This window comes from Streptomyces sp. NPDC002499, assembly GCF_053595415.1.
This window is the reverse complement of the sequence record NZ_JBSFXO010000004.1, coordinates 55,858-111,327: the sequence shown is the minus strand read 5'-3', so window position 1 is coordinate 111,327 and position 55,470 is coordinate 55,858. Positions and strand designations below refer to the sequence as shown.

At 71.0% G+C, this 55,470-nt stretch carries 51 protein-coding genes and 1 pseudogene (2 of these 52 cut by a window edge); 23 read left to right on the top strand and 29 right to left on the bottom strand.

Translation table 11 applies throughout. The features are described 5' to 3' along the window. The 5 genes from ACWD5F_RS11520 to ACWD5F_RS11500 all read left to right on the top strand — a co-directional run. Positions 1-421, top strand: the end of a protein-coding gene (locus ACWD5F_RS11520; RefSeq protein WP_451253357.1) for a multidrug effflux MFS transporter. It extends 944 nt beyond the left edge of the window; only the last 421 of its 1,365 coding nucleotides appear in the window; the start codon falls outside the window, past its left edge; its stop codon occupies positions 419-421. Next, positions 373-1,542, top strand: a complete 1,170-nt coding sequence (locus ACWD5F_RS11515; protein ID WP_451254103.1) for a serine hydrolase domain-containing protein — start codon at positions 373-375, stop codon at positions 1,540-1,542. The genes ACWD5F_RS11520 and ACWD5F_RS11515 overlap by 49 nt, the downstream gene beginning before the upstream one ends. A gap of 138 nt (positions 1,543-1,680) precedes the next feature. Then, positions 1,681-2,679 (top strand): small ribosomal subunit Rsm22 family protein, encoded by a 999-nt coding sequence (locus ACWD5F_RS11510; RefSeq protein ID WP_451253356.1) that lies wholly within the window; start codon positions 1,681-1,683, stop codon positions 2,677-2,679. A gap of 27 nt (positions 2,680-2,706) precedes the next feature. Beyond that, positions 2,707-3,336, top strand: coding sequence for a TetR/AcrR family transcriptional regulator (locus ACWD5F_RS11505; RefSeq protein ID WP_451253354.1), 630 nt, complete (start codon positions 2,707-2,709; stop codon positions 3,334-3,336). Positions 3,337-3,459: 123 nt separating this feature from the next. Further along, positions 3,460-4,206 carry a bifunctional DNA primase/polymerase gene (locus tag ACWD5F_RS11500; protein WP_451254101.1) on the top strand — a complete coding sequence of 249 codons (747 nt, stop codon included), beginning with the start codon at positions 3,460-3,462 and terminating at the stop codon, positions 4,204-4,206. A gap of 30 nt (positions 4,207-4,236) precedes the next feature. Here the strand turns inward: ACWD5F_RS11500 and ACWD5F_RS11495 are convergent, their stop codons facing one another. The 8 genes from ACWD5F_RS11495 to ACWD5F_RS11460 form a co-directional block, all read right to left on the bottom strand. Continuing rightward, positions 4,237-5,229: a hypothetical protein gene (locus ACWD5F_RS11495; protein WP_451253352.1), complete on the bottom strand. Its 993-nt coding sequence runs from the start codon at positions 5,227-5,229 to the stop codon at positions 4,237-4,239. Then, positions 5,189-6,061 carry an iron uptake transporter permease EfeU gene (gene efeU, locus ACWD5F_RS11490; RefSeq protein WP_451253351.1) on the bottom strand — a complete coding sequence of 291 codons (873 nt, stop codon included), beginning with the start codon at positions 6,059-6,061 and terminating at the stop codon, positions 5,189-5,191. Before efeU ends, ACWD5F_RS11495 begins: the two co-directional genes overlap by 41 nt. A gap of 3 nt (positions 6,062-6,064) precedes the next feature. Then, entirely contained in the window at positions 6,065-7,360 is a 1,296-nt protein-coding gene (gene efeB, locus ACWD5F_RS11485) for an iron uptake transporter deferrochelatase/peroxidase subunit (RefSeq protein WP_451253349.1), read from the bottom strand. A 10-nt stretch (positions 7,361-7,370) separates the two neighbouring features. After that, on the bottom strand, positions 7,371-8,519 hold the full coding sequence (efeO, locus tag ACWD5F_RS11480) for an iron uptake system protein EfeO (RefSeq protein ID WP_451253347.1): 1,149 nt from the start codon (positions 8,517-8,519) through the stop codon (positions 7,371-7,373). Positions 8,520-8,708: 189 nt separating this feature from the next. After that, on the bottom strand, positions 8,709-9,527 hold the full coding sequence (locus ACWD5F_RS11475) for a heme ABC transporter ATP-binding protein (protein WP_451253345.1): 819 nt from the start codon (positions 9,525-9,527) through the stop codon (positions 8,709-8,711). 71 nt (positions 9,528-9,598) lie between these two features. Next, the gene (locus ACWD5F_RS11470; RefSeq protein WP_451253343.1) at positions 9,599-9,928 is read right to left on the bottom strand and encodes a hypothetical protein; all 330 of its coding nucleotides are present in this window, start codon (positions 9,926-9,928) and stop codon (positions 9,599-9,601) included. Continuing rightward, positions 9,925-11,010 (bottom strand): FecCD family ABC transporter permease, encoded by a 1,086-nt coding sequence (locus ACWD5F_RS11465; protein ID WP_451253342.1) that lies wholly within the window; start codon positions 11,008-11,010, stop codon positions 9,925-9,927. Before ACWD5F_RS11465 ends, ACWD5F_RS11470 begins: the two co-directional genes overlap by 4 nt. After that, on the bottom strand, positions 11,007-12,035 hold the full coding sequence (locus tag ACWD5F_RS11460; protein WP_451253340.1) for a heme/hemin ABC transporter substrate-binding protein: 1,029 nt from the start codon (positions 12,033-12,035) through the stop codon (positions 11,007-11,009). Before ACWD5F_RS11460 ends, ACWD5F_RS11465 begins: the two co-directional genes overlap by 4 nt. Positions 12,036-12,170: 135 nt before the next feature. Between ACWD5F_RS11460 and ACWD5F_RS11455 the strand changes: the two genes are divergently transcribed. The 3 genes from ACWD5F_RS11455 (at position 12,171) to ACWD5F_RS11445 (ending at position 15,771) form a co-directional block, all read left to right on the top strand. Further along, a complete protein-coding gene (locus tag ACWD5F_RS11455) occupies positions 12,171-13,565 on the top strand; it encodes an HtaA domain-containing protein (protein WP_451253338.1) in 1,395 nt (464 codons plus the stop codon). Positions 13,566-13,616: 51 nt separating this feature from the next. After that, entirely contained in the window at positions 13,617-15,065 is a 1,449-nt protein-coding gene (locus tag ACWD5F_RS11450) for an HtaA domain-containing protein (RefSeq protein WP_451253336.1), read from the top strand. Between the two features lie 61 nt (positions 15,066-15,126). Beyond that, entirely contained in the window at positions 15,127-15,771 is a 645-nt protein-coding gene (locus ACWD5F_RS11445; RefSeq protein ID WP_451253334.1) for a PhzF family phenazine biosynthesis protein, read from the top strand. A gap of 1 nt (position 15,772) precedes the next feature. Here the strand turns inward: ACWD5F_RS11445 and ACWD5F_RS11440 are convergent, their stop codons facing one another. Both ACWD5F_RS11440 and map read right to left on the bottom strand, forming a co-directional pair. Next, positions 15,773-16,420, bottom strand: a complete 648-nt coding sequence (locus tag ACWD5F_RS11440; protein ID WP_451253332.1) for a biliverdin-producing heme oxygenase — start codon at positions 16,418-16,420, stop codon at positions 15,773-15,775. A 142-nt stretch (positions 16,421-16,562) separates the two neighbouring features. Next, positions 16,563-17,420 carry a type I methionyl aminopeptidase gene (gene map / locus ACWD5F_RS11435; protein ID WP_451253330.1) on the bottom strand — a complete coding sequence of 286 codons (858 nt, stop codon included), beginning with the start codon at positions 17,418-17,420 and terminating at the stop codon, positions 16,563-16,565. Positions 17,421-17,478: 58 nt separating this feature from the next. Between map and ACWD5F_RS11430 the strand changes: the two genes are divergently transcribed. Beyond that, complete coding sequence (locus ACWD5F_RS11430; RefSeq protein ID WP_123999447.1) at positions 17,479-17,709, top strand: hypothetical protein; 231 nt, start codon at positions 17,479-17,481, stop codon at positions 17,707-17,709. Between the two features lie 37 nt (positions 17,710-17,746). Here the strand turns inward: ACWD5F_RS11430 and ACWD5F_RS11425 are convergent, their stop codons facing one another. After that, the gene (locus tag ACWD5F_RS11425; RefSeq protein ID WP_451253328.1) at positions 17,747-19,078 is read right to left on the bottom strand and encodes an MFS transporter; all 1,332 of its coding nucleotides are present in this window, start codon (positions 19,076-19,078) and stop codon (positions 17,747-17,749) included. 82 nt (positions 19,079-19,160) lie between these two features. Continuing rightward, positions 19,161-19,763 (bottom strand): hypothetical protein, encoded by a 603-nt coding sequence (locus ACWD5F_RS11420; protein ID WP_401729105.1) that lies wholly within the window; start codon positions 19,761-19,763, stop codon positions 19,161-19,163. 114 nt (positions 19,764-19,877) lie between these two features. Between ACWD5F_RS11420 and ACWD5F_RS11415 the strand changes: the two genes are divergently transcribed. The 3 genes from ACWD5F_RS11415 (at position 19,878) to ACWD5F_RS11405 (ending at position 21,954) form a co-directional block, all read left to right on the top strand. Then, on the top strand, positions 19,878-20,951 hold the full coding sequence (locus ACWD5F_RS11415) for a sialidase family protein (protein WP_451253325.1): 1,074 nt from the start codon (positions 19,878-19,880) through the stop codon (positions 20,949-20,951). A gap of 37 nt (positions 20,952-20,988) precedes the next feature. Next, complete coding sequence (gene npdG, locus ACWD5F_RS11410) at positions 20,989-21,705, top strand: NADPH-dependent F420 reductase (protein WP_401729102.1); 717 nt, start codon at positions 20,989-20,991, stop codon at positions 21,703-21,705. 63 nt (positions 21,706-21,768) lie between these two features. Then, positions 21,769-21,954 carry a hypothetical protein gene (locus ACWD5F_RS11405; protein ID WP_401729101.1) on the top strand — a complete coding sequence of 62 codons (186 nt, stop codon included), beginning with the start codon at positions 21,769-21,771 and terminating at the stop codon, positions 21,952-21,954. On the opposite strand, the gene ACWD5F_RS11400 is transcribed toward ACWD5F_RS11405, so the two are convergent. Beyond that, a complete protein-coding gene (locus tag ACWD5F_RS11400; protein WP_401729100.1) occupies positions 21,944-22,744 on the bottom strand; it encodes a site-2 protease family protein in 801 nt (266 codons plus the stop codon). The two genes, ACWD5F_RS11405 and ACWD5F_RS11400, sit on opposite strands and share 11 nt — an antisense overlap. 256 nt (positions 22,745-23,000) lie before the next feature. Between ACWD5F_RS11400 and ACWD5F_RS11395 the strand changes: the two genes are divergently transcribed. Further along, positions 23,001-26,333: an AfsR/SARP family transcriptional regulator gene (locus tag ACWD5F_RS11395; protein WP_451253322.1), complete on the top strand. Its 3,333-nt coding sequence runs from the start codon at positions 23,001-23,003 to the stop codon at positions 26,331-26,333. Positions 26,334-26,352: 19 nt separating this feature from the next. On the opposite strand, the gene ACWD5F_RS11390 is transcribed toward ACWD5F_RS11395, so the two are convergent. The 3 genes from ACWD5F_RS11390 to panB form a co-directional block, all read right to left on the bottom strand. Then, positions 26,353-27,174: an ABC transporter permease gene (locus tag ACWD5F_RS11390; RefSeq protein WP_451253320.1), complete on the bottom strand. Its 822-nt coding sequence runs from the start codon at positions 27,172-27,174 to the stop codon at positions 26,353-26,355. Beyond that, a complete protein-coding gene (locus ACWD5F_RS11385) occupies positions 27,171-28,196 on the bottom strand; it encodes an ATP-binding cassette domain-containing protein (protein WP_401729096.1) in 1,026 nt (341 codons plus the stop codon). Before ACWD5F_RS11385 ends, ACWD5F_RS11390 begins: the two co-directional genes overlap by 4 nt. 196 nt (positions 28,197-28,392) lie before the next feature. Further along, the gene (gene panB, locus ACWD5F_RS11380; protein WP_451253318.1) at positions 28,393-29,268 is read right to left on the bottom strand and encodes a 3-methyl-2-oxobutanoate hydroxymethyltransferase; all 876 of its coding nucleotides are present in this window, start codon (positions 29,266-29,268) and stop codon (positions 28,393-28,395) included. 193 nt (positions 29,269-29,461) lie between these two features. Here panB and ACWD5F_RS11375 point away from each other — a divergent pair, with 193 nt between their 5' ends. From ACWD5F_RS11375 to ACWD5F_RS11360, 4 genes are all read left to right on the top strand, one after another. Beyond that, positions 29,462-31,051: an MFS transporter gene (locus ACWD5F_RS11375; protein ID WP_451253316.1), complete on the top strand. Its 1,590-nt coding sequence runs from the start codon at positions 29,462-29,464 to the stop codon at positions 31,049-31,051. Positions 31,052-31,105: 54 nt separating this feature from the next. Continuing rightward, positions 31,106-31,738: a TetR/AcrR family transcriptional regulator gene (locus tag ACWD5F_RS11370; protein WP_451253314.1), complete on the top strand. Its 633-nt coding sequence runs from the start codon at positions 31,106-31,108 to the stop codon at positions 31,736-31,738. A gap of 204 nt (positions 31,739-31,942) precedes the next feature. Further along, complete coding sequence (locus ACWD5F_RS11365) at positions 31,943-32,992, top strand: endonuclease/exonuclease/phosphatase family protein (protein ID WP_401729092.1); 1,050 nt, start codon at positions 31,943-31,945, stop codon at positions 32,990-32,992. Positions 32,993-33,132: 140 nt separating this feature from the next. Then, positions 33,133-34,353, top strand: a complete 1,221-nt coding sequence (locus ACWD5F_RS11360) for an MFS transporter (protein WP_451253312.1) — start codon at positions 33,133-33,135, stop codon at positions 34,351-34,353. A 77-nt stretch (positions 34,354-34,430) separates the two neighbouring features. On the opposite strand, the gene ACWD5F_RS11355 is transcribed toward ACWD5F_RS11360, so the two are convergent. Then, positions 34,431-35,276 carry an NAD(P)H-binding protein gene (locus ACWD5F_RS11355; protein ID WP_451253310.1) on the bottom strand — a complete coding sequence of 282 codons (846 nt, stop codon included), beginning with the start codon at positions 35,274-35,276 and terminating at the stop codon, positions 34,431-34,433. A 143-nt stretch (positions 35,277-35,419) separates the two neighbouring features. On the opposite strand from ACWD5F_RS11355, the pseudogene ACWD5F_RS11350 reads away from it, so the two are divergent. Next, a pseudogene (locus ACWD5F_RS11350) lies at positions 35,420-35,817 on the top strand (winged helix-turn-helix transcriptional regulator). 11 nt (positions 35,818-35,828) lie between these two features. Here ACWD5F_RS11350 and ACWD5F_RS11345 read toward each other — a convergent pair. The 4 genes from ACWD5F_RS11345 to ACWD5F_RS11330 all read right to left on the bottom strand — a co-directional run bounded on the left by ACWD5F_RS11345 (position 35,829) and on the right by ACWD5F_RS11330 (position 41,450). Beyond that, positions 35,829-37,865, bottom strand: a complete 2,037-nt coding sequence (locus tag ACWD5F_RS11345) for an NAD(+) synthase (protein WP_451253308.1) — start codon at positions 37,863-37,865, stop codon at positions 35,829-35,831. Positions 37,866-37,964: 99 nt separating this feature from the next. Continuing rightward, complete coding sequence (locus ACWD5F_RS11340) at positions 37,965-39,923, bottom strand: S53 family peptidase (protein ID WP_451253306.1); 1,959 nt, start codon at positions 39,921-39,923, stop codon at positions 37,965-37,967. A 238-nt stretch (positions 39,924-40,161) separates the two neighbouring features. Continuing rightward, positions 40,162-40,785, bottom strand: a complete 624-nt coding sequence (locus tag ACWD5F_RS11335) for a DUF305 domain-containing protein (RefSeq protein ID WP_451253304.1) — start codon at positions 40,783-40,785, stop codon at positions 40,162-40,164. Then, positions 40,782-41,450 carry a DUF3105 domain-containing protein gene (locus ACWD5F_RS11330; protein ID WP_451253302.1) on the bottom strand — a complete coding sequence of 223 codons (669 nt, stop codon included), beginning with the start codon at positions 41,448-41,450 and terminating at the stop codon, positions 40,782-40,784. Before ACWD5F_RS11330 ends, ACWD5F_RS11335 begins: the two co-directional genes overlap by 4 nt. A gap of 145 nt (positions 41,451-41,595) precedes the next feature. Between ACWD5F_RS11330 and ACWD5F_RS11325 the strand changes: the two genes are divergently transcribed. Beyond that, positions 41,596-41,760 (top strand): hypothetical protein, encoded by a 165-nt coding sequence (locus ACWD5F_RS11325; RefSeq protein ID WP_451253300.1) that lies wholly within the window; start codon positions 41,596-41,598, stop codon positions 41,758-41,760. Between the two features lie 24 nt (positions 41,761-41,784). After that, positions 41,785-43,146 (top strand): type I glutamate--ammonia ligase, encoded by a 1,362-nt coding sequence (glnA, locus tag ACWD5F_RS11320; protein ID WP_401728936.1) that lies wholly within the window; start codon positions 41,785-41,787, stop codon positions 43,144-43,146. Here glnA and ACWD5F_RS11315 read toward each other — a convergent pair. From ACWD5F_RS11315 to ACWD5F_RS11290, 6 genes are all read right to left on the bottom strand, one after another. Then, the gene (locus tag ACWD5F_RS11315; RefSeq protein ID WP_451253297.1) at positions 43,143-44,162 is read right to left on the bottom strand and encodes a TolB family protein; all 1,020 of its coding nucleotides are present in this window, start codon (positions 44,160-44,162) and stop codon (positions 43,143-43,145) included. The two genes, glnA and ACWD5F_RS11315, sit on opposite strands and share 4 nt — an antisense overlap. Then, positions 44,159-45,517, bottom strand: a complete 1,359-nt coding sequence (locus tag ACWD5F_RS11310) for an MFS transporter (protein ID WP_451253295.1) — start codon at positions 45,515-45,517, stop codon at positions 44,159-44,161. Before ACWD5F_RS11310 ends, ACWD5F_RS11315 begins: the two co-directional genes overlap by 4 nt. A gap of 1 nt (position 45,518) precedes the next feature. Further along, complete coding sequence (locus tag ACWD5F_RS11305) at positions 45,519-46,448, bottom strand: alkaline phosphatase family protein (RefSeq protein WP_451253294.1); 930 nt, start codon at positions 46,446-46,448, stop codon at positions 45,519-45,521. Positions 46,449-46,591: 143 nt separating this feature from the next. Continuing rightward, a complete protein-coding gene (locus tag ACWD5F_RS11300; RefSeq protein WP_401728941.1) occupies positions 46,592-47,032 on the bottom strand; it encodes a VOC family protein in 441 nt (146 codons plus the stop codon). 87 nt (positions 47,033-47,119) lie between these two features. Further along, on the bottom strand, positions 47,120-47,632 hold the full coding sequence (locus ACWD5F_RS11295) for a pyridoxamine 5'-phosphate oxidase family protein (RefSeq protein ID WP_451253293.1): 513 nt from the start codon (positions 47,630-47,632) through the stop codon (positions 47,120-47,122). Positions 47,633-47,710: 78 nt separating this feature from the next. Next, positions 47,711-48,445: a response regulator transcription factor gene (locus ACWD5F_RS11290; protein ID WP_451253291.1), complete on the bottom strand. Its 735-nt coding sequence runs from the start codon at positions 48,443-48,445 to the stop codon at positions 47,711-47,713. Between the two features lie 179 nt (positions 48,446-48,624). Between ACWD5F_RS11290 and ACWD5F_RS11285 the strand changes: the two genes are divergently transcribed. Both ACWD5F_RS11285 and ACWD5F_RS11280 read left to right on the top strand, forming a co-directional pair. After that, positions 48,625-49,539, top strand: coding sequence for a hypothetical protein (locus ACWD5F_RS11285; RefSeq protein ID WP_451253290.1), 915 nt, complete (start codon positions 48,625-48,627; stop codon positions 49,537-49,539). Between the two features lie 152 nt (positions 49,540-49,691). After that, entirely contained in the window at positions 49,692-52,703 is a 3,012-nt protein-coding gene (locus tag ACWD5F_RS11280) for a bifunctional [glutamine synthetase] adenylyltransferase/[glutamine synthetase]-adenylyl-L-tyrosine phosphorylase (RefSeq protein WP_451254099.1), read from the top strand. Here the strand turns inward: ACWD5F_RS11280 and ACWD5F_RS11275 are convergent. Then, a complete protein-coding gene (locus ACWD5F_RS11275; RefSeq protein WP_451253288.1) occupies positions 52,682-53,644 on the bottom strand; it encodes a DMT family transporter in 963 nt (320 codons plus the stop codon). The two genes, ACWD5F_RS11280 and ACWD5F_RS11275, sit on opposite strands and share 22 nt — an antisense overlap. Before the next feature lie 71 nt (positions 53,645-53,715). Between ACWD5F_RS11275 and ACWD5F_RS11270 the strand changes: the two genes are divergently transcribed. After that, entirely contained in the window at positions 53,716-54,618 is a 903-nt protein-coding gene (locus tag ACWD5F_RS11270) for a LysR substrate-binding domain-containing protein (RefSeq protein WP_451253286.1), read from the top strand. A gap of 59 nt (positions 54,619-54,677) precedes the next feature. Here ACWD5F_RS11270 and ACWD5F_RS11265 read toward each other — a convergent pair whose 3' ends face one another. Beyond that, positions 54,678-55,470, bottom strand: the 3' portion of a protein-coding gene (locus ACWD5F_RS11265) for a phosphatase PAP2 family protein (RefSeq protein ID WP_451253284.1). Its footprint extends 71 nt past the window's final position; 793 of the gene's 864 nt are visible here — the last part of the coding sequence; its start codon lies beyond the right edge, outside the window; the stop codon is at positions 54,678-54,680.

The following is a 55,470-nucleotide window of genomic DNA, read 5'->3' as shown; positions in this document are numbered from 1 at the left end:
CAAGCTGCTGGTCGGCCGGGTCACCCTGGAGACGGTGCTGGGCGTCGGCCTGCTCGTCGTGATCGCCGCCGCGACCGCGCTGCTGCTCATGTCGACGGGCGCGTTCGGCGAGGTCGGGCTGGTTCCGGTCGCCGCCGCCCTGTTCGTCCTGATGTCGGCCATGGGGGTGACGCTGCCCAACGCCCAGGCGCTGGCCCTGATGCGCACCAAACAGTCGGCGGGTTCTGCATCCGCGCTGCTCGGAACGTCGTCCTTCCTGATAGGCGCGGTCGCCTCGCCGCTCGTCGGGATCGCCGGGGAGCACACGGCCGTCCCGATGGCCGTCGTCCAACTGGCGGCCGCACTGGTGGCGCTGGCCTGCTTCATGGGAATCTGCCGTCCCTGGAACAAACGTACGAGCCTGGAGGGAGCAGGGAGCTGAGCGCACCCAGACTGCGCGACGACACACCGGAACGTGCCGGCCTCGACCCCGAGGAACTCCGTCTGCTCGCCCAGGAGGTCCACGACCTCACCGCCGGGGACCGCCCCTGGGCGGCGGGCGCGGTCGTGGTCGCCGGCCGCGGTCCGGTGATCGCGGTGGCGGAGGCGGCGGGCTGGGCGGTCCGCTACGCGTCGTACGACCCGGAGCGGGACAAGGGAGTCGAGCTCCCGAAGAGTTCTCGCGTCCCGGTAACGGTGGACACCCCCTTCGACCTGGCGTCCCTGACCAAACTCTTCACCTCGGTCGCCGCCGTCCAGCAGATCGAACGCGGCACGCTGGGCATCGACGCACGCGTCGGCGACTACCTCCCGGACTTCCGCGCGGCGGCCAGACACGGCATCACCATCCGCGAACTCCTCACCCACACATCAGGCCTGCGCCCCGAACTCCCGCTCTACGACTGCGAGAACGACGAGGAACGCCTGGCTCTCCTCCAAGCGGAACCCCCGGTGGGAGTCCCCGGCACCTACACCTACTCGGACCTCAACCTGCTCCTCCTCCAGTACGTCCTGGAACGCATCACGGGCCGCTCCCTGGACGTCCTCGTCCACGAGGGCATCACCCGCCCCCTGGGCATGACGTCGACGGCCTTCGGCCCCTGCCCCGGCGCCGCCGCGACCGAAGACCAACGACGCCCTTGGGCCAAGGCGGACCGGGGCATGCTGCGAGGAGTGGTCCACGACGAGAACGCGTGGGCTCTGGGCGGCGTGGCCGGCCATGCGGGCCTGTTCTCCACGGCCCGGGACCTGGCGATCTTCGCCCGCACCCTCCTGGCGGGCGGCTCCTACGGCCCCGCCCGCATCCTCGGCCCCGACCTGGTCGAACTCCTCCTCACCCCACCGGCATTGGGCTTCGCCCTCGACCAACCGTGGTTCATGGGCGAACTGTCGGGCCAGGGCGCGGCAGGCCACACGGGCTTCACGGGCACGTCCCTGGTCCTGGACCGAGAGACGGACACGTTCGTGGTCCTCCTGGCCAACACGGTCCACCCGAGACGCCGCCCTCCGGACAACACCCCAAGGGCCCAACTGGCAACAAGAATGGCAAGGGCGGTGAGGTGAAGGGGACTGTGCTTCTTGAACGCCGGTCCGGTCTTTGTCTTTCAGCCCGTCCGGCGTTTGAGGACGAGGCCCCTTAAGGGCCGATCGGTGGTTTCAGCCGGCGGAGCCTCCTCGCGGGGGCGAGATTAGAATCGGCGGGTGAATGCCCCCGTACCCCCGGCGGAAGCCCTCCGCGCGAGCCTCGCCACCCTCCTCGACGGCCTCCCGCCCAAGCAGGCGACCCAAGCCGTGGACCGCCTCATCACCACCTACCGGGGCACCACCCCCACCCACACCCCCATCCTCCGCGACCGCGCGGACGTGGCCGCCTACGCCGCCTACCGCATGCCCGCCACCTTCGAGGCAGCCCACACCGCCCTCGAAGAACTGGCCGCGGCAACCCCGGACTGGACCCCCACCACCCACACAGACGTCGGCGGCGGCACAGGCGCAGCCACCTGGGCCGTCTCCGCCACCTGGCCCGGCCCCCGCAAGGTCACCGTCCTCGACTGGGCCGAACCCGCCCTCGCCCTCGGCAAGGAACTCGCCGCCACCAACCCACCCCTCCGCGAAGCCACTTGGCAAAAGGCCCGCATCGGCAAGACCCTCACCCTCGCCCCCACCGACCTGGTCACCGTCTCCTACGTCCTCAACGAACTGACGGAACAGGACCGCACCGCCCTGATCGACGCCACCGCGACAGCCGCGCAGGCGATCGTCATCGTCGAGGCCGGCACCCCCGACGGCTACGCCCGAGTGATCGAGGCCCGCACCCGCCTGATCGCCGCCGGCTTCCACATCGCCGCCCCCTGCCCGCACAGCGCCCCCTGCCCGATCACCCCCGGCACGGACTGGTGCCACTTCTCGGCACGGGTCAGCCGCTCCTCCCTGCACCGCAAGGTCAAGGGCGGCTCACTGCCGTACGAGGACGAGAAGTTCAGCTACGTCGCCGCGACCCGCTTCAAGCCCGCCGCCCAGGCGCTGGCCCGGATCGTCCGCCGCCCCCAGATCCGCAAGGGCCAGGTCCTCCTCGACCTGTGCGAGCCCGACGAACAACTGCGCCGCACGACGGTCACCAAACGCCACGGCGACCTGTACAAGGCCGCCCGGGACGCGGACTGGGGCGACCCCTGGCCGCCGTACACCGCGCAGCCGTAGAAACCCCCAGGCCGGTACCGTCGACCCATGGTCAAAAAGCCCACCCCCGACCGCGCCGCCCCCGACGCCACCCGCCGCAGCGACAGGTCCCGGCGGGCGATCTACGACGCCGCACTCGCCCTCGTAGCGGAGGTCGGCTACCCCAAGACGACCGTCGAGGGCATCGCCGCGCGGGCCGGGGTGGGCAAGCAGACCATCTACCGGTGGTGGCCGTCGAAGGCGGACGTGCTGCTGGAGGCGTTCCTCGACATGGGCGAGCGGGCCGCGCGGGACGCCGGACACGAGCCGTACCGCATCCCCGACACCGGAGATCTAGCTGCCGACCTCAAGGCCGTCCTGCGGGCCACGGTCGACGAACTCCTCGACCCCCGCTTCGAGGCCCCGTCCCGCGCGCTGGCCGCCGAGGGCCTCGTCAACGAGCAGCTCGGCCGCGAGTTCGTCGCCAAGCTCCTCGAGCCCCAACTCCAGCTCTACGTCGACCGGTTGCGCTCCGCCCAGGACGCCGGCGGGATCCGGCCGGACGTGGATCCCCGTATCGCCCTGGAGCTGTTCGTCTCCCCGCTCGCCCAGCGCTGGCTCCAGCACACGGGACCGATCTCCTACGCGTACACGGACACCCTCGTCGACTACGCGCTGGGCGGTCTCGCCCCGAGGTGACACCCGGTGCCATCGGGTGCCACGGTGTCGGGACCACCCCAGATGTCGGCTCTGCACCCCCCGGAGCGCACGACGATGGGACCATGAGGCATGCTGTTGGGACGACAGCGAGGCGAGGTGCAGATGAGCGGGGACCGCGCGGACTCGGCCGGCCGGACCGGCCTACAGGGCAGAATCTCCCAGTGGCTGCGCGGACGCGGGCCCAAGGAGCCCACCGGCGACGGTGGTCGTGAGGACCTGCTGCTGGCGGCCGCCGGAGCGGGGCTGCCGCTCGCGCCCGCCGCGTATCCGGCCGCCGGCTACGGCTGTTCCTGCGACCGCGTCGGCTGTCCCACCCCGGCACGGCACCCGGTGTCGTTCGCGTGGCAGACGCAGTCCACCACCGACAAGGCGCAGATCGAGCGCTGGGCCCGGCATCAGCCGCAGGCCAACTTCATCACCGCGACCGGCATGGTGCACGACGTCCTCGACGTGCCGCTTGAGGCGGGCCGCTCCGCGCTGGAGCGGCTGCTCGGTGCCGGCGTCGAGGTCGGGCCCGTCGCCGAGAGCTCCGACGGCCGGCTGCTGTTCTTCACCCTCACCCGGGGCACCCCCGAGGACGAGGACGAGTGGTGGCCCTGCGAGCTGGACTGCCACCCCGAGACGATGGACGAGCACCACGGACTGCGCTGGCACTGCCGCGGGTCCTACGTCCTCGTACCGCCCGCCCGGCTCCCCGGTGCCGACGACCGGTCCGTGTGGTGGGTACGCGGTCTGGAACACCCGCTTCCCGACCCGCTGAGCCTGCTGGAGACCCTCACCGACGCGTGCGCCCGGTACGCGGGCGAGGAGCCCGACCACGCGAGCGCGGCCTGGCCTTCGCGCCACTGACCGCTCAACTCGCCTACGGCACTGCGCCGTTCAGGACCCCTCGGCCGAAGTCAGCCCCTCCAGGCGGGCCATGATCGTCACCTTGCCGCCGCTCTTCGGGTCCAGCGCGACCCCGTTGGAGACGAACTCCATGGTGAGCGACTGCTTGATCTCGCCGGTCGTCAGGGCCTGCACGTTCGCGTTCGGGGTGGGGATCGCGGTGCCCGCGGCGGCGGTCTCCTTCTCGAAGCGCCGGGTCGTGAAGAACACCAGCGCGCCGCCGTCCTCGGTGCGCAGCGCCAGCGGGGCGTAGTCGCCGCTGGTGACCGGCTCGTCGATGAACTGCGTCACCAGACCCGGCTTCTTCGCCGACTTCGCGCGCTGGGCGCGCCACTCGCTGGTGTGCGGGCCGTCGGCGAAGCCCTGCCCGCCGTTCTTCAGGTAGGTCGCGTAGTCGTTGCTCAACTGCCCGGGCGGGACCGTGAGTCCGGTGGAGTTGGCGGGCACGGCCTCGGCCCAGCCGGCCGCGTCCTTCTTGACCTTGGGCAGCGAGCCGGGCGTGATCAGCGTCAGATACGCCACCTGGAACGGCTCGGCCAGGTCGTCACGGGTGAACACCAGCAGCCAGCGCAGGTTTCCGCCCTTGTTGCCCTGCGCCTCGGCGACGAACCAGCGTGGCCAGCCCGCCTTCTTGGGGATCGTGAACGTCGCGTTCGTCAGCGTCAGCGGCGTGTGCGACGGGTTGCCGCTCGGACTGTTGGTGTGACCGGCCTTCAGCCGGGCCGCGTCGATGTCGCCGAGGGCGCCGGTGACATGGTCGGCGTCGAGCGAACTGTCGTAGGCCTTGTCCGCCGCGTTGTACGCGGTCGTGAACTGCTCAAGTGCCTTCGCGGCCTCGGCGCGGGTGGTGGAGGGGAGCACCTCGCGCTCGCCGTGCACCACCACACAACCGCTCGCCGTCAGCGACAAAGCGGTCACCGAGGCCGCTATCAGTACGCGCCGGTCAAGCCTGCGGAGCCTTCGAGGGCCGAGATCCCTGCTCATCAGGTGTCTTCACCTTCCCCTTCCCGGAGGCGAACCCTACCGGGGCGAAGAAGAGCGCGAGCGTCGGGACCAGGTACAGCAGCCACACCGTGACCTGGAGGACGGTCGGATCCGGCTGGAAGTTGAGGACGCCCTTGAGGAGGGTGCCGTACCAGCTGTCCGGCGGGATCGTGTTGCTGATGTCGAAGGCCAGGTTCGTCAACCCCGGGACCCAGTCGGCCTCTTGGAGGTCGTGGAAGCCGTACGCCAGCACGCCCGCGGCGACGACGACGAGCATCGCGCCGGTCCACGTGAAGAACTTCGCGAGGTTGATCTTCAGGGCGCCGCGGTAGAAGAGCCAGCCCAGGAAGACGGCGGTGGCGAGGCCGAGCGCGACGCCGACCAGCGGGCGCGGGGTGCCGTCGCTCGCCGCGTGCACCGACGCCCACACGAACAGGGCGGTCTCCAGGCCCTCGCGGCCCACGGCGAGGAACGCGGTGGCGACCAGCGCGCCGGTGCCCATCGCCAGGGCCGCGTCCAGCTTGCCGTGCAGCTCGGACTTCAGGTGCCGGGCGGTGCGCCGCATCCAGAACACCATCCACGTCACCAGGCCGACCGCGACGATCGACAGCGAGCCGCCGAGCGCCTCCTGCGCCTGGAACGTCAGCTCCTGGGAGCCGAATTCGAGCGCGCAGCCGAACCCCATGGCGATGAGCACGGCGACGGCGATGCCGATCCAGATCGGCCTCAGGGCGTCCCTGCGGTCCGTCTTGACCAGGTAGGCGATCAGGATGCAGACGACGAGGCTGGCTTCCAGTCCCTCGCGCAGACCGATCAGGTAGTTGGAGAACACGCGTCAGGCCTCCTTGGAGAACAGCGTGCTGCCCCACCAGTCGTCCTTGTCGCGGACGCCCGGCGGGACGGCGAAGACCGCCGAACCCACGTGCTGGATGTACTCGTTGAGGGCGTCCGTCGCCGACAGGTTCCGCTGGAGGGGGATGAACCCCTTGCGGACGTCCCGCTGGTAGGCGAGGAAGAACAGGCCCGCGTCCAGCCGGCCGAGGCCGTCGGTGCCGTCGGTGAAGGAGTAGCCCCGGCGCAGGATCGTGATCCCGTCGTTGGAGTCGGGGTGCGCGAGCCGGACGTGCGCGTCCGGTTTCATCGCCTTCAGGAACGGCGGGTCGTGCTCCTTGGCCTTGCCGACCGCGGCGCCCTCGCCCTTGTCCCGGCCGAAGATGTCCTCCTGCTCCTGCAACGAGGTGCGGTCCCAGGTCTCGATGTGCATCCGGATCCGCCGGGCGACCAGATACGAACCCCCGGTCATCCAGGCCGAGTTGTCGTCCCCGTCACTGTCGGCGACCCACACGAACTTCTTCAGCCGGTCCGTCTCGGTGCCCGCGATGTTGCGGGTGCCGTCCTTGAACCCCATCAGGTTGCGCGGGGTCTGCGCGTTCGGCGTGGTCGAGGACGTCTTGCCGAAACCCAGCTGCGACCAGCGGATGTTGACCGTGCCGAAGCCGATCCTGGCCAGGTTGCGGATCGCGTGCACGGCGACCTGCGGGTCATCGGCGCAGGCCTGGATGCACAGGTCGCCGCCGGTGCGGGTCCTGTCGAGGTTGTCGCCCGCGAACTGCGGCAGATCGGCCAGCGCCGCGGGCCGCCGGTCGGCGATCCCGAACGTCTCGCCGAACTTCGCGAACAGCGAGGGCCCGAAGCCGATCGTCAGCGTCAGCCGCGAGGGCTTGAGGCCCAGCGCCTCGCCGGTGTCGTCCGGCGGAGCCTCCGCGAGACCGCCGTACGCGCCGTCCCCGACGGCCTTCCCGGCGGTCATCCTTCGTGCCGCCTCGGTCCAGTCCTTCAGCATCCGCACGAACTCGGCGCGGTCCTCGGTCTGTACGTCGAACGCGGCGAAGTGCAGCCGGTCCTGCACCGGTGTGGCGATACCGGCCTGGTTGGCGCCGTGGAAGTCGACCGCCGCGCCCGTCTCGGCGGCGGCCGGGTCCATGTCGTCGCCGGAGCGGACCGCCGCGACGGCGCCGCCGGCCACGGCGGCGCCGAGCGCGAGCCCGGCACCGCCCCAGCCGATCAGCGAACGACGCGAGGGTGCCTTCGAGTCGGCGGCCCCGGTGGCGGCTTCCTGCGTGTCCGTCATGGTCGGTCCCCTACTTCACGACGGTGGCGGCGAGCTTGGAGAGCGGCTCCGCGAGGGCGTTGACCGCGTCCGACAGCTCCTTCTGCTTGGGCTTGGTGACCGTGGCGTACGACACGAAGCCGTTGTACGCCTTGTCGTGCGGGCTGTCCGAGCGGTACCTGTCCAGCAGCGTGTTGAGCGAGGCGAACTGCTTGTCCAGTTCGGCGGTGAGGGCCGCGTCGTTCTTCTGCGCGACCGGCTTGAGCAGCTCGTACGCCTTCTGCGCGCCGTCGACGTTGGCCTTGAAGTCGCTCAGGTCGGTGTGCGAGTAGCGGTCCTCCTCGCCGGTGACCTTGCCGGTGGCGACCTCGTCGAGGAGTTCCTTGGCGCCGTTGGCCATGGAGGTCGGGGTGATCTCGGCCTTGCCGACCCGCTTCTGCCAGTCCTTCAGGTCGGTGAGCAGCTCATCGGCGAGGGTCTTCTGCTCGGCGCCGATCTTCTTGTCCTCCCACAGCGCCTTCTCCAGCGCGTGCCAGCCGGTCCACTTCTGGCCCTTCTCCAGGCCGTCGGCGCGGGTGTCGGTCTTGGGGTCGATGTCCCCGAACGACTCGGCGATCGGCTCGGTGGTCTCCCAGCCGACGCGGGAGGGGGCGTAGGCGTTCTTGGCGGCGTCGAGGTCGCCCGCCTTGATGGCGTTGACGAAGGTCTCCACCTTCGGGATCGTCGTGTCGGCCTCGTTCTGCGCGTACTCGCGGTAGGCGGCGACGGCCGCGTCCAGCTTCGGGTCGCGCTTGGCGACCGAACCGCCGGTGACGGTGAGCTTCTGCCGGACGCCGTGGCCCTTCATGCCGGGCCGGCAGGCGATCTCGTACGAGCCCGCCTTGACCTCGGCGGTGAGCGTGTACTTGGTCCCGGGCCCGATGTTCTCCTTCTCGGAGACGATCCGGTCGTCCGGGAAGAGGATCTCGACCTCGGTCGCCTTGGAGCCCGTGTTCTCGATCTTCAGGGTGACCTGACCGGCCGCCACCGACTTGACGGAGGTGTCGCACTTGGAGTCGGCGGCGGTCACCTGGATCGCGTCGTCACCGTCGCCCGAGCTTTTCTCGGTGCAGCCCGTGACGGCTGCCAGGGCCGCGGCGGTGGCGACTGCGGTGACGGCGGAGAGTCTGACGGCTCGCATGCAGGCTCCTGAGGATGGCGAAAAATCGCGTGTCGGGGCTCACACTGGGATGGTGAGGCTCGCCTAACTTAACTGAGCCTTGCCTGCGTGATACCCACCCATGCGGTGATTCAGCTCTCATGGCAGGCCTACGGGCACGAGCCGATCACGGTGACCTAAAACGGACCCCAAGAAACCTTCAAAGGAACTTCAAAGGATTCGCTTCGGGGTGATCAGGACCGCGTCCGTGCGCGGGTGTTGGAGCACCTCGACGGGCTGGTCGTAGACCCGCGACAGCAGCGGCTCGGTGAAGACCTCGGCGGGCGGGCCGTCCGCCGCGACCCGCCCGGCGCACAGGATCGCGACCCGGTGCGCGTAGGCGGCGGCGAGCCCCAGATCGTGCAGGACGACGACCACGGCGTCCCCGGCCCGCGCCCGCTCCCGGCACAGCCGCAGCACCAGCTCCTGGTGTTTCAGGTCGAGCGCGGCGGTCGGCTCGTCGAGCAGCAACAGCGGGGCGCGCTGGGCGAGTACGCGCGCGAGGGCGACCCGGGCGCGCTCGCCGCCGCTGAGCGCGTTGAAGGGGCGCGCGGCGAACGCGGTCACCTCGGTACGGGCCATCGCGTCGGCGACGGCCCGGTCGTCCTCGGCGGGCGCGGCGGCGTGCGGCGCGCGGCCCATCCGCACGACCTCCTCCACCGTGAACGGAAAGGAGAGCGTCGCCGACTGGGGAAGTACCGCCCGGCGCAGGGCGAGTTCGGGGGTGGTCCACTCCGTGACGGACCGGCCGTCGATCCGAACGCTGCCGGTCGCCGCCGGCAGATCGGCGGCGAGGGCGCCCAACAGGGTGGACTTCCCGGCCCCGTTGGGCCCGACCAGGGCAAGGATCTCCCCGGCCCGCGCCCGCACATCGACACCGTGCAGCACCTCGCGGCCACCGAGCCGCACATGAAGCCCCACGGCCTCGGCGAGGACGTTGCCGGGTTCGGCGGGGGCGGGTGGGGTGGGACGGGGGCGCAGGAGTCTCATACGGCGGTTCCTTGGGCGGAGGGGAGAGGAGAGGCTCGGCGCCGCCGGGGTGGACCGTGGGCGTGGGTGTCTCATGCCCGGGGGCCTTGGGTGTTGTGGTCGTTGGCGGTCGGGCAGCGGCGGAGGGCGTCGTCCTCGTGGGCTGTTGCGGGCGGGGCTGCGGCGGTCGCCGCGGCGGCGAGGTCGTCAAGTGCGGCGCGGAGCGCGTGCAGGGCGGGCAGGAGGAGTCGAGGCCGATTGAGCGCGCGTCCGGCGAACGGGGTCGGGGGAGGCGGGGCGAGGGCGGGCCGCAGGGCAGCGGCGTATCGGGCGGCCAGGGCGTCGGCGTGACGCAGGGCCAGAAGGCCGGCGTACTTCGCCGTCCTGACCTGACCGTGCCCCCTGACATCGCGGCCCCTCATGCCCAACCCCCTTGTCTGCGCCGGGTCCTGAGGAGCAGCCAGAAGAAGAAGGGACTGCCGAGGAGGGCGGTGAGGACGCCCAGGGGGAGTTCCGCGGGGGCGGCGATCGTGCGGGCGGTCAGGTCGGCCGCCAGCAGGACGAGCGCGCCGAGCAGGGCGCTGCCGGGGACGAGGAAGCGGTGGCCGGGGCCCGCCGCCATGCGCAGCAGATGCGGGACGACCAGGCCGACGAAGCCGATGATGCCGGAGACGCTGACCGCGGCGGCGGTGAGCAGGGCGATCAGCAGGACCAGCGTCAGGCGCAGCCGCTCCACGTCCACACCGAGGTGCCGGGCCGGGCGTTCGCCGAGCGCGAGGAGGTCCAGGCGGCGGGAGTGCAGGGGCGCCAGGGCCAGGCCGATCGCCGCGCACGGCAGTACCGCGAGCACTTTCGGCCAGGTCGCCTGGGAGAGCGAGCCGAGCTGCCAGAAGGTGATCTGGTTGACGGCCGCGGTGTCCGCGAAGAAGAGGAACAGGCCGATCAGCGCGCCCGCGAACGCGTTCAGCGCGATGCCGGTCAGGATCAGCGTCACCACCTCCGTACGCCCGCCGGAGCGCGAGGCCGCGTACACGAGCAGGACCGCGCCAAGACCGGCGACGAAGGCGAACACCGAAACCGTCCACGTGCCAAGGAAGTTCAGCCCGAACGCGATCACCGCGACCGCGCCCACCGCCGCGCCGGAGGAGATGCCGATGACCCCGGGCTCGGCGAGCGGATTGCCGAACACGCCCTGCATCAGCGCACCGGCACAGCCCAACGAGGCACCCACCAGCAGCGCGAGCACGATCCGCGGGAAGCGCACGTTCCACAGGACCGACTCCGGTACGCGGTCCAGGGCCGCGCCGCCGAGTCCGATCCGGTGCTGGACGGAGGAGAGGACGTCACCGACGGGGATGGGATAGGCACCGAGCCCGGCGGCGACCGGGACCAGGACGAGCAGGGCGACGACCAGACCCACGGTCAGGATCCATGCGGTACTGCGTCTGCCGCGGCGCCTCGGCGCGGAGCTCTCCGTCACCAACCGCTTGTCGAGAAGCGTCACTTGGCGTCCCCGTCCCCGCCACTGTCCCCGCCGTCGTCCCCGTCCCCGTACAACTGGTCGACGATCGACTTCAGCACCTGGTCGGTGCGCGGCCCGTAGTTGAGCAGCACGCCGTCCTCGATCGAGACGACCCGGCGGTTCATGCCGGCCGGGGTCTGGGCGACGCCCGGGATCTTCACCAGGCCTTCCATGCCGCCGACGGACTCGAGTCCCTTGGTCATGACGAGGATCGCGTCCGGCGCGGCCTTGGCGAGGGCCTCGGTGGTGATGGCGGTGAAGTCCTTGTCCAGCCCCGACTCGGCGCCCGCGTCGACCGCCCCGGCCGCCTCCAGGAGCGAGGTCGCGCCCGAGCCCTTGCCGCCGATGAGATAGACGGAGGCGGAACCGCGCAGATAGAGGAACGCGACCCGCGGCTTCTCCTTGTGCGTGGGAACTGCCTTCTGCACGGCGGCTATTCGCGCCTCGGAGCGCTTCGTCAGCTCCTTCCCGGCGGCCGGTACGCCGAGCGCGTCCGCGACGGCCTGGATGCGCGGACCGACGTCGTCGAGCCCCTGGGCCGGGTCGACGACCAGCACCGGGACACCGGCGGCGCGGATCTGACCCATCGCCTCCTCCGGTCCCGTCGTGGCCTCGGCGAGGACCAGATCAGGCTTCAGCGACAGCACGCTCTCCGCGGAGACGTCGTGGTTGCGGGTGACGACCGGGAGCTTCGCCGCCTGTTGGAAGGTGGCGGTGATGTCCCGGGCGACGACCCGGTCACCGAGCCCGAGCGTGAACACGATCTCGCTGAGGCTGCCGGAGAGCGGCACGATGCGCCGGGCGGCGGAGACGGTCACCTTCTTCCCGTCCGCCGAGGCGACGGTCACCGGGAGGTCGGGCTCCGGGGTGCCGGTCAGCGGCTCCACCCGGTTGGCCGCCGTGGTCGTCGCCGCGGCCGGGGCCTTGGTGTCGCCCCCTCCGCAGGCGGTCGCGGTGAGCGTGAGGGCGAGCACGGAGACCAGTGCTCCTGCCAGTCGAGCGCGCATGCGTCGCACGGTCCCGTTCGTTCCTTCCGGTTCAGGTCCGGTCCATGACCAGGTCCGCCGACTGTTTTCGGCAGGCAAAGCTTAGGTTAGCCTTACCTTCGTTCGCTACCGGCAGTCGTCACCGGAGGACTTTTCATGCCCGCGCGCCTACGTGCCCTGATCACCGTGCTGTGCACGGCCGTACTGGGAGCCCTGCTGCTCCCGGTCACCGCCGCGCACGCGGACGGCAGCACCGTGCGGGGAGGCCGGCTCGACTGGGGGATCAAATCCTCCTTCCAGAGCTATGTCACCGGCCCGATAGCCAAGGGGAGTTACTCCCTCACCGGCGGCGCGGCGACCGTGGGCAGCAGCCAGTTCCGCTTCCCCTCGGCGACCGGCACCTACGACGGCACCACCGGCGCGTTCAACGCCTCCTACGCCGGCGGGGTCCACTTCGTCGGCCACAAGGAGGCCAACGGCACCTACCAGCTGGACCTCACTCTCAGCCGCCCCACCGTCCGCATCTCCGGCGCCACCGGAACGCTCTACCTGGACGTCGTCAGCAAGGCGAAGGGCACCGGGACGGTCGCGACGTCCTCACAAGTGCCCTTCGCCTCCCTCTCGTTGGGCGGCATCGACATGAAGGGCGGCGGCACCTCGGTCGTCCTGAACAACCTGCCCGCCACCCTCACCGCCCAGGGCGCCAAGTCCTTCGCCGGCTACTACACCGCCGGCACCGCCCTGGACCCGGTCAGCCTCACCGCGGACATCCAGGCGGCCAAGGCCACTTCCTCGCCGACGCCCACCAAGTCCGCGGCGAAGAAGGAGAAGAAGCCGGCCGCCACCGACGCCATCCAGGACGGCGCCGCCGACTGGGGCGTGCGCCGCACCTTCCGCGAGTACGTCACCGGCGACATCGCCCGCGGCAAGTGGACGCTCTCCGACGGCGCCGAGGACGGCGGCGCGCTCTTCCGCTTCCCGAAGGGCGAAGGGACGTACGAGAAGGGCGAGTTGACCGCGAGCTTCACCGGCACGGTCCGCTTCACCGGCGAGGAGGGCCTCGACCTGAAGCTCGGCGCGGTGAAAGCCGCCGTCAAGGACGGCAAGGGGACCCTCTACGCCGACGTCACGAGCGCGGACTTCAGCGGCAGGAAGGTCCCGCTGGTCACCTTCACCGCGAAGGGCCTCAAGGCCACCGACGGCCTGGTGAAACTGACCGAGGCCCCCGCGCAGCTCACCGCCCAGGGCGCCAAGGCCTTCGGCGGCATGTACCAGGCGGGCACCGCGATGGACCCGGTCTCGCTGGCCGTCGCCCTCACCGACGACGCCGTCCTCCCGGCCCTGCCCGACCTGGGCAGCGCACCCACCCCGAGCCCCACGCCCTCGAAGGCGTCCGCCGAACCGGTCCGCGCCGCGAGCGCCACCGACGGCGACGACGCAGGCTTCCCGGTCCTCCCGGTCGGCCTCACGGCCGGCGCCCTGCTGCTGGCGGCCGCCGCCTACGCGGTGATCCGCGCCCGCCGCACCCGGACCGCGACCGACGAGGGCTGACCCCCACAAACGCCACCACCACCATCAGCATCACGAGGAGACGATCCCGCCATGCCAGCCGCCACACCCAGATCCATCGCCCTCGCCGCCGCCGTCGCGGTCACCCTGGGCGCCGGCGCGTTCGCCGCGACCAGCGCGTCCGCCGCCGAAGTGCCGCTCAGCGGCTACGAGTTGACGTGGGGCATCAAGGAGTCGTACCGCACCTACGTGACCGGCGCCGCGGCCGGCACCTTCACCCCGGCGGCCGGCGCCGCGCAGGCGTCCGGCAACGGCGCCTTCACCTTCGTCAAGGGCGCGGGCAGTTACGACTCCGACGCGCACACGGTGGACCTCGCCTTCGAAGGCAGCCTGAACATCGTCTCCAAGCTGCACGGCTTCGACATCACGCTGTCGGACGTCCAGTTCGACAGCAAGGACGCCGAGTTGACGGCGGACGTGACCAAGAACGGGACGACGGCACAGGACGTGCCGCTCGCGAAGGTCACCGTCACGCGCGACATGAAGGCCATGGCGACCACGCTGACCAAGGAGGCCGCGGACTCCTTCGGCAGCCCCGGCTACGAGGGCGCGGCCGGCGACCTGCTGACGGTGACGGCTCCGACCCCGCCCAGCTCGCCGCCGCCGTCGACGACACCCACCCCGACCCCGACACCCACGCCGACGCCCACCCCGACTACCACCCCCACCGCGACTGACACCGCCACCCCCTCGCCGACGCCCTCCGAGTCGGAGTCCGAGCCCGCGACCGAGGGCGAGATCCTCGACGGCAAGCTCGGCTGGGGCGTGAAGGAGTCCTTCCGCACCTACGTCGTGGGCAGCGTCGCCAACGGCAAGATCACGGCATCGTCCGGCGCGACCCAGGCCACCGGCAACGGCGCCTTCACTTTCCCCGACGCGACCGGCTCCTACGACAACGACGCGGACACCCTCTCCGCCGCCTTCGAGGGCGCGGTGAACTTCAAGGGCCATGAGACGAACGGCACGTACGCCCTCGACCTCACCCTCAGCGGCCTCGAAGTCGCCCTCGACGGCGGCAAGGGCGAGCTGACCGCGGACGTCACCAGCCTCGGCAAGACGACCGACGACGTGGTCCTGGCCGACCTCGAGACCAACGACGCCACCCTCACCCCCGAGGACGACATCATCACGGTCGACGGCATCACCGCGACCCTCACCGAGGCCGGCGCGAAGGCCTTCAGCGGCTACTACACCTCCGGCACCGAACTCGACCCCGTCACCCTCTCGGTGGCCCTCAGCGACGACGCCACCCTCCCGACCGACGGCAGTTCGAGCGGCACCGGCACATCCTCGGGCGGCTCCACCGGCGGCTCGGGCACCACCGGCGGCACGACCGGCTCGACGACGGGCGGCATCAGCGGCGGCCTCGCGTCGACCGGCTCGGACGTACCGGTCGCCGCACTCGGCACGGCCTCGGCGGTCGCGGTGGCGGCGGGCGCGGGCGTGGTGTTCGCGATGCGCAGGCGGCGTACGGAGGCGTAAGTCTTGGTCGGACCGGGGGCACAGGCAATCGCCTGTGCCCCCGGGATGCTTCAATTCCCGCGTGACCGACTACGACGTGCTCCGCGTCTTCTGCGCGCCCAACGGCGGATACGGCAACGAACTCGCCGTCGTCCGGGAGGGTTCGACGCTGCCCGATCCGGACGAGCGGCAGGCGTTCGCGGGCAAACTCGGCTTCAGTGAGACCGTGTTCGTCGACGACCCCGAGCGCGGAGTCATCGACATCTACACACCCACCCTGCGCCTCCCCTTCGCCGGTCACCCCTGCGTCGGTTCGGCCTGGCTCCTCGACGTGCCCGAACTGGTCACGCCGGCCGGGCTCGTGGGCGCCCGCCTCGACGGCGAGTTCAGCTGGATCGAGGCCCGCGCGGAGTGGGCGCCGCCGCGCGCTTTGCGCCAGTACGGCACGGCCGCCGAGGTCGACGCCCTGCCGGTGCCGCCGCCGGGGGAGTGGATCTACGCCTGGGCCTGGGAGGACGAGGCCGCCGGACGCGTCCGCGCCCGTGCCTTCCCCGGCCGTAACGACGGCATCGACGAGGACGAGGCAACGGGCGCGGCGGCACTCCTGCTCACGGACCAGTTGGGACGGGCACTCAACATCACGCAGGGCGCGGGGTCACAGCTACTGACGGCTCCGCAGCCCGGGGGATGGGTTGAGGTCGGGGGACGGGTGTTCCTGGAGCGCTAGGTCAGGCGCTGAGGGAGAACTCCTCGCCCAATGCCCTGAACACCCCCGTGTTCAGGGCGAACGCGTTCTTGCATTCGGCCACGACCCGCTGCTTCTCCAAGTCGTCCGCCCGCACCGCGTCCAGCAGCTCCCGGTAACCCCGCTTGAACGCCGCCGGGTTGGCGATCTCCTCGAAGACGTAGAACCGCACGCCGTCGCCCTTGCGCGTGAAGCCCCACGTCCGCTCCGCCTTGTCGCGGATGATCTGGCCGCCGGAGAGGTCGCCGAGGTAGCGCGTGTAGTGGTGGGCGATGTACCCGGCCGGCCACTGCTCCGCGCACTCCCGCACCCGGTCCGCGTAGGCCCGCGTCGCGGGCAGCGCGGTCAGGCCGGACCGCCAGTCGGCGCCCCGCAGATGCGTCAGGTCCCGCTCCAGCGCGGGCAGCCGGTACAACTCGGGCTGGATGAAGGGCCCGGCCACCGGATCCGACGCCAGCGCCTCGGCACTCGCCTCCAACGCCTCGTACACGAACCACAGTTGCTCGGTGTAGCGCGCGTACGCGTCCACCCCCAGTCGTCCGCCGAGCAGATCGCTCATGAACGTGGAGGTCTCCGCCTCCACGTGCTCTTCGTGGGAGGCGGTGCGGATGACTGTCGAGAAGGAGTCCATGCGTGCCATTTTCTGAGGTAAGCCTTACCTAAGTCAACAGCTTCCCGACTTTTGGTCGGTAAGGATGCCGACAGCCTGTCGGTAAAAGAGTACAAGAAAACGGCCCGCCCTCCGAGAGAGCGAGCCGCATCGGTGTCCGGGGCTACGCCAGCGTGAGGATCTCCGCCCCCGACTCCGTCACCACCAGCGTGTCCTCGAACTGAGCCGTTCGCTTCCGGTCCTTCGTGACCACCGTCCACCCGTCGTCCCACATGTCGTACTCGTACGTCCCGAGCGTCAGCATCGGCTCGATCGTGAACGTCATCCCGGGCTGGATCACCGTCGTCGCGTGCGGACTGTCGTAGTGCGGGATGATCAGCCCGGAGTGGAAGGACGAGTTGATCCCGTGGCCGGTGAAGTCCCGGACCACGCCGTACCCGAAGCGCTTGGCGTACGACTCGATGACCCGGCCGATGATGTTGATCTGCCGGCCCGGCCGGACGGCCTTGATCGCGCGGTCGAGGGCCTCCCGGGTCCGCTCCACCAGCAGCCGCGACTCCTCGTCGACGTCCCCGACCAGGTAGGTCGCGTTGTTGTCGCCGTGCACCCCGCCGATGTACGCCGTCACGTCGAGGTTGACGATGTCGCCGTCCCGCAGCACGGTCGAGTCCGGAATGCCGTGGCAGATCACCTCGTTGACGGAGGTGCACAGGGACTTGGGAAAGCCGCGGTAGCCGAGCGTCGACGGATAGGCGCCGTGGTCGCACATGTACTCGTGCGCCACCTTGTCCAGTTCGTCGGTGGTGACGCCGGGGGAGATCAGCTTCGCGGCCTCCGCCATCGCCCGCGCGGCGATCCGCCCGGCGACGCGCATCGCCTCGATCGTCTCGGGCGTCTGCACCTCGGGGCCGGTGTACGGCGCCGGTGCGGGCTTGCCCACGTACTCGGGGCGGCGGATGTTTCCGGGTACCTGACGGGTGGGGGAGAGCTCCCCTGGTACGAGCAGCGACTGGCCAGACATGCCAGCGAGTCTAACGAGCCGCCGTGGGGGAACATGTCGGTGGCGAGAGGAGCAGGTCATGGCCTTGTTCAAGAAGCGCACGGTCGGCAAGCCGGGCGAGTGGTACTACTGCCTCGAACACAAGACGGTCGAGGAGGGGCCCGACTGCCCCGGCAAGAACCGCTTCGGGCCCTACGCGAGCCGCCAGGAGGCCGAGCACGCGATGGAGACGGCCCGCGAGCGCAACCTGGAGTGGGAGAACGACCCCAACTGGCACGACGCCCCGAAGGGCGGCACCGAGGACAAGTGACGGGCCCGCGCACGGGTCCGGGCGCAGGTATACGTGCCTACGCCTGGGCCTGCGCCTGGCTCACCGGTGTCACCGCGGCGGTCGCCTTCCGTTGCGCACGCACGCGTGCGGCGTGCTCGTTGGTCCGCTCGTCGTAGCGCATCAGCCCCGGCAGGCACAGCGCCAGCAGCCCCACCGCCCCCGCGCACAGCAGCCCGCCGGACCAGACGGATGCCCGTACACCCCACCAGGCGGCGAAACCGCCCGACCTGACCTGGCCGAGGGTGGGTCCGACGGAGTACGAGAGCAGCTCGATCCCGGCGAGCCGGCCCCGTAGCTCGTCCGGGATCGTCTGGTTCCACATGGCGCTCCGGAAGATGCCGCTGACCATGTCGCAGCTGCCGGCCACGGTCAGGAAGAGCAGCACCAGCCACACGTTGCCCACGACACCGGCGCCCGCGATCGCCAGGCCCCACAGCGCGGCCGACAGCACCACCATCCGCCCGTGCCGGTGCACCCGCGAGGTCCAGCCGCCGGTCAGGCCCACCAGCATCGCCCCGAACGGGACCGCCGCGTACATCAGGCCCAGCGACCACTCGGCGTCCAGCTCGTCCGCGAGGAAGGGCAGCAGGGCGAGCGGCATCGCCAGGAACATCGCGGCCAGGTCGACGGCGTAGGTGCCGAGCAGTTCCTTGCGGCTCCAGGCGTACCGGGCGCCCTCGACGATCGCGGCCAGCGACGGCTTCGCGGCCTCGCGCACGGCGGGGGCGGCGGCGATGCGGACCATGAGGACGGCGGAGACGACGAACGTCACCAGGTCGGCGCCGTACGCCCAGCCGAGGCCCGCGTACGCCACGACCACGCCCGCGAGGGCCGGTCCGGCGACCCCGCCGACCGTCCAGCGCAGGGCGTTCAGCGAGGCCGCGGCGGGCAGGTGTTCGTGGGCCACGATCCGGGGCCAGAGCGAGTCGAGCGCGGGGCGCTGCACGGAGACCAGGGCGGAGGAGAGGGCGGCGACCACGTACAGCGGCCAGACGGCGGGGTTCGGCATCAGCGCGTTGAGCAGCAGCAGCGCGGACAGCACGCCCTGTCCGGCCTCGGTCCACAGGATCAGCTTCCGCTTGTCCAGGGCGTCGGCCAGCGCACCGCCGTACAGCCCGAACACGATCAGCGGGATCAATTCCACGGCCCCGATGGCCCCCACGGCCGCCGCGGAATCGGTGAGTTCCTTGATCTGCACCGGCAGCGCGACGAACGTCAGGAAGCTGCCGAAGGTCGAGATCATCCCCGAGAACCACAACCGCCGGAAGTCCCGAGAGGCCCGCCAGGGGGCGAGATCGGGCAGGAGGCCGCGCAGGCGGGACGGGGTTTCGGGGGCGTCTTCGGTCACGAAGTGCCATGTTCGGGCTGGATGGCTGCCCGGGGCAAACGCTTTTCCGACCGCCCCACCTGCGGCAGCGTCCCCGCTGTCGCTACCAGCGCGCCGGCGGCGGTGCCGTCAACTGGTCCGCCAGCCGGGACAGCCGGTCCTTGAAACGGCGGCGGCCTCGCGGTGCGGGGAGCGGGGTCTCGCCGGCCGCCGCGCTCACCAGGTGCTGGACGGTGTCGAGATCCAGCTCGGAGCCGTCCGGGACCGCCAGCGACTCGTGGGCCAGGGAGACCAGTTGCTCCTCGCCGGGACCCAGCGCCAGGACCGTCGCCCCGGCCCGCCGGGCATCGTGCACCCGCTCCAGGAGCGGCACATCGGGGCCGCCCGGCGACACCACGAGCAGCGTCTCGCCGCGCCTGGCCGCCGCCAACCGGCCGAGACCGACGGCCAGATGGGCCGGGTCCGCGGCCTGCGCCCCGTGCCGTACGAGCGTCGGCGCCAGTTCCGGCGTACCCGACCAGGCGGCCTCGTCGACCAGGTGCGCCGCCAGGTGCCAGGGCTCGTACTCCGGGGTGCCGACGAGGAGCAGCCCGCCACCGTGCGAGACGACCGACCCGCGCAGCGCCCCCGCGAACCTCCTCGTGGCACCCAGCCATTCGGTCCCGGCGAGCACTTCGCGCAGCAGCGCGACACGTACGGCGTCCATGTCCGCATCCTGCACCAACCGGCCACTCGTGACCCGGTGTTCACCACGAATTCGCCCAAGTTGGGCAATCGGGTCAGTTATCGGAGATCAACGACGATCACGAGGAGTACGTCCATGGCAGAGGTCACCGTCCCCTTCCGCGCCGGCCGCGAGGGGTACGCCAGCTATCGGATCCCCGCGGTGGTCCGCACCGCCGCCGGCACCCTGCTCGCCTTCTGCGAGGGGCGGGTCGACTCCGGGCGCGACTACGGCCACATCGACATCGTGCTCAAGCGCTCCACCGACGGCGGCCGCACCTGGGGCCCGCTCCAGGTCGCCGCGGACAACGGCACCGACCTCGCCGGCAACCCCGCCCCCGTCGTCCTCGACACCGGCCGGATCCTCCTCGTGCACGTCCGTTCGGCGGCCGGCGCCTCCGAGGACCTGATCCTGCGCGGCCAGGTGACGGACGCCGACGGACGCCGGGTGTGGGTGTGTCACAGCGACGACGACGGGCTGACCTGGTCGGACCCGGTCGAGATCACCGGGTCGGTGAAGCGGCCCGGCTGGCGCTGGTACGCCACCACCCCCGGCCACGCCCTCCAGTTGAGCACCGGAAGGGTCGTCGTCCCCGCCAACCACACCCTGCCGCCCACCGGTACCGACATCGGCAACGAGGCCAAGTACAACAGCGGTCACTGCCTGCTCAGCGACGACCTGGGCGAGACCTGGTACCTCGGCTACGTCGACGAGAACACCAACGGCTACATCAACTGCAACGAGACCACCGCCGCCGAACTCCCCGACGGCCGCGTCTACTTCAACACCCGCAACGACTCCCCGTCGCCCGGCAACCGCGCCGACGCCCACTCCGCGGACGGCGGCCGGACCCTGCGCCTCCCCTTCCGCCCCCAGGCCGGCCTCACCGGACCCGTCTGCGAGGGCGGCCTGCTCCACCTCGGCGACCCCGACGTCCTCCTCTTCTCCGGCCCCGCCCTGCCCGACGGCCGCGCCCTGATGACGGTCCGCGCCTCCACCGACAGCGGGACCACCTGGCGCCCGGTGTTCACGGCCGACGGCCTGCCCGCCGCCTACTCCGACCTCGTCCGCGTGGACGACGGGACCGTCGGACTCCTGTACGAGACCGGTGACTTCGGGGCGTACGAACGAGTCGTATTCCGCACAGTGCCCGTGACGGCGCTCACCTGACCGGCGAGGGGGGTCGGGGCGCACGTACAGTCGGCCCATGACCTCTACCGACAGTGCTGCACAGACCCCTGCGAAGGCCCCCGCCAAGGACCCGTGGGACCTCCCCGACGTCTCCGGTCTGGTCGTCGGCGTCCTCGGCGGGACCGGGCCGCAGGGCAAGGGCCTCGCCTACCGGCTGGCCCGGGCCGGCCAGAAGGTGATCATCGGCTCGCGGGCCGCCGAGCGCGCGCAGGCCGCCGCCGACGAACTCGGGTACGGCGTCGAGGGCGCCGACAACGCCGAGACCGCGCGGCGCAGTGACGTCGTGATCGTCGCCGTGCCCTGGGACGGTCACGGCAAGACCCTTGAGTCCCTGCGCGAGGAACTGGCCGGCAAGCTGGTCGTCGACTGCGTCAACCCGCTCGGCTTCGACAAGCAGGGCGCCTACGCGCTGAAGCCGGAGGAGGGCAGCGCCGCCCAACAGGCCGCCGCCCTGCTGCCGGACTCCCGGGTCGCCGCCGCCTTCCACCATCTCTCGGCGGTGCTGCTCCAGGACCCGGAGATCGAGGAGATCGACACCGATGTGATGGTCCTCGGCGAGGAGCGGGCCGACGTCGAGATCGTCCAGGCCCTGGCCGGCCGCATCCCCGGCATGCGCGGAGTCTTCGCCGGCCGGCTGCGCAACGCCCACCAGGTGGAGTCGCTGGTGGCGAACCTGATCTCGGTGAACCGCCGCTACAAGGCACACGCGGGGCTGCGCGTCACCGACGTGTGAGCGGGTGGGGGAGACTGGTGGGTGCCCATCCGTTTCCCCCGCCCCTCGACAGGAGCCGATCGAATGCCCCGCCTAGCCCTCTACGCCCTCGTCGTCTGCGTCCTCGCGGTGGCCGCGGCGGTCGTGTCCTTCGTGCAGGGCAGCTGGATCGGGATCGTGTGGGTGCTGCTGGCGGGGCTGTCGTCCAACATGTGCTGGTACTACCTGAAGCGGGGCCGGGGCACCGCGTCCCGTTCCGTCACCCGCTGACCGAGCAGAACTCGTTGCTGCCCTGCCAGAACCGGTACAGCTCCTGACCGCAGTAGGTCGAGAAGTCGCCGATCCCCAGACCGCGCAGGATCGCGTCGATCACGTCGAAGAACTGGGTGTTGACGGCCGGCACCCACAGCAGCGCGAACACGAACAGCAGGCCGAACGGCGCGAACGGCTCCACCTGGCGCTTGATGTTGTACGAGAGCCAGGGCTCGATCACGCCGTAGCCGTCGAGGCCCGGCACCGGCAGGAAGTTCAGGATCGCGGCCGTGACCTGGAGCAGCGCGAGGAAGGCCAGCGCGAACTGGAAGTCCCGCGGCACCCCGTCCAGCGCGTGCAGCCAGAACGGCGCGGTGCAGACGGCGGCGAACAGCACATTGGTCAGCGGACCGGCCGCCGAGATCAGGCTGTGCTTCCAGCGCCCGTGGATCCGCCCCCGCTCGATGAAGACGGCCCCACCCGGCAGCCCGATCCCGCCCATGATCACGAAGAGCACGGGGAGCACGATGCTGAGCAGGGCGTGCGTGTACTTCAGCGGGTTCAGCGTGAGATAACCCTTGGAGCCCACGGAGATGTCGCCGCTGTGCAGCGCCGTACGCGCGTGTGCGTACTCGTGCAGACACAGTGAGACGATCCAGGCGGCCGTCACGAACAGGAACACGGCCACGCCGGGCTGCTCGGCGAACCCCGTCCAGGTGGCCCATCCCGTGACCGCCGTGACGGCCAGGATCCCGAGGAAGACGGGACTGATCCGGCGGTCGCTGTGGCGGGTGGTGGCGGTGGTCATCGGGCTCCCTGGACTGAATGCGCGCGCGGTGGGACTGCCCGACGGTACCGGGCGTAAGGGGAAAACGTCTCGCGGAGGGTCAACGGTTCCGGGGAAGGTGGGGGGATGAGGGTCGGGAAAGCGGTGAGGTGCGTGAAGAGCGGGGCGCGGGCCCGTCCGAGGCCGGCTCCCTGAGCCCGCCGATCCCCCTTTCGTCCGGCCTCTCGCCACCCCGTGTATCCGAACCCCGTGACCGGCCCCGATATGACCGGAGACAATGGACCCCGTGCGCTATCGCATTCTCGGCACCACCCAGGCAGTCCGCCCCGACGGTACGCCCGTCCCGGTCGGCGGGACGCGGCTGCGCGCGTTGCTGACCGTGCTCGCTCTGCGGCCCGGGCGGACCGTGCCCGCGAGCCTGCTGGTGGACGAGGTGTGGGGCGGGGATCCGCCGGCGGACGCGACGGGCGCGCTGCAGGCGCTGGTGGGGAGGCTGCGCCGGACGCTGGGTGCCGAGGCGATCGCCTCGGCGGAGAGCGGGTACCGGCTCGCCGTCGCCGCCGACGACATCGACCTGCACCGCTTCGAGCGGCTGACCGGTGAGGGGCTGCGGGCGCTGGCCGACGGCAACCCCGCGAAGGCGGCGGAGGCCCTGGACGACGCGCTGGCCCTGTGGCACGGCCCGGCCCTGGCCGACCTCCCCGACCGCACGGGGGAGGCGTCCCGCTGGGAGACCCGGCGCCTGGACGCCCGCCGGGCCCGGCTCACGGCCGCCCTCGCCCTCGGCGACGCGGACACGGCCCTGCCCGAACTGACCGCCCTGTGCGACACCCATCCCCTCGACGAACCCCTCCAGTCCCTGCGCCTCAAGGCCCTGCGCGCCACCGGCCGCACGGCGGAGGCGCTGGCCGCCTACGAGGACGTACGCCGGCTCCTCGCGGACCGGCTCGGCTCCGACCCGGGCCCTGAACTGCGCGCCCTGCACGGGGAGTTGCTCCGGTCGGCGGACGGGGAGGCGGGTGCCGCGAGCGACGCCCGTGCCCAGGCCCCGGCCGCTGCCCCGACCTCGCCCGGTGGCCCCTCCGCCCCGCCTCCCGGCAACCTCCGGGCCCGGCTCACCTCCTTCGTGGGCCGGGAGGCCGACATCGATGCCATCCGGGGTGACATCGCCGCCGCCCGGCTGGTGACGCTGCTCGGGCCCGGCGGGGCCGGGAAGACGCGGCTGTCGCAGGAGGCCGCCGAGAAGGTGCGGTACGCCACCCGGGACGGGGTCTGGCTGGCCGAACTGGCGCCCGTGGACGACCCGGACTCCGTGCCGGAGGCCGTGCTCACCGCCGTCGGCGCCCGCGAGACCGTGCTGTACGGCGCCGGTGCCGAGGCCATGCGGGCCGCGGGCAGCGACCGGCACGACGAGCCCCTGGACCGGCTCGCCGAACATCTCGGCAAACGCCGCATGCTGATCGTCCTCGACAACTGCGAGCACGTCATCGACGCCGCCGCCCGCCTGGTCGAGGAGCTCCTGGCCCGCTGCCCCGAACTGACGGTGCTCGCCACCAGCCGTGAACCCCTCGGCGTACCGGGGGAGTTGCTGCGGCCCGTGGAGCCGCTGCCCGAGCCGAGCGCGCTGCGGCTGCTCGCCGACCGCGGGGCCGCCGCCCGGCCCGGGTTCCGGGTCGAGGACGACCCCGAGGCGTGTGCCGAGATCTGCCGCCGGCTCGACGGACTGCCGCTGGCCATCGAGCTCGCGGCGGCCCGGCTACGGATGTTGACACCACGTCAGATCGCCGACCGACTCGACGACCGCTTCCGGCTGCTCACCTCCGGCAGCCGTACCGTCCTGCCCCGCCAGCAGACCCTGCGCGCGGTCGTCGACTGGTCCTGGGACCTGCTCGACGCGGACGAACGCGACGTTCTGTGCCGGCTCTCGGTGTTCGCCGGCGGCTGCGACCTCGCCGCGGCCGAGGCGGTGTGCGGCCCGGTCGCGCTGGAGGCGCTGGGCTCGCTCGTCGACAAGTCCCTTGTGGTGGCGGCCCCTTCGGGCGACGGCGGCATGCGCTACCGGCTCCTGGAGACCGTCGCCGAGTACGCGGGCGAGCGCCTCGACGAGGCCGGACGGCGCGCCGGCACCGAGCGCGCGCATCTGACGTACTACCGCGAACTCGCCCGCACCACCGACCCGTTGCTGCGCGGCCCCGGCCAGCTCGCCGCCATCGAGCTGCTGGAGCGCGAGTACGAGAACCTGCGCACCGCCCTGCGGCACGCCGTCGCCGAGCGCGACGAACAAGAAGCCCTCAGCCTCGCCCTGTCGCTGGTCTGGTACTGGCAGATGCGCGACGCCCGCATCGAGGCCCGCAACTGGTGCGCCGAGGTCATGACCCTGGGCCCCGACCCCTTCGCCGCCCCGCTGCGCCGCGCCGCGCCCGTCCGGGAGCGCTGCACCGACGTCCCGCCCCCGCTGACCGGCGAACTCCTCGCCGAGGCCCGCCGCGGCATCCACCTCGCCCATCTCGCCTGCATGGACACCGAGTTGGAGGCCTGGGAGTCCCCGGCGGCCAAGGAGAAACTGCGCCTGATCACCGAGGTCTACGAACCCGGCATGCCGCAGACCTGCCGCACCCCCGCCATGCTCTGGTTCTACGCCGTCATGCTGACCGGCAACGTGGACATGCTGCCGGTGATCCTCGACGCCTGCGTCCACACCTGCCGCACCACCCCCGGTATGGAGTGGGAGCTGGCCGCCACGCTCCAGATGCGCGCCAACCTGCTGGCCAACCGCAGCGAGTGGGCCGGCGACGCCTCCCGTGACGCCGACGAGTCGCTGCGGATCTTCGACCGGCTCGGCGACGCCTGGGGCACCGCCGAGGCGCTGTCCGCGCGCGGCGAGGCCCGGGAGCGGATCGGCGAGTACGTGCTCGCCGCGGGGGACTACGAGGCGGCCACCGAGCAGGCGGAGCGGCTGGGCGCCCGCGGCCAGGTGGCGGTGTTGCAGGCCCGGCTCGGCAGCGCGCTCATCGAGGCGGGCGAGCCCGAACGGGGCGAGCAGCTGCTGCGCGAGGTGATCGAGCGCCGGGACGGCTCCGGCAACGAGGCGATGCCCGCCGCCCGGATGTTCCTCGCGGGCCGGCTCGCCACCACCGGCCGGGTCGACGAGGCGCGCAGCCAACTGGTGGTGCTGCGCAAGGAGTTCGAGATCTCCCACTTCATGGTCTTCGACGCCTTCATCCTCGGCGGGGAGGCCTGGCTGGAGGCGGTGGCGGGCGACTACGAGCTGTCCCTGGAGAAGGTCCGCAAGGCGCTGGAGCGGTCCTCCGACGCGCTGTCCAGGGCCATGGCCCCGCACATGCGCTCCCTGTACCTGGCCCTCGCCGCCATCAGCATGGCCGAGGTCGACGGCGGCCGCCTGGCCCGCGACGGCGCCCGCTGCCTCGCGGCCGGCGTGCTGAACCTGCCGCCGGGCAACTGCTCGACGTCCATGGAGCGCGAGGTGTTCGAGCGGGCCGAGCGGCACACCCGCGCGGCCCTCGGCGACGCCGAGTACGAGGCCGCGTACGCGGAGGGCGGCGGCCTCTCCCTGGAGGAGGCCGCCGCCCTGGTGCAGGACACTGCCTGACGCGCACCGATGGTGAACTTCAGCTCTTGGTACGGAACTTGTGGATCGCGACCGGCGCCATGACCGCCGTGAGACCGACCGACCAGGCCAGCGTCACCCACAGGCCGTGGGCGACCGGGCCGCCGACCATCATGCCGCGCGCCGCGTCGGCGAGCGAGGACAGCGGGTTGTAGTCGGTGAAGTTCTGCAGCCAGCCCGGCATCGAGTCGGTCGGCGCGAAGATCGACGAGCCGAACTGCAACGGCATCATCACCAGGAAGCCCATCGCCTGCACCGACTGCGCGCTCTTCATCGTCACGCCGAGAGTGATGAACACCCACATCAGCGCCGAGCCGAACACCGTGGCAAGACCCACGGCACCGAGCATCCCGGTCCAGCTGGTGATGTCGAAGCCCACCAGCACGGCCACGATCATGAGGATCACGCACGCGGCGAGCATGCGCATCAGCTCCACCACGATCTTGGCGATCAGCACCGAACCGCGTCCGATCGGCAGGGACCGGAAGCGGTCCATGACACCGGAGTTGAAGTCCGTGTTGAAGCCGGTGCCGACGCCCTGGGACATGTTCATCCCCATCATCGCCAGCAGCCCGGGGATGACGTACTGCACGTACGCCTCCTGGCCGCCGCCCAGCGACTTGCCGATGGAGCCGCCGAAGACGTACACGAACAGCAGGGTGAAGATCACCGGGAAGAGCACGGCGTCGAACATGGACTCCGGGTCTTGGCGGATCCACAGCAGGTTGCGGCGGATCAGCGCGCCGGTGTGCCGAAAGTGGTTGCGCAGCGGGATACGGGCGTCCGCGGCGCCGACGGGAGCGGTGATCGTGGCGGCGCTCATACGGAGACCTCCTCGCGGGTGTCGGTGGGCACGGCGTCCTGCGGGGCACTGGCCTTGTGGCCGGTGAGCGAGAGGAACACCTCGTCCAGGCTGGGCAGTTCGGTGGTGATCGAGCCGATGGTGATGCCGCGCGCGGTGACCGCGCCGACGACCGCGGTCAGCTGCTCGTCGCTGAGGATCGGCACCAGGAGCGTGCCGCTCGCGGGGTCCACGGTGGTGGTGGCGAGCCCGGTGATGCCGAGCCCGTCCAGCGCGCCGGCCAGCGGGCGCAGTTCCAGCGGGTCGACCGGGCGGATGCGCAGGGCACGGCCGCCGACCTTCGCCTTCAGCTCCTCGATGGCGCCGCCGGCGATGACCTTGCCGCGGTCGACGACGGTCAGCTCGGAGGCCAGCTGCTCGGCCTCCTCCATGTACTGGGTGGTCAGCAGGACGGTCACGCCCTCGCCGACCATGGACTTCACCTCGGCCCACACCTCGTTGCGGGTGCGCGGGTCCAGGCCGGTGGTCGGCTCGTCGAGGAAGAGCACCTGCGGGTGCCCGATCATCGAGGCGGCCAGGTCGAGCCGGCGCCGCATGCCGCCGGAGTAGGTGCTCGCCGGGCGCCGGGCGGCCTCGGTGAGCGAGAACCGCTCCAGCAGCTCGTCGGCCCGGGTGCGGGCGTCCTTGCGGGACAGGTCGAGCAGGCGCCCGATCAGATAGAGGTTCTCCCAGCCGGACAGCTTCTCGTCGACCGAGGCGTACTGGCCGGTCAGCCCTATCACCTTGCGCAGCTGCCGGGGCTGGCGCAGGACGTCGTAGCCGACGACGGTGGCGTGCCCGGAGGTGGGGGCCAGGAGGGTGGACAGGATGCGTACGAGGGTGGTCTTGCCGGCGCCGTTCGGCCCGAGCACACCCATCACGGTGCCCTCGCGCACGTCCAGGTCGACACCGTCCAGCGCCTTGGTCTCGCCGTAGTGCTTGACCAGTCCCCGCACGGTCACGGCGGTGTCCCCGCCGCTGGGGTTCTTGTCGATTCGCGTCATGCCGAGAACGGTGCCAGGGCCCACCGACAAACGACCGACAGGTCACCGACAGAGATATGTCGGTGACCTGTCGGTGCCGACATACGACCGACTCGAACCCGACAAAGGCGACAGCCCGCCGACGGGGGAAATCGGCGGGCCGTCTCTGTGCCGCAGTGGCTCTATGGCTGCTTCATGACTTCACGACGTCAAGACGTCAGTGGACCGAGTGCTCCTCCAGCGGGAACGTTCCGCCGACCACGTCCTCCGCGAACGCCTTCACCGCGTCCCCCATGACCTCCCGGAGATTCGCGTACTGCTTCACGAACTTCGGTACCCGGCCCGGCGTCAGCCCGAGCATGTCGGTCCACACCAGCACCTGCGCGTCCGTCTCCGCACCCGCGCCGATACCGACCGTCGGAATGTGCAGCACCCGGGTCACCTCGGCCGCGAGCTCGGCCGGCACCAGCTCCAGGACGACCGCGAACGCGCCCGCGTCCTGGACCGCCTTGGCATCGCGCAGCAACTGCTGGGCCGCCTCCTCGCCACGCCCCTGCACGCGGTACCCCATCGCGTTCACGGACTGCGGGGTCAGGCCGATGTGCGCCATGACCGGGATGCCGGCCTCCACCAGGAGCCGGATCTGCTCGTGCGAGCGCTCGCCGCCCTCCAGCTTCACGGCGCCCACCCCGGCGTCCTTGACCAGCCGGGTCGCCGAGCGCAGCGCCTGCACCGGACCCTCCTGGTAGGAGCCGAACGGCAGGTCGCCGACGATCAGGGACCGGGTCGTGCCGCGGACCACAGCCGCCGAGAGCATGGTCATCTCGTCGAGGGTGACGGGTACGGTCGTCTCGTACCCGAGGTGGCAGTTGCCCGCCGAGTCGCCGACGAGGATCACCGGGATCCCGGCCTCGTCGAAGACGGACGCGGTCATCGCGTCGTAGGCGGTGAGCATGGGCCACTTCTCGCCACGGTCCTTGGCGAGAGCGATGTCGCGCACGGTGATACGGCGTGTGCCCTTGCCTCCGTACAGCGCCTTGCTGCCGTCGGAGGGGCTGTTGTGCACAGTCGGGGCAGCCGAAAGCTGCGTCATTGCAACGGCTCCTTCGGTCATCTCGAGGCACCCTGACGGTGTCCCCGGATCACCTCCATGGTGGCACCTCGTGCCAGTGAGGGCCAGAGGGGTCTCCGTCACGTACAGAGGGGGTCTCCGTCAACGTAAGAGATGAGTAAAAGATTTACGATACGGGACCGTTCCGTATCGGAATTCGCCTAGCCTGACCGGCATGACCACTCCATCCGTCCCCGCCTCCCGCATACCGGAGGCGGTGCACCGGCGCCGTTGGGCGATCCTCGGCGTTCTCATGCTGAGCCTGCTGATCGTGGTGCTCGACAACTCGATCCTCAACGTCGCCATCAAGACGATCTCGACCCCGGCCCCGACCGGCCTGGGCGCCACGCAGAGCGAGCTGGAGTGGGCCATCAACGCCTACACCCTCGTCTTCGCGGGCCTGCTGTTCACCGCCGGCCTCCTCGGCGACCGGATCGGCCGCAAGAAGGTCCTGCTCGGCGGGCTCGTCGTGTTCGGCATCGGCTCCGCGCTGGCCGCCGAGTCCGGCTCGCCGACCCAGCTCATCGCCTTCCGGGCCCTGATGGCCCTCGGCGCCGCCTTCGTGATGCCCGCCACCCTCGCCGTCCTCATGAACGTCTTCGAGCGCGAGGAGCAGCCCAAGGCCATCGGCATCTGGGCGGGCGGTGTCGGCCTCGCCATCGCGATCGGCCCGATCACCGGCGGTGTGCTCCTCGACCACTTCTGGTGGGGCTCCGTCTTCCTGATCAACGTGCCGATCGTGCTGCTCGCGCTCGCCCTGATGATCTGGCTGGTGCCCGACTCCCGCGACCCCAAGCCCGGCCGCGTCGACCCGATCGGCGTCGTGCTGTCCGTCGTCGGCCTCGTCCTGCTGGTCTACGGCATCATCGAGGGCGGCGAACTCGCCGACTTCACGGCGCCCAAGGTGCTGTCGACGATCATCGCCGGTGTCCTGGTCCTCGCCGGGTTCGTCTGGTTCGAGAAGCGCAGCGACCACCCCTCCATCGACGTCACCTACTTCAAGAACAAGGTGTTCTCGGCCGCGATCGCCGCCATCGCGCTGGTCTTCTTCGCACTGATGGGCGTGACCTTCTTCTCGGTCTTCTACACCCAGAGCGTGCGCGGCTACTCGCCGCTGCAGACCGGTCTGCTGATGCTGCCGCTGGCCGCCGCGCAGATGATCTTCGCGCCGCGGGCCCGGCTGGTCGTCGACCGGTTCGGCAACAAGGTCACCACCGGCGTCGGCCTGCTGCTGCTCGCCGGGACGCTCGCCGCGTTCGCCGGCTTCGAGGCGGACACGCCGATCTGGCTGCTGGAGGTCGTGTTCTTCCTGATGGGCACCGGCATGGCGCACGTCATGACCCCGACCAGCGTGGTCATCATGCAGGCCCTGCCGCGCGAGAAGGCGGGCTCCGCGTCCGCGCTGAGCAACACCTTCCGCCAGGTCGGCGGCGCCCTCGGCATCGCCGTCCTCGGCTCGGTGCTGTCCACGGCCTACCGCAACGGCATCGAGGGCAAGCTCGGCCTCGTACCGCCCGCCCTGCGGGACACCGCCGGCGAGTCCATCGAGGCCACCCTCGGTGTCGCCGAGAAGCTGGGCGCGCAGGGCAAGGCGCTCGTCACCCCCGCCAACGACGCGTTCCTGCACGCCATGCACGTCACCGCGCTGTGCGGAGCGGGCGTCGCGATCATCGGCGCGGTCGTCGCGTTCCTCTTCCTGCCCGGCAAGCCGACGGCTCGCCAGGAGGGCAAGGAGGAGCAGGAATTGGTCGTCGTGGGGGAGTAGCGACGACAATCGCCCCGGCGGGGAAGGACGGGGGCAGCGAAAGGACGGAGTGACGTGAGCCTTGCCGGCAACGGGACTGGGCAGGAGGCCCCCACCAGGGGACGCCCCCGCAGCGAGGCCGTCGAACGTGCCATCACCGAAGGCGTGATGAAGCTCGTGGAGGAGGGGGTGCCCCTCGCCGAACTCTCCATCGAGCGCATCGCCCGCACCGCCGGTGTCGGCAAGGCCACCATCTACCGTCGCTGGCCGGGCAAGGAGGAACTGTTCGTCGACGTCGTCCGCTGCGCCGAGCCGGCGGATCCCGAACTGCCCGGCACCTCCGTGCGCGACGACCTCGTCGCCATGCTGGAGCAGTTGCGTCTGCGGGGTGTGATGACCCGGTCCTCGGCGCTCCTGCACAACGTCTTCGCGCAGATGAAGAGCACCCCGAAGGTCTGGGCCGCCTACCAGGCGACCGTCGTGGAGCCCCGCCGCCGCAAGGCGGTGGAGATCCTGCGCCGCGGTCAGGAGAACGGCGAACTGCGCCCGGACCTCGACCCCGAGCTGCTGAACGACCTGTTCGTCGGCCCGATGCTCCTGCGCTCCGTCATGCGCCCCGACGGCGACCTTCCCGAGGGCCTGTCCGAACAGATCGTGGACACGCTGCTCGCGGGACTACGGCCCGCCGGCCCGCCGACCACGCCGTAGGAACGGCGTGAGCCTGAACGCGTGAATGTGCGCGTTGCGTCACAGACCGCGCTTTCACCAGTGGTCCCTGCAACTCCCCGCGCCCGCTTCGTCGTCCTCGTGCCCGTACGGCCGTCATGGGACGGCGGGAAGAGAACCGATCATCCCCTAGGGTCGTATGACGCGGAGATGAACGGTGCGCACGGCAGGTAGTGAGGCGACGGTATGGCGCAGCAGGCTTATGTGACGGAGACGGACGGCGGCGGGTCGGGACCCGAACGCCGGGGAGACCGGGTCCGGCGCCTGCTGAAGCGGCTGGTGGCCGGCTGGCGCGGGGATCCGAGAATCTGGCGGCGCGGCATCGTGCTCGCCGCGATCGCGGTGCTCCTCGCCCTGGTCATGCTGCTGCACGCGCAGATCCCGAACGTGATCGGCAACCTGGGCAGCCTCACCGAGACCTTCCTGCCCTGGCTGGGCGTGCTGGTCCCGGTGCTGCTGGTGCTCGCCCTGGTGCGCAGGAGCGCGACCGCGCTGATCGCGGTGGTGCTGACCGCCGCCGTCTGGCTGAACGTCTTCGGCGGCCTGCTCACCGACAAGACCGGCAGCGGCGGCGACCTGACCGTCGCCACCCACAACGTCAACGCCGACAACCCCGACCCCTCCGGCACCGCCCGCGACGTGGCCGCCTCCGGCGCCGACGTGGTGGCCCTGGAGGAACTCACCGCCTCCGCGGTCCCGGTGTACGAGAAGGCGCTTGCGTCGACGTACAAGTACCACTCGGTCGAGGGCACGGTCGGGCTGTGGAGCAAGGACCCGCTGACCGGCGTGAAGGCCGTCGACATCAAGCTGGGCTGGACCCGCGCCATGCGCGCCACCGTCACCACGCCCGAGGGCCGGATCGCGGTGTACGTCGCTCATCTGCCGTCGGTGCGGGTGAAGCTGGAGGCCGGGTTCACCGCCCGGCAGCGCGACAAGAGCGCCGACGCGCTGGGCGAGGCGATCGCCGACGAGCAACTGCCCCGCAAGATCCTGCTCGGCGACCTCAACGGCACCATGAACGACCGTTCCCTCAACGCCGTCACCGCCCAGATGCGCTCCACGCAGGGCGCGGCGGGCAGCGGCTTCGGGTTCAGCTGGCCGGCCGCGTTCCCGATGGCCCGGATCGACCAGATCATGGTCCAGGACATCGAACCGGTGAGTTCCTGGACGCTGCCGCGGACGGCGAGCGACCACCTGCCGGTGGCGGCCCGTGTGAATCTCGACACCGGCTCGTGATGACACGGACTTTTGATGACATCTGCGCTTGATTACACGCGCTCTTAACCTGCCGGAATACTGGGCCGGGGAGACTTTGTTCCGTCCATGAACATACAGTGGACAGAACACCGCACTCTTGGAAAGGCACAGGCACCTCCATGCCCCTGGCCCTGCTCGCGCTGGCCGTAGGCGCATTCGGCATAGGCACCACCGAGTTCGTGATGATGGGCCTGCTGCCCGACGTCGCGGACGACCTCCACGTCTCCATCCCCACCGCCGGGCACCTGGTCTCGGCGTACGCGCTCGGCGTCGTGATCGGCGCGCCCCTGCTGGCGGCCGTCACCGCGCGCATGTCCCGCCGCAAGGTCCTGATCGGCCTGATGCTCCTGTTCATCGCGGGCAACACCCTCTCGGCGTTCGCCCCCGACTACGACTGGCTGCTCGCCGCCCGCTTCCTCAGCGGCCTGCCGCACGGTGCCTTCTTCGGTGTCGGCGCGGTCGTCGCCACCGGGCTCGCGGCGCCCGAGCGCAAGGCCCGGGCGGTCTCGCTGATGTTCCTCGGCCTGACCATCGCCAACATCGCGGGCGTGCCCGTGGCCACGCTCATGGGCCAGCACCTCGGCTGGCGCTCCACGTTCCTCGGCGTCAGCGTGATCGGCGTCCTGGCGGTGGTGTCCCTGGCGCTGCTGGTGCCTCGGGACAGCGCCCACGCGTCGTCTGCCGGCCTGCGCGGCGAAATGGCCGCCCTGCGCTCCCTCCCGGTCTGGCTCGCGCTCGGTACGACGGTCGCGGGCTTCGGTGCCCTCTTCGCCGCGTACAGCTACATCACGCCGATGCTCACGGACGCCGCGGGTTATGCCGACTCCAGCGTGACGCTGCTGCTGGCCCTGTTCGGTGTCGGCGCGACGGCGGGCAACCTGCTGGGCGGACGCCTGGCGGACCGGTCGATGCGGGGCACGCTGTTCGGCGGCCTGGTCTCTCTGGCGATCGTCCTCGCGCTCTTCCCGGTACTGATGGGAACGGCGTGGAGCGCACCGCTCGCGGTGGTCCTGCTCGGCACGGCGGCGTTCGTGACGAGTTCCCCGCTGCTGCTGATGGTGATGGAAAAGGCGTCCTCGGCCCCGTCGTTGGCGTCCTCGGCGAACCAGGCGGCGTTCAACCTGGCGAACGCGGGCGGAGCTTGGATCGGAGGGCTCGCACTGGCTGCGGGCTTCGGTGTGACGTCTCCGGCGGTCGTGGGCGCGGGACTTGCCGTGCTGGGGCTGGGAGTCGCGGGGGTCGCGTACGCGGTGGACCGGCGGCGAGGCGTGTCGGGCAGCGGTCGCGAGCGCGTGGTCGCGGGCCATGTACCGGAGCGGGAGCGGGCGTTGCGGTCCTGACCCGCTACCGGTCGAGTGCGGTCGGCAGTGCCGGGCGACGGATCGACCGGCACTGCCATGCCCGTTGACCGCAGGATCTAGCGGAACGCGGCGATATGGTCCTGGGCCCACTCGGTGAACGTGCGAGGCGCGCGGCCGAGGACCCGCTCGACGTCGGGACTGATGCGCTGCTCGGCGGGGTTGGGCGCGCCGAGGATGCTCAGGGTGGTCTCGACGACGGGCTCCGGCATGAATTGCAGCATCTGCGCGCGGGCTTCGTCCCGTGTCTGTTCGACGAACCGGACGGGTTCGCCGAGCGCGGCGGCGATCGCCTCGGCGCGTTCGCGGGGAGTGCTGAGGGCGGGCCCGGTCAACTCGTAGATCCGGCCCGCGTGTCCGTCCTCCCGCAGTGCCGCGGCGGCGACCTCCGCGATGTCGTCCGGGTCGATGGTCGGCAGGCCGACGTCGGCGAACGGCGCGGCGATCTCCCGCCGGGTGCGGACCGAGTCGGCCCAGGCGTAGGCGTTGGAGTCGAAGCCGCCGGGTCGCAGGACCGTCCAGTCCATGCCTGACTGCCGGACGGCGTCCTCGATGGACCGTGCCGTATCCCCGTGCGAGGCCGACTCCGGCCGGGTCGCGACGCCTTGGGAGGACAGCAGGACGACCCGTCGTACGCCGCCGGCCTTGGCGACGTCGACGAGGTCCCGAGGGTTCAGCAGGTGGGCGCTGGGGCCACCGTTCTGGAGGAACAGCGCGTCGGCGCCCTCGAGAACGGGCCGAAGACTCTCGGGATCGATCAGGTCCGCTTGTCGATACCGGACACCTTCCGGCACATCCGCGTCCGAGATGCCCCGCGAGGTCGCGGTCACCCGCTCGCCGGCCGCCGCGAGGGTCCGTACGAGCGAACGCCCCGCGTTACCGGTCGCCCCCGTCACTACGATCATGGCCAACTCCCCTGTGATTCAGCGTGGTTGTCGTCGCCCGAGCGGGCGGGACCGCCACGGAGAGGGCTGCTCTCCGGGCGACACGGGGACGCTAACACCGTCGGTATAGTAGGTACCTATAGGAAAGTGGCTATCCCGAGGGGATGCACATGCCCGACAACGCGACCTGGACGGCACCCGCTGACATCGACCCGGAACTCGCCTGTCCGGTCGGCCCCGTCGTGGACATCGTGTTCAGCCGCTGGACCACGCCGATCCTGTGGTCCCTGCACACGCATGGCCGGCAGCGGTTCGTCGAGCTGGAACGGCGGATCGCCAGGATCACCCCGAAGGTGCTGACGCAGCGGCTGAGGCAACTGGAGCGTGACGGCATGGTCGTGCGCACGTACCACCCCGAGGTCCCCCGCGCGTCGAGTACGAGATCACCGACCTCGGCCGCACCCTCGCCCCACTCTTCGCCCACCTCGCCGAATGGACGGCGGACAACCTGGAGAAGGTGGAGCGGGCACGCGAGGACTACGACGCGGATCCGTCCCGGTAGCGCGCCCCCACTCAGTCGAAGCGGGCCAGATCCCGCAGCCACACCGTCGCCGAACTGTCCGACGGCGCCCGCCAATCCCCCCTCGGGGACAGCGAACCCCCCGCCGACACCTTCGGCCCGTTCGGCATCGCCGAGCGCTTGAACTGCGCGAACGCGAAGAAGCGGCGGCAGAAGACCTCCAGCCAGCGCCGGATCTCCGGCAGGTCGTACGCCACCCGCTTCCCCTCCGGGAACCCCGGCGGCCACGCACCCCCCTCCGCGTCATGCCACGCATGCCACGCCAGGAACGCGATCTTCGACGGCCGGAACCCGTACCGCAGCACGTGGAAGAGCGTGAAGTCGTGCAGCGCGTACGGCCCGATCTTCGACTCCGTCGACTGCATCTCCTCACCCGGCACCAGCTCAGGACTGATCTCCGTGTCGAGGATCGCCGCGAGGATCTTCCCCGCCTCCTCGCCGAACTGCCCGCTCTCGATGACCCACCGGATCAGATGCTGGATCAGCGTCTTCGGCACACCCGAGTTGACGTTGTAGTGGCTCATCTGGTCGCCCACGCCGTACGTGGACCAGCCCAGGGCGAGTTCCGACAGGTCACCGGTGCCGAGCACGATCCCGCCCCGCTGGTTGGCCAGCCGGAACAGATAGTCCGTACGCAGACCCGCCTGCACGTTCTCGAACGTGATGTCGTACACCGGCTCGCCCGCCGCGAACGGGTGGCCCATCTCCTTCAGCATCAGCCGCGCAGTCGGCGTGATGTCCAGCTCCGCCGCCGTGACCCCCAGCGCCGCCATCAGCTTGTGCGCGTTGTCCTTCGTGTGGTCGCTGGTCGCGAACCCGGGCAGCGTCCAGGCCAGGATGTCGCTGCGCGGACGCCCGGCCCTGTCCATCGCGCGCGCGGCGACGATCAGCGCGTGTGTCGAATCGAGGCCCCCCGACACCCCGATGACGACCTTCGGGCCACCGATCGACGCGAGCCGCTGCTGCAAGCCCGCGACCTGGATGTTGTACGCCTCGTAGCAGTCCAGGGCCAGCCGGTCGGCGTCCGCCGGCACGAACGGGAACCGCTCCACCCGTCGGCGCAGGCCCAAGTCGGCGGTGGGCGGGGTGAGTTCGAAGGACACCGTGCGGAAGTCGGCCGTACGGGCCGCGTGCGTACGGCGGTTGTCGTCGAAGGTGCCCATCCGCTGCCGCTCCTGCCGCAGCAGGTCGAGGTCGACGTCGGCCACCGCGTACTGGTCGTCGAGCGGGAAACGGTCGGACTCGGCCAGCAGCACGCCGTTCTCGTAGATCAGGGTCTGGCCGTCCCAGGACAGGTCGGTGGTGGACTCGCCGAGGCCGGCCGCCGCGTAGACGTACGCGGCGAGGCAGCGGCCGGACGCCGAGCGGGCCAGCAGCTTGCGGTCCTCGGCGCGGCCGACGGTGATCGGACTGCCGGAGAGGTTGGCGAGGACGGTCGCGCCCGCCAGGGCCGCCTCGGCGCTCGGCGGCACCGGCACCCACATGTCCTCGCAGATCTCCGTGTGCAGCACCAGACCGGGCACGTCGTCCGCCGCGAACAGCAGGTCCACGCCGAACGGCACCGATTCCCCGTCCACCCGGATCGTGCCGCCGCGTTCGTCGTCACCCGCGGCGATCTGCCGACGCTCGTAGAACTCGCGGTAGTTGGGCGGGTACGACTTGGGGACGACCCCGAGGACCCGGCCGCGGTGCACGACCACCGCGCAGTTGTAGACCCGGTCGCGGTGGCGCAGCGGGGCGCCCACGACCAGGACCGGCAGCAGGTCCACCGACCCCGTCACCACGTCCCGCAGCGCGTCCTCGACCTGGTCGAGCAGCGCGTCCTGGAGCAGCAGGTCCTCGATCGAGTAGCCGCACAGCACCATCTCCGGGAAGACGGCGACGGCCACGCCCTCCTCGGCGCACCTGCGCGCGTGGCGCAGCACCGCCTCGGCGTTGGCGTGCGGGTCCGCGATGACGGTGTGGCCCGTGCAGGCGGCGACGCGGGCGAAGCCGTGCTGGTAGAGCGACCGGAAGTTGAGTGGAGGCACGGGCCCAGTGTAATCGTCACAGCGACGCAATGGGGTGGCGTGGGGAGTGGTGCGCCCCACGCCACCCCGTTACAGGTGACCCGTGTCCCTACAGAGGGATCAGTGGTGACCCTTGGGCTTGACGAACGACTGGACGTAGCCGCCCGCGGGCGTGCCCACGCCGGTCACGTCGTCGTAGCCCTTCACCGCGGACAGCGAGCTGTCCTTGCCGAGGCTGCGGACCGAGGTCAGCAGGCCGTCGGTGGCGTCGTAGCCGTTGGCGAAGTCCACGCGCGCCACCGCCAGGCCGGAGCCCGTCGGGTTGTCGGTCACGTCGTGGTACACCTTCGAGCCGTACTTGGCGTAGATCGACGGGTTGGCGAAACCGATCGCCTTGCCGCCGCGCGCCTCCTGGGCCAGGGCCTGGACGGCCGCGATCACCGGCGAGGCCAGCGAGGTGCCGCCGATGCGGTACTCGCTGTACTGCTCGGAACCGTCCGCCTGGGTCTGGGTCTGGCCGACCTTGAAGCCCGTGTTCGGGTCGGCGATCGCCGAGATGTCGGGGACGACGCGGTTGCCGGCGGCGTTGTTGGCCGTGGCGAGCGCGTTCGGGACGACACCCTTCTGGTAGTACGGCTCGGACACTGTCTTGCTGGTGCCGCCGCCCGCGCCCGAGGTGTAGGCGCCCGGGAACGCGGTCCAGCTCTTGCCGTCGTCGGACAGCGAGGCCTTCTCGGTGCCCCAGCCGGTCTCCCACAGGTACTTGTCGCCCTTGCCGACGGCCAGCGAGGTACCGCCGACCGCCGTCACCCACGCCGAGTTGGCCGGGGTGTCGACCTGCTTCGTGCCGGTGTGGGCGACCTCGTCGCCGTTGTCACCGGAGGAGAAGTAGAAGCCGATGCCCTCGACCGCGCCCAGCTGGAACACCTGGTCGTAGGCGGCCGCGAGGTCCGGCGTCTGGTTGGCCTCGATGTCGCCCCACGAGTTGGAGACGATGTCGGCCAGGTGGTTGTCGACGACCTTGCTCAGCGAGTCGAGCAGATCGTCGTCGAGGCAGGACGCGCCGCCCACGTACGTGACGTCGGCGTCCGGCGCCACCGCGTGAACGGCCTCGACGTCGAGGGTCTCCTCGCCGTACCAGCCCGAGGCGTCGCACTCGTCGGCGCCCGTGTTCGTGTAGTTCGCGGGCAGCACCTGGTGCAGCTGACCGGTCTTCCACTTGGCGTCGCCGTGCTTCTTCGCGTACGTGGCCGCGTCGAAGGCGATGGTCGGCGAGGCGTAGGCGTCCGTGATGGCGACGCGCACACCCTTGCCGGTGTACTTGCCCGCGCCGTAGGCGGCGCGCAGCTGCTTGCCGGTGTAACCCTGCACGGCGTACGGGATCTTCTTGCCGTACGCGCTGGGCAGCGAGGTCGCGGTCTTGGAGCCGTAGTACGAGGAGAACGGCCCCGCGTTCTTGAACACCGCGGTCGGACCCGGCAGTTGGTCGTCGTGGTCCGCCTTGTGCGGAGCGTTGTCCAGGCCGGTGACGGTCAGGACGGCGCCGTTCAGGCTGTCCGGCGCGGACGCCGACTTGGAGGGCGCGCGGTAGGTCTTGGAGCCCTTGGCGTAGTTGTGCAGCTGGGTGCTGAACGCCTTCTCTGCGGCGGCCACGTCACCGGTGACGGAGACGTAGTGCTGCGTGACGCCGGTGACCTTCAGGCCCGTGGACGTCAGCCACGACTTGACCGCGGCCACCTGGGCCTTGGTCGCGCCGAAGCGGGCCTGCACCTGCTTGGCGCTCAGATACTTGCCGTACGCCGCCGAGTTCGGGTCGGACACGGCCTTCGCGTAGGCCGCGAGGCCGTTGGCGTCCTTGCCTGCGAGGTACACCCGCAGCGAGACCTGGGAGCCGTTGGAGGTGGCCCCCTTGTCCGCCTTGGCCGTGGCCCAGGCGGGCTTGGTGCCCGCCAGCGAGTCGCGGCCCGGGTTGTCCGCGGCGTGGGCCGCGGGTATGCCGAGCGCCAGCGCGCCGGCGAGCATGGGCAGTGTTGCCGCCATGCTCACCACGGCACGCGACTTGGCGCGGTTGGATCTCATGGAACCCCCTGCGATGCGGTTCTTCGCATGTGTGGTCGGTCTCCGTTGATCCTCGGAGAACCGCGCCGCGGCGGGGGCACGGAATTGGATCAAACGGTAGAGGTCACTCTTTCGATGAACCGTTCATGCCAGGGGAATGCGAAAGCCAAGAGAACCTCTGCCCATGCCAAGAGAACTTCAAGGAACGCCCAGGATGGGGGATTTGAGGCTTTGGTGCGCTCCCGATCTTTCCGGAAGGTTACGAACGCGCCTTCGCGCCCCGCTCCTTGAGCATGTCCCCCATCAACTGGATCTCCGACTGCTGGGCGTCGACCATGCCCTGCGCGAGCCGCTTCTCCACATCGACCGAGCACTTGGCGACACAGCCCTCGGCCATGTGGATCCCGCCCTTGTGGTGGTCGGTCATCAACTGCAGATAGAAGACTTCCGCCTGCTTGCCGCTGAGTTCACCGAGCTTCTTCATCTCGGTGTTGGTCGCCATCCCCGGCATCAGCGAGCCGTCCTTGCCGGACGCCATGTCGCCCATGCCCATCCACGTCATCGGCGGATCCGCCGACACCTTCGGCAGCCCCCACAGGTCCAGCCAGCCGAGGAGCATGCCCCGCTGGTTGGCCTGGGTCTGCGCGATGTCGTATGCAAGTCGGCGTACGTCCGTGTCCTTCGTGCGGTCGCGCACGATGTACGACATCTCCACGGCCTGCTGGTGGTGCACCGCCATGTCCCGGGCGAACCCGGCGTCCGCGGAGTCGGCGGCCGGCACGCTCGACGAGGAGCCGCCGTCCTCGGCGACCGCGTAGGTGATTCCGCCGGCCGCGATCAGCGCCGCCACCGCGGCCCCCGCGATCAGACCGGCCTGCCTCACTGCGACAGGCCGTTCGTGCACGCGGCCCCCGGCTCCGGGGTCTGCTTGCCCTGCACGAACTCCGCGAAGAACTTGTCCACGTTCGGGTCGCTCGCGCTCGTCACCGTGCGCTGCTTGCCCCACGCGGTCAGCATGATCGGATCGGGCTGCTTGTCGTCCGGGCTCATCAGCGTGTACGGCGTCTTCTTCACCTTCGCCGCCAGCGCGTCCACGTCCGCCTTCGAGGCCTTGCTCGTGTACGTCACCCAGACCGCGCCGTGCTCCAGCGAGTGCACGGCGTTCATGTTGTTGAGCGCCTTGGAATAGACGTCGCCGTTGCAGTTCATCCAGACCTGGTTGTGGTTGCCGCCGACCGGCGGCTCCGTCGGGTACTTCACCGTCTTGGCGACGTGGGTGCGGCCCAGCGTCCCCTTCCACGTCTTCACCCCGTCCTTGCCGGTGACGAAGTGCCCCGAGGTCTTGGAGTCGGACGCGGAGCTGTCCTTGTCGTCCTGCGACTTCACCACGAACACGCCACCCACGATCAGCCCGGCCACGACGACCACGCTCGCACCGATCGTCAGGATCCGGGCGCGCCGCTCCCGGGCCCGCTCGGCACGCTGCATCTCCTCTATACGCGCCTTGCGGGCCGCGCTGTTGCTGTTCTTCGCCTTGGCGGAACCCATGAGGTGTGTCCTTCTGGGGGAAAGGTGGCCGATCGGTCCGCTGATCGTAGTGGGGGAGGGCAAGTCTTTCGTAGGCGGGTCACAGCCAACCCCTTGACTTGCCCGTCTCCGTCGGATCAGTACGGGCCGGGCATTACGGATACCGATGCGAGCAGGCAAGATGGCGGGAGAGTCGTACACCTGCCGGACCGGAGCCGTTCAGGCCTCGGTCGCTCGGCCGATCATGGTCGGCAACGCGCATGAAATGCTGTTGTGGTGGGATGCTCAGGTGCCCGACCGCCTCCCGCGCGACCTGGGGCAGGCGGCCTGACCAGCAAGGATGGGGAATCGGAAGATGGACAAGCAGCAGGAGTTCGTGCTCCGCACGTTGGAGGAGCGCGACATCCGGTTCGTACGCCTGTGGTTCACGGACGTGCTGGGCTTCCTGAAGTCCGTCGCCGTGGCCCCCGCCGAACTGGAACAGGCCTTCGACGAGGGCATCGGCTTCGACGGCTCCGCGATCGAGGGCTTCGCCCGGGTCTACGAGTCCGACATGATCGCCAAGCCCGACCCGTCGACGTTCCAGATCCTCCCGTGGCGCGCCGAGGCCCCCGGCACCGCCCGGATGTTCTGCGACATCCTCATGCCCGACGGCTCCCCGTCCTTCGCCGACCCGCGCTACGTCCTCAAGCGCGCCCTGACCCGCGGCTCCGACCTGGGCTTCACCTTCTACACCCACCCCGAGATCGAGTTCTTCCTCCTGAAGGACCGCCCGCTGGACGGCAGCCGCCCCACCCCCGCGGACAACTCCGGCTACTTCGACCACACCCCCCAGAACATCGGCATGGACTTCCGCCGCCAGGCGATCACCATGCTGGAGTCGATGGGCATCTCGGTCGAGTTCTCCCACCACGAGGGCGCCCCGGGCCAGCAGGAGATCGACCTCCGCTACGCGGACGCCCTCTCCACGGCGGACAACATCATGACGTTCCGCCTGGTCATGAAGCAGGTGGCGCTGGAGCAGGGCGTGCAGGCGACGTTCATGCCGAAGCCGTTCTCGGAACACCCCGGGTCCGGGATGCACACGCACCTCTCCCTCTTCGAGGGCGACCGCAACGCGTTCTACGAGTCCGGCTCGGAGTACCAGCTCTCCAAGGTCGGCCGCTCGTTCATCGCGGGCCTGCTGAAGCACGCGGCGGAGATCTCGGCGGTGACGAACCAATGGGTCAACTCCTACAAGCGCATCTGGGGCGGCTCGGAACGCACGGCCGGCGCCGGCGGCGAGGCCCCCTCGTACATCTGCTGGGGCCACAACAACCGCAGCGCCCTGGTCCGCGTCCCCATGTACAAGCCGGGCAAGACGGGCTCGGCCCGCGTGGAGGTCCGCTCCCTGGACTCGGGCGCGAACCCGTACCTGGCCTACGCCCTCCTCCTGGCGGCAGGCCTGAAGGGCATCGAAGAGGGCTACGAACTCCCCCCGGGCGCGGAGGACGACGTCTGGGCCCTCTCCGACGCGGAACGCCGAGCGATGGGCATCGAGCCCCTCCCCCAGAACCTGGGCGAGGCCCTGACCCTGATGGAACGCAGCGACCTGGTGGCCGAGACCCTGGGCGAGCACGTCTTCGACTTCTTCCTGCGCAACAAGAAGAGCGAGTGGGAGGAGTACCGCAGCGAGGTCACGGCGTTCGAGCTGCGGAAGAACCTGCCGGTTCTCTAGTCGACGAACGCAGGGGACACAGCCGCGGTGCTCATGCGTCGCGGCTTTCCCGTGCCGTCCGACGGGATCTCGTACAGGTCCGCTCCGTAGTCGCCGGGCAGGGCGTAGACGAGCGTGTGGTCGTCCCTCCACACCGCCTGGTCGTCGACGCTTCGGGGTTCCGGCAGTGGGGTTTCGTGCATCGTGCGGAGGTTCAGGACGTACAGGTGCCACGGGGCGTCCTTCGGGAGGCCCTTCACCCGTTTCTTGTACGCGATGCGCGTGCCGTCGGGGGAGAGGGACGGGCATTCGACGTTTTCGTGGAGGGTCGTGACTGTCTTTGTCCGGAGGTCGCCCCTGACCAGGTACGTCCGGCCCTTTGTCGCCAGCGTCGCGTAGAACGTTCTGTCGTCCGGCGCGAACGTCACGCCCCAGAAGTTGGCGTCCGCCGAGTGGTAGCGGTGGTTGTTCTTGATGATGCGGAAGGACTCCAGGGTCGGGGTCAGACTGCCTGTGCGTACGTCCACGATCGCCGTGCGCGTGGAGAAGTTCGTGCCCGCGTACGAGTCGCCGCCTACGAATGCCGTCCACGCGGCGAAGTGGCCCGTGGGGGAGACCCGGGCGCGGGACGGGATGCCCGGGACGTCGTAGTGGGCCGTCGCCTTGAGGTGGGCGTCGAGGATCGACGCGCGGTAGGTGTCGGAGACCGGGCCGTGGACGGCTTGCAGGCAGACGCCGGTGCCGGCTGCCGCGTAGAAGCGCAGGCATTTCACGCCCGACGCGGTTCGGGGGCCTGCGGGGGCCGACGCCGGGACCGTCGTCAACTCGTCCCTGTGCGGGCCCCAGGCCATGTTGCGGAAGATCATGTGGGTGGGGGTGGTGAGCGTGAGGCGGCCTGACGTGACCTTCGGGCCGTCGGGCTGGGTTTCGTTCCTGCGGTCCGCGCGGGCTGATGCATGCAGGATCGACGCCCCGGCGACCGCGGCGAGAGCGAGGATCGCCGCCAGGAGGACGAGGAGGCGGTTTCGTACGGTCATGTCGGGAGCCCTTCCTTCGCCGGGACCGAACCCGGGCGCAACGACAAGGCCGAGAACGCCGCGCACGCCGCCAGCGCCACCGTCGCCGTCAGCAACGCCGTGCGGTCGCCCCACAGGGTCCAGGCCGCGCCGAAGCCGAGTGAGCAGACGAACCTCGCCAGTGCCTGGCCCGTCTGGACCACGGCCAGGCCCGAGGAGCGCAGTCGTTCCGGCACGTTCTCCGACGCCGCCGCCATCAGCACGCCGTCGGTCGCCGCGTAGAAGCCGCCGTGCAGGAGCAGGACGGCGTAGGGGAGGGCGGGGCCGTGCCAGGAGGTGAGGAGGAGGGCGTATGCCAGGAGCAGGGCGCCGTGGCCGGCCACGAAGACGCGGCGGCGGCCGATCCGGTCCGACAGTTTCCCCAACGGCAGGGCGAGGAGCAGGAACGCCGCCGCCGTGCCCAGCGGGAGCAGCGCGAACCAGCGGTCGGGGATGCCGAGGCGGTGCTGGAGGAGGAGGTAGATGAAGGAGTCGCTGATCGTGGCCAGGCCCAGGAGCAGCGCGCAGAGTGTGATGCGGCGCAGGTCGCGGTGGGTGAGGAGGGTCAACGCCGCCCGCAGGGTGGGGCGTTGGGAGGGCGCGGGGGCTGGTGCCGGTGCCGGTGCCGGTGCTGATCTGTCCGGCATCGGCGCCTGCCTCCGCGTCGGACCGGACGGCTCCCGTGCCGATCTTCCCGTCGGACCCCCCGGCACGAACAGCACCAGCACCACCACCCCCAGCACCGCCACGCAGAAGCTCACCGTGAACACCGCGTCGTAGCCGTCGACCGTCGCCCGCAGGATGAGGAACGCGGCCAGTGGGCCGAGCAGCGCGCCCGCCGTGTCCATCGCGCGGTGCACGCCGAAGGCACGGCCGCGGGTCTCCGGCGTGGCGGAGAGGGAGATCAGCGCGTCGCGCGGGGCCGTGCGCAGGCCCTTGCCGGTGCGGTCGGCCGCCAGGATCAGGCCGATGGGGGTGAGGGTGTGGGCGAGCAGGAGCAGGGGTTTGCAGGCCGCCGAGATGCCGTACCCCAGGCCCGCCACCCACTTGTGCCGGCCCCCGCCCCGGTCGGCCAGGTGGCCCCCGGCCAGCCGGACGAGGGCCGAGAAGCCGTTGTAGACGCCGTCCAGGAGGCCGAAGCCCAGCGGGGAGAGGCCCAGGCCCGTCACCAGGTACAGCGGCAGGACCGCCGTCACCATCTCCGAGGACACGTCGGTGATCAGGCTGACCGTGCCGAGCGCGAGGACGGTGGGGGCGATCCCGCCGCCCACGCGTCGGGCGGCGGTCCCCTCCACGGACGCCGTCGGAGTGCTCGCGCGGCTGTCCGCTACGTACACGTCAGGACGTCCAGATGCCGGTGATGTCCTTGGCCGAGGCCGCGTTGCCCGCGTGGGTGGTCAGGCCCTGCGAGTCCTCCAGGGTGCGCAGCAGGTCGTAGTGGTTGTAGGTGGTGGCCGAGGTCGAACCCGCCGTGACCGGCTGGCCGTACAGGACGGTCGGGATGCGGTTGCCGGCCAGCCGGTTGTCCTCGTCGAAGGTGACGACGAGCAGGCTGTTGTGGGTCTTGGCCCAACTCGCGTACGCGCTCAGCTTGTTCTTCAGCCAGGTGTCACCGGTGGACACCGAGCAGTCGTGCATGTCGCTGCACAGGTTGGGCACGACGAAGGACACGTCGGGCAGGGTCGCGTAGTCGGTCGGGAACTGCGCGAAGGTCTTCGCGGTCGACGTCGGCACGTTGCTGAAGCCGAACCAGGGGTTGTGCTTGCGCGCGTAGGTGCCGCTGCTGCACGTCGTCGAACCCTGGCTGGGCAGCGTCTCGTTGTAGCTGGCCCAGGTGCCGCCGGCCGCGAGCACCTCGGAGGCGAGGTTGGCGGCCGAGGAGAAGCCGGGCGTGTAGCAACTGTCGTCCGTGACGCCCTGGGTGGAACCGGAGAACAGGGCGAAGTAGTTGGGCTGGCTCGGGTGGGTCTCGGCGTAGGACTGGGTGAGGCTGGCGCCGCCGGTCCTGAGCGAGTTGATGTACGGCGCGCTGGAGGAGGCGATCACCTGGCTGTAGGCGTGGTTCTCGAAGACCACCACGACCACGTGGTCCGGGTTCGGCACGGTGGCGGCGGCGTGCGCGGACGGGGAGCCGCCGAGACCGGTCCACAGGCCGACCGCCGTCGCCGTGAAGGCGAGCGCGGCGGCCACGGCGGTACGGCTGCGGCGGAACGTCGAACGGGCGGAACCGGAACGTGCGGAGCTGGAAAGGGCGGAGCTGCCGGACACATCGACCTCCGGTGGGGAAGCGTGGGGGGAAGGGCGGAGCACTGACGGCGTCAGCATGCACACGCCAAGATTCTCCCGCCCCACCTCACCCGACCGGAAGCATGAAGACCCGGTGAACTACTCCCACCCGGAAGGCGGGTGAACTACTCCCGCCCGGCCGCCAGTTGAGCCATCACCTGATGCAGCGGCTCCGCCTCCCGCTTGCGGTACTCCTGGATCGCCCACCCGTTGCCGTCCGGGTCCTTGAAGTACATGAACGTCGCCCCGTCCTGCGGCGCGAACTGCTGCGGCTCGGTGACGTCGAGACCGCGCGCGGTCAGCTCCTCGTACGCCGCCTTCGCGTCCGTCACGCACAGCTGCATCCCGTGGTACGTCCCCGGCTGCGGGGTCCCCGTCGGCACCTGGAGCCCGTCGACCAGGGCGATCGAACACCCCGAGCCCGGCGGCGTCAGCTGCACGATCCGTACGCCCTCCATCACTTCTCCGTCGAGGTCCACGTGGAAGCCGACCTTGTCCCGGTAGAACTCCTTGGCCCGGTCCACGTCCGTGACGGGCATCAGGATCACTTCGAGGGTCATGTCCATAACGACTCCTTTGTCGCAGGCGGGTCGTACGCGGGTCGTACGCGGGTCGTATGCGTGTCGCACGCGGGTCGACGCCTCGCGTTCACGTCACTCGAAGCGCCACCGCGTCTGGCTGAACGGCTCTCCCTTACCGAAGCCGAAAACCGTGCGCGGCGCCACCGCGAAGACGAAAGCGTGTCCGGCGCCGTGGTGGAAGGCCTCGTCGCGCACGTCGAAGTGCCAGAAACTGCCGTACTTCGCCTCCCACGCGGCGGCCAGCTCCCGCAGCCGGTCCTCGTCCGTGACCCGCACCGCCTCGCCCTCGACGACCAGGTCGTGTCCCTTGTCCCAGGTGTTCGTGCCGGTCGTCAGCACGACCTGCGGGTTGGCCGCCAGGTTCCGCGCCTTGCGCTCCTCGGGGCCGGTGCAGAAATGCAGCGCGCCGTCCGCCCACACCGCGGGCAACGGCGTCACATGCGGCCGCCCGTCCGGCCGCACGGTGGAGATCCAGAACAACTCGGCCGCGCCGAGCCGTTCCTCGGCCGCGGTCCACTCCGTGGCGGTGGCGGCGGGGTCGCTGTAGTGGGGGTCGAGACGGGTCTGCGGGGCGTGGTTCGTCATGGGGCGTCCTCCTCGTACCGGCTCATGAGGCTCATGAGGTGGTGACCGGGCCGGCCGCGAGAACTCATCGCCCGCCCGTCAGGCGTACTCCGGGAACACCCGCGCCACCGCCGCGGTACGGCTGGACACACCGAGCCGGCCGAACGCGTTCTCCAGGTGCTTGCGGACGGTGCTGGGCGCCACGCAGAGCTGCTCGGCGATCTGCGGCGTGCTCATGCCGAGGGCCACGCAGCGCAGGACGTCCAGTTCGCGGTGGGTCAGCCGGACCGGGGCGCGGCGCCTGCGCACGGCCGCCAGGTAGATCTCGTACAGGTGCGGGGCGAGCAGCCGCAGCGTGGTCATCTCGTGGTCCTTGAACGGCTGCCCGTCCGTGCGGAACAACTGGAAGACCCGGGTGCGGCCCGGCGCGGTGGGCAGGGCGATGTCCGCGATGGTGGGGCACGGGCGGAGGAACTCGGTGTAGATCGGCTGGTTCCGCAGTCTGTGCGCCGACACGAAGTCCGCCATCTGCGTGGTCTCGGGGGTGTCGTGCGGGCGCGAGACCTGCTCGCACTGGAGGTGCTGGTGGCGCCAGCGCCAGTACTCCTCCATCGGGCCCTGATCCTCGCTGCCCGGGGTGTCCCGGTCGTTCCAGCTGATCCTGGTCGGGATGTCCAGCTCCGAGAAGCTCGCGCACTCGCAAGGGATCAGCCGCTGCAGGCCGTGGAGCAGGGACATCGGGGGCACGCCCTCCGCGAGGTCCTGCCGGGCCTCGTCCAGGACGTCCGCCATGCGGCGCAGATGGGCTTCGGCGGTGGTGAAGGGTGGGGTCATCGCGGCCTCCCCGGCCGGTCGTACGTGTCGTACGACGCTACGCGCCCCGGGCGCCCGGTTCGCGAGGGATTCGTCAAATGCCGTATGGGATACGGCGATCGAAGCGTCCAGTGTCGACCCGTACGACCCATCGGCCCCCGCCACGACCACCGGGAGGGCCGGCTCGAACGGAGACACTCATGCGCGACCACGCCTCAGACACCCGCACGCACCCGTACCCGCACTCCCACCGCACCGCGGCCCTCGCCACCGGCGCCGCCGCCGTTCTGACCGCTGCCCTCCTCACCACCGGCTGCGACGGAACGACGTCGCCGGCCACCACCTCGGCACAGGAGGACAGGGCCGACTCGACCTCGGGTTCCACCACCCCGCGATTCACCTCGCTGTGTCTCACGCTCGACGCCCGCGGTGGCGTCCGGCTCACCGGCGGCTCGCGCGCGGCGGTCGGCGCGGCCGGGAGTTTCTCCGTGGCCGGCGGTCGCACGTACCGGTTCGAGCGGCCCCCGGACCAGGTGCTGGTGGTGCTGCGGCACTGGCCCGACTCCGGTGCGGCACGGGCCTCGCGGGGGCGGGCGCCCGGGCTGTTGCCGCCGGACGAGTCCGCGGTGGAGACCGGGTTCCTCGTCGACACCACGAGCTGGGTGCGGGCCGAGCTCGACGGACAGCCACTGCGGTGGCTGCGCCGCGACACGCTCCGCGTCGACGTCACCAACGCCACCGCCGTCGGCGATCCCACGGTGCTCACGCTGTCCGGACCGCACGGGGGTCGGTCCGGACAGCCCGTACCGCCGCCCGACACGAGCGCCTGCGCCGGCGTCGACCCGGACACCGCCCGGCACGCGGTCCTCCCGGAGATCACGGCGGGCACGGCGGTCCCGGACGCCCTCACCCGGCTGGGCGACCTGTGTCTCGACATCCAGTACGCCACCCACCCGGGCGCCCGCCCCGGAACGGTCCGTCAGGTGCGCGTCCCGCTCGCCGGCCACCCGGCCGCATCCGCCTGCCTGCCCCCGACGGACGACACCGCGGCGGCCCCGGGCGACCGGGTGCTCCTGGACCCGACCCGCCCGGCGACGGTGGTGGTCGCCCGCTGACGGGCCGGGCCGACGTCCTCCGTCCACCGAAACCGCCCTTCCACCCCGGCGCTTCCCCCAGGCTCTCCGGTTAGGCTCGATCTCGCATGACCTTGATCTCGTACGGCCCTGATCCGAGGGGCGTGCGGCGGTGGACGGGACGGGAGGCCGGGATGACGGCGCCGGGGCGCAGGAGCAGTACCTTCTCGCGGCTGCTGCGGCACGGTTTCACCGATCCCTCGGCGGCGGAGCGGCTGCTGGACAGCGGTGAACTGACGCCCGTGCGCAATGACCCCGTGCTGCTGGAGGCGCTGGGCGCCACCGCCGATCCGGATCTCGCGCTGCTCGGTCTTGTCCGGCTGCTCGAAGCGCAGCCGGACACCACCGCCTGGCGGACGCTGCTCGACACGTTGATAGCGGCCAAGCCGCTGCGCGACCGGCTGCTCGGGGTGCTCGGCGCCTCCTCCGCGCTCGCCGACCACCTGGCCCGGCATCCGCACGACTGGCACGCGCTCGTCACCTACGAGCCGCGCGATCTGCACCCGGGCGTCGAGGAGTTCGAGCGCGGGCTCGCCGAGGCCACCGACCCGGTCTCCCTGCGCGTCGCCTACCGCCGCTGCCTGCTGTCCATCGCCGCCCGTGACGTGTGCGGCACCACCGATCTCGCCCAGACCGCCGCCGAACTCGCCGACCTCGCCACCGCCACCCTGCGCGCCGCCCTCGCCATCGCGAGCGCCGCCGCGCCCGACGACGCCGCGCTGTGCCGGCTCGCGGTGGTCGCGATGGGCAAGTGCGGCGGCCACGAGCTGAACTACGTCTCGGACGTCGACGTGATCTTCGTCGGCGAGGCCGTCGAGGGCGCCGACGAGGGCAAGGCGATCAGGGCCGCCACCAAACTCGCCTCGCACATGATGCGGATCTGCTCCGAGACCACCGTCGAGGGCTCCATCTGGCCCGTCGACGCCAACCTGCGCCCCGAGGGCCGCAACGGCCCCCTGGTGCGCACCCTCAGCAGCCACCTCGCCTACTACCAACGCTGGGCCAAGACCTGGGAGTTCCAGGCCCTGCTCAAGGCCCGCCCGGTGGCCGGCGACCTGGAGCTGGGCGAGGAGTACGTCACCGCCCTGGCCCCCATGGTCTGGCAGGCGGCCGAACGCGAGAACTTCGTCGCCGACGTGCAGAAGATGCGCCGCCGGGTCGTCGAGAACATCCCGCTCGGTGAGGTCGACCGCGAGTTGAAGCTCGGGCCGGGTGGACTGAGAGACGTCGAATTCGCCGTGCAGCTCCTGCAGTTGGTGCACGGCCGGGCGGACGCCTCCCTGCGCAGCGGGACCACGCTGGACGCGCTCCACGCCCTGGCCGCCGGCGGCTACGTGGGACGCGCCGACGCCGTCCAACTCGACGACGCCTACCGGTTCCTGCGCTCCATGGAACACCGCATCCAGCTCTACCGGCTGCGCCGCACCCACCTCGTGCCCGAGGACGACGCCGACCTGCGCCGCATCGGCCGCTCCCTCGGCCTGCGCGCCGACCCGGTCGCCGAGCTGACCCGCGAGTGGCGCCGGCACGCGTCCGTCGTACGCCGCCTGCACGAGAAGCTCTTCTACCGTCCGCTGCTCGACGCGGCCGCCCAACTCGCCCCCGGCGAGGCACGGTTGAGCCCCGAGGCGGCCCGCGAGCGACTCGTCGCCCTCGGCTACGCCGACCCGGCCGCCGCCCTGCGGCACCTGGAGGCGCTGGCCTCCGGGGTGAGCCGCAAGGCGGCGATCCAGCGGACGCTGCTGCCGGTACTGCTCGGCTGGTTCGCCGACTCCGCCGACCCGGACGCGGGACTGCTCAACTTCCGCAAGGTCTCGGACGCGTTGGGCAAGACACCGTGGTACCTGCGGCTGCTGCGGGACGAGGGCGCCACCGCCGAGAACCTCGCCCGCGTGCTGTCCGCCGGCCGCCTCGCCCCCGACCTGCTGATGCGGGCCCCGGAAGCGGTGGCGCTGCTCGGCGACGGCGGCGGTGACGGCGGTGGCCTGGAACCGCGCAACCGGGCCCACCTGGAGCAGGAGGTCCTCGCCGGAGTGGGGCGCGCCGACAACGCCGAACAGGCGGTCGTCGTCGCGCGCGGGGTACGGCGCCGGGAACTGTTCCGTACGGCCGCCGCCGACATCGTCGCCTCCTACGGCACCGACACCCACCCCGTCGAGGCCGACCAGGGCGCCCTGGTGGACCGGGTCGGCGGCGCGATCTCCGACCTGACGGCGGCGACCCTCGCGGGGACGCTGCGCGCGGTGGTGCGGGGCGGCTGGGGCGACACCCTGCCGACCCGGTTCGCGATCATCGGCATGGGCCGCTTCGGTGGTCACGAACTCGGCTACGGCTCCGACGCGGACGTCCTGTTCGTGCACGAGCCGCGCGAGGGCGTGCCGGAACGGGAGGCCTCCGAGGCCGCCAACAAGGTCGTCTCCGAGATGCGCCGGCTGCTCCAGGTGCCGAGCGCGGACCCGCCGCTGTTGATCGACGCGGACCTGCGCCCCGAGGGGAAGTCCGGGCCCCTGGTGCGGACGCTCCACTCCTACGAGGCGTATTACCGCCGGTGGTCTCTGGGGTGGGAGTCGCAGGCGCTGCTCCGGGCCGAACCCGTGGCCGGGGACGCGGAGTTGGGGCAGCGGTTCATCGAGCTGATCGATCCGTTGCGGTATCCGGCCGAGGGGCTCGGGGACGACGCGGTGCGGGAGATCCGGCGGTTGAAGGCGCGGATGGAGTCGGAGCGGATGCCTCGCGGGGCCGACCCAAAGCTGCACACCAAGCTCGGGCCCGGTGGGTTGTCCGACGTGGAGTGGACCGTGCAGTTGCTTCAGCTGCAGCACGGGTGGGTGGAGCCGGGGTTGCGGACTACGCGTACTCGGGAGGCGCTCGCTGCGGCGTGCGCCGCCGGGCTGGTGTCGGGTGAGGATGCCGAAATACTGGATGAGGCGTGGGTGTTGGCGACGCGGGTTCGCAATGCGGTGATGTTGGTGCGGGGGCGGGCCGGGGACACGTTTCCTTCTGAGAGTCGGGAACTTGCCGCTGTGGGGCGGTACTTGGGGTATGGGCCGGGGCATGCGGGGGACATGCTGGACGCGTATCGGCGTACGGCGCGTCGGGCGCGGGGGGTTGTGGACGAGTTGTTCTATGGGGCGGCGGCGTTGTAGGAGGGTTTTTCGCGTTCGTCTTCGGCTGACGGTCGGTGGGGGCTGGTCGCGCAGTTCCCCGCGCCCCTGAAGGGCGCTGGCCCCCGCCGCCTGTTTGAAAGGGCCACGCCCGTCAGGACCACCGCCATTCCTGTCACCACCCGCCAGCCCACCCGCTCGTCCAGGACCAGTGCGCCCAGCGTTACCGACACCACCGGTAGCAAGTAGCCCACCGTCGCCGCGTTGGTCGGGCCCTCGTCCGCTATGAGGCGGTAGTTGAGGTAGAAGGTGACGCCCGTGCCGAGGATGCCCAGGGCCGTGACCGCGAGGAGGGCCGTGGGATCGGGGTGCAGGGGGCCCGCGACCGGGAGGGCCAGCGTGCTCCAGGCGGTGGCCGTGAGGAGTTGGGCCGCCGAGACGGCCAACGGGGCCTCGCGGGCGGTGAGATGGCGGGCCATGTACGCGAACGCCACGGCATAGCTCGCGGCGGCGGCCAGCAGGGCCAGCGCACCCCAGCCGAACAGGCCCGAGCGGTGCCAGGGCGCGAAGATCAGCACCGTACCGGCGAAACCGAGGAACAGGCCGGTCAGTCGGGTCCGGGTCAGGCCGCGGTCGGTGCCCAGGGCGGCGCCGATGAGCAGGGACCACAAGGGAGTTGTGGCGTTGAGGACGCCGGCGACGCCCGAGTCGACCGTCTGCTCGCCGACGCTGAACAGTGCGAAGGGCAGCGCGTTGCAGAAGAGCGCGGCCACGACCAGGTGACCCCACACCGTGCGGGAACGCGGCAGGGACTGACCTGCGCGGCGGGCCAGGAGCAGGAGGACCGCCGTGCCCAGGGCGCAGCGGGCGATGGTGATCTGGGCCGGGGTGAGGCCGTGGTCCAGGGCGAGCTTGATCCAGAGGAACCCGGAGCCCCAGAGGAGCGCCAGGACGGCCATGCGGAGGGAGGAGGCCAGCGACATGGCTCTACGGTGGCCCGGGGATGGAATAAGGACAAGTGAAAGATAATGCAGGCACTGTTAAGCTCTCCTGCATGCTGGATGTGCGACGGATGCAGGTGCTGCGGACGGTGGTAGGCAGCGGGTCGGTGACGGCCGCCGCGGCGAGCCTCGGGTACACGCCCTCCGCGGTGAGTCAGCAGGTCGCCGCGTTGGAGAAGGAGGCCGGTACGGCGCTGCTCGAGCGGTCGGGGCGCGGGGTGCGGCCGACGGCGGCGGGGCTGCTGCTCACCGAGTACGCCGACGCGATCGGCCGGCAGGTCGCCGAGGCCGAGACGGCGCTGGCCGATCTGGTCGCGGGGCGCACCGGGCGGCTGTCGGTGCGGTACTTCGCCACGGCGGGGTCGGCGCTCGTCGCTCCGGCGGTCGCTCGAGTGCGGGCCGAACACCCTGATGTACAGGTCGAGTTGAAGCTGATCGACCCCGAGGATCCACTGCCGGACGTGCGGGAGGGGCGGGCCGATCTCGCGCTGGTGGTCGGCGGCGAACGGCAGGCCACCGGCGTACGGCTGCTGCGTCTGCTCGACGATCCCTACCTGGCCGTCCTGCCCGAGGGGCACCGGCTCGCGGCCGGGCGGACCGTGGAGCTGGCGGAGCTGGCCGAGGAGCCCTGGGTCGGCAGCGAGTGGCCCGGGCCCTGTCTGGACGCCCAGCTGAACGCCTGCGAGGCCGCGGGGTTCCGGCCGAGGTTCGTGGTCGAGAGCGAGGACTACGTCACCGCACAGGGCTTCGTCGCCGCGGGCCTCGGGGTGAGCCTGATCCCCCGGCTCGGGCTGGGCGGCGGCCGGCATCCGCAGGTGGTGCTGCGGGAGGTACGGAGGCCCGAGCCGACCCGCACGATCAGCGCGGCGGTACGGGAGTCGGCACCGGTGCAGCCGGCGTTGCGGACGTTCCTGGAGGCGCTGAGGGCGGCGGCGGGGGAGTCGGGGGCCTCATAGGACTGCTGGGCTGGGTGCGGCTGGTCCCGTGGCCGCTGCCTGTGCGGCTGCGTATACGGCTACGCCTTTGTCGGCAGCAGGCGCCTGCCCGTGGTCCGCGCCGGAGGCAGCTGGGGCAGGGAGTACGGCAGAGCCCCGTACCAGAGGCGGGCGACCGTGAAGCCGAAGGCGAGGCAGAGCATGCCGCCCACCGCGTCGAGCCAGAAGTGGTTGGCGGTGGAGACGATGACCATCAGGGTCGCCGCCGGGTAGAGGAGGCCCAGTACGCGCACCCACGGGACCTTGGCCAGGGCGAAGATCGTCAGCCCGCACCACAGGGACCAGCCGATGTGCATGGACGGCATCGCCGCGTACTGGTTCGACATGTGCTTCAGGTCGCCGGACGCCATCGAACCCCAGGTCTGGTGGACCATGACGGTGTCGACGAACGTGCTGCCGTTCATCAGGCGGGGCGGGGCGAGCGGATACAGGTAGTAACCGACCAGCGCGACCAGGGTGGTGGCGAACAGGACCATGCGCGCCGCCGCGTAACGGCCCGGATGGCTGCGGTACAGCCACACCAGCACGCCCAGCGTCACCACGAAGTGCAGTGTCGCGTAGTAGTAGTTCATGCCGACGATGAGCCAAGTCACCGAGTTCACACCGTGGTTGATCGACTCCTCGACCGCGATGCCGAGGTGGTGCTCGACCTTCCAGATCCAGTCGGCGTTGCGCAGCGCCTCGCCGCGCTGCTCCGGGACCGCGTTGCGGATCAGCGAGTACGTCCAGTAACTGACGCCGATCAGCAGGATCTCGAACCACAGCCGCGGCCGGCGCGGAGTACGCAGCCGACGCAGGAACCCCGGCCTTCGT

What these genes read in the sequence shown, in the direction of transcription:
- ACWD5F_RS11505 (WP_451253354.1), top strand. Translation starts at nt 2,707, where the DNA reads ATGGTCAAAAAGCCCACCCCCGACCGCGCCGCCCCCGACGCCACCCGC.
- ACWD5F_RS11500 (WP_451254101.1), top strand. Translation starts at nt 3,460, where the DNA reads ATGAGCGGGGACCGCGCGGACTCGGCCGGCCGGACCGGCCTACAGGGC.
- ACWD5F_RS11495 (WP_451253352.1), bottom strand. Translation starts at nt 5,229, where the DNA reads ATGAGCAGGGATCTCGGCCCTCGAAGGCTCCGCAGGCTTGACCGGCGC.
- efeB (WP_451253349.1), bottom strand. Translation starts at nt 7,360, where the DNA reads ATGACGGACACGCAGGAAGCCGCCACCGGGGCCGCCGACTCGAAGGCA.
- efeO (WP_451253347.1), bottom strand. Translation starts at nt 8,519, where the DNA reads ATGCGAGCCGTCAGACTCTCCGCCGTCACCGCAGTCGCCACCGCCGCG.
- ACWD5F_RS11475 (WP_451253345.1), bottom strand. Translation starts at nt 9,527, where the DNA reads ATGAGACTCCTGCGCCCCCGTCCCACCCCACCCGCCCCCGCCGAACCC.
- ACWD5F_RS11470 (WP_451253343.1), bottom strand. Translation starts at nt 9,928, where the DNA reads ATGAGGGGCCGCGATGTCAGGGGGCACGGTCAGGTCAGGACGGCGAAG.
- ACWD5F_RS11460 (WP_451253340.1), bottom strand. Translation starts at nt 12,035, where the DNA reads ATGCGCGCTCGACTGGCAGGAGCACTGGTCTCCGTGCTCGCCCTCACG.
- ACWD5F_RS11455 (WP_451253338.1), top strand. Translation starts at nt 12,171, where the DNA reads ATGCCCGCGCGCCTACGTGCCCTGATCACCGTGCTGTGCACGGCCGTA.
- ACWD5F_RS11450 (WP_451253336.1), top strand. Translation starts at nt 13,617, where the DNA reads ATGCCAGCCGCCACACCCAGATCCATCGCCCTCGCCGCCGCCGTCGCG.
- ACWD5F_RS11440 (WP_451253332.1), bottom strand. Translation starts at nt 16,420, where the DNA reads ATGGACTCCTTCTCGACAGTCATCCGCACCGCCTCCCACGAAGAGCAC.
- map (WP_451253330.1), bottom strand. Translation starts at nt 17,420, where the DNA reads ATGTCTGGCCAGTCGCTGCTCGTACCAGGGGAGCTCTCCCCCACCCGT.
- ACWD5F_RS11430 (WP_123999447.1), top strand. Translation starts at nt 17,479, where the DNA reads ATGGCCTTGTTCAAGAAGCGCACGGTCGGCAAGCCGGGCGAGTGGTAC.
- ACWD5F_RS11420 (WP_401729105.1), bottom strand. Translation starts at nt 19,763, where the DNA reads ATGGACGCCGTACGTGTCGCGCTGCTGCGCGAAGTGCTCGCCGGGACC.
- ACWD5F_RS11415 (WP_451253325.1), top strand. Translation starts at nt 19,878, where the DNA reads ATGGCAGAGGTCACCGTCCCCTTCCGCGCCGGCCGCGAGGGGTACGCC.
- npdG (WP_401729102.1), top strand. Translation starts at nt 20,989, where the DNA reads ATGACCTCTACCGACAGTGCTGCACAGACCCCTGCGAAGGCCCCCGCC.
- ACWD5F_RS11405 (WP_401729101.1), top strand. Translation starts at nt 21,769, where the DNA reads ATGCCCCGCCTAGCCCTCTACGCCCTCGTCGTCTGCGTCCTCGCGGTG.
- ACWD5F_RS11400 (WP_401729100.1), bottom strand. Translation starts at nt 22,744, where the DNA reads ATGACCACCGCCACCACCCGCCACAGCGACCGCCGGATCAGTCCCGTC.
- ACWD5F_RS11395 (WP_451253322.1), top strand. Translation starts at nt 23,001, where the DNA reads ATGGACCCCGTGCGCTATCGCATTCTCGGCACCACCCAGGCAGTCCGC.
- ACWD5F_RS11390 (WP_451253320.1), bottom strand. Translation starts at nt 27,174, where the DNA reads ATGAGCGCCGCCACGATCACCGCTCCCGTCGGCGCCGCGGACGCCCGT.
- ACWD5F_RS11385 (WP_401729096.1), bottom strand. Translation starts at nt 28,196, where the DNA reads ATGACGCGAATCGACAAGAACCCCAGCGGCGGGGACACCGCCGTGACC.
- panB (WP_451253318.1), bottom strand. Translation starts at nt 29,268, where the DNA reads ATGACGCAGCTTTCGGCTGCCCCGACTGTGCACAACAGCCCCTCCGAC.
- ACWD5F_RS11375 (WP_451253316.1), top strand. Translation starts at nt 29,462, where the DNA reads ATGACCACTCCATCCGTCCCCGCCTCCCGCATACCGGAGGCGGTGCAC.
- ACWD5F_RS11365 (WP_401729092.1), top strand. Translation starts at nt 31,943, where the DNA reads ATGGCGCAGCAGGCTTATGTGACGGAGACGGACGGCGGCGGGTCGGGA.
- ACWD5F_RS11360 (WP_451253312.1), top strand. Translation starts at nt 33,133, where the DNA reads ATGCCCCTGGCCCTGCTCGCGCTGGCCGTAGGCGCATTCGGCATAGGC.
- ACWD5F_RS11355 (WP_451253310.1), bottom strand. Translation starts at nt 35,276, where the DNA reads ATGATCGTAGTGACGGGGGCGACCGGTAACGCGGGGCGTTCGCTCGTA.
- ACWD5F_RS11340 (WP_451253306.1), bottom strand. Translation starts at nt 39,923, where the DNA reads ATGAGATCCAACCGCGCCAAGTCGCGTGCCGTGGTGAGCATGGCGGCA.
- ACWD5F_RS11330 (WP_451253302.1), bottom strand. Translation starts at nt 41,450, where the DNA reads ATGGGTTCCGCCAAGGCGAAGAACAGCAACAGCGCGGCCCGCAAGGCG.
- ACWD5F_RS11325 (WP_451253300.1), top strand. Translation starts at nt 41,596, where the DNA reads ATGCGAGCAGGCAAGATGGCGGGAGAGTCGTACACCTGCCGGACCGGA.
- glnA (WP_401728936.1), top strand. Translation starts at nt 41,785, where the DNA reads ATGGACAAGCAGCAGGAGTTCGTGCTCCGCACGTTGGAGGAGCGCGAC.
- ACWD5F_RS11315 (WP_451253297.1), bottom strand. Translation starts at nt 44,162, where the DNA reads ATGACCGTACGAAACCGCCTCCTCGTCCTCCTGGCGGCGATCCTCGCT.
- ACWD5F_RS11300 (WP_401728941.1), bottom strand. Translation starts at nt 47,032, where the DNA reads ATGGACATGACCCTCGAAGTGATCCTGATGCCCGTCACGGACGTGGAC.
- ACWD5F_RS11295 (WP_451253293.1), bottom strand. Translation starts at nt 47,632, where the DNA reads ATGACGAACCACGCCCCGCAGACCCGTCTCGACCCCCACTACAGCGAC.
- ACWD5F_RS11290 (WP_451253291.1), bottom strand. Translation starts at nt 48,445, where the DNA reads ATGACCCCACCCTTCACCACCGCCGAAGCCCATCTGCGCCGCATGGCG.
- ACWD5F_RS11285 (WP_451253290.1), top strand. Translation starts at nt 48,625, where the DNA reads ATGCGCGACCACGCCTCAGACACCCGCACGCACCCGTACCCGCACTCC.
- ACWD5F_RS11280 (WP_451254099.1), top strand. Translation starts at nt 49,692, where the DNA reads ATGACGGCGCCGGGGCGCAGGAGCAGTACCTTCTCGCGGCTGCTGCGG.
- ACWD5F_RS11275 (WP_451253288.1), bottom strand. Translation starts at nt 53,644, where the DNA reads ATGTCGCTGGCCTCCTCCCTCCGCATGGCCGTCCTGGCGCTCCTCTGG.
- ACWD5F_RS11270 (WP_451253286.1), top strand. Translation starts at nt 53,716, where the DNA reads ATGCTGGATGTGCGACGGATGCAGGTGCTGCGGACGGTGGTAGGCAGC.